Source organism: Streptomyces sp. ADMS (assembly GCF_033441795.1).
In the GTDB taxonomy this organism is placed as follows: domain Bacteria; phylum Actinomycetota; class Actinomycetes; order Streptomycetales; family Streptomycetaceae; genus Streptomyces.
On the sequence record NZ_JAVFVX010000066.1, the window covers coordinates 1 to 44,400 of the forward strand.

Annotated in this window: 39 protein-coding genes and 1 pseudogene; 19 read left to right on the forward strand and 21 right to left on the reverse strand. The window is 71.3% G+C overall.

The window, feature by feature from the left end:
* Nucleotides 1–138: 138 nt before the first annotated feature.
* On the reverse strand, nt 139–1,662 hold the full coding sequence (locus RB628_RS25835; RefSeq protein WP_318322902.1) for an IucA/IucC family protein: 1,524 nt from the start codon (nt 1,660–1,662) through the stop codon (nt 139–141).
* Nucleotides 1,663–1,814: 152 nt separating this feature from the next.
* On the opposite strand from RB628_RS25835, the gene RB628_RS25840 reads away from it, so the two are divergent.
* From RB628_RS25840 to RB628_RS25850, 3 genes are read left to right on the forward strand one after another with little or no spacing between them, the layout of a single operon-like run.
* Entirely contained in the window at nt 1,815–3,320 is a 1,506-nt protein-coding gene (locus tag RB628_RS25840; protein ID WP_318322939.1) for an IucA/IucC family protein, read from the forward strand.
* A gap of 47 nt (nt 3,321–3,367) precedes the next feature.
* Nucleotides 3,368–4,636, forward strand: coding sequence for a VWA domain-containing protein (locus RB628_RS25845; RefSeq protein ID WP_318322903.1), 1,269 nt, complete (start codon nt 3,368–3,370; stop codon nt 4,634–4,636).
* Nucleotides 4,636–5,463: a hypothetical protein gene (locus RB628_RS25850; protein WP_318322904.1), complete on the forward strand. Its 828-nt coding sequence runs from the start codon at nt 4,636–4,638 to the stop codon at nt 5,461–5,463. Before RB628_RS25845 ends, RB628_RS25850 begins: the two co-directional genes overlap by 1 nt.
* A 63-nt stretch (nt 5,464–5,526) precedes the next feature.
* Here RB628_RS25850 and RB628_RS25855 read toward each other — a convergent pair whose 3' ends face one another.
* Nucleotides 5,527–6,162, reverse strand: a complete 636-nt coding sequence (locus tag RB628_RS25855) for a helix-turn-helix domain-containing protein (protein WP_318322905.1) — start codon at nt 6,160–6,162, stop codon at nt 5,527–5,529.
* Nucleotides 6,163–6,248: 86 nt separating this feature from the next.
* Between RB628_RS25855 and RB628_RS25860 the strand changes: the two genes are divergently transcribed.
* The 5 genes from RB628_RS25860 to RB628_RS25880 all read left to right on the forward strand — a co-directional run bounded on the left by RB628_RS25860 (nt 6,249) and on the right by RB628_RS25880 (nt 10,235).
* Nucleotides 6,249–7,457 carry a pyridoxal phosphate-dependent aminotransferase gene (locus RB628_RS25860; protein ID WP_318322906.1) on the forward strand — a complete coding sequence of 403 codons (1,209 nt, stop codon included), beginning with the start codon at nt 6,249–6,251 and terminating at the stop codon, nt 7,455–7,457.
* 47 nt (nt 7,458–7,504) lie between these two features.
* Nucleotides 7,505–8,050, forward strand: coding sequence for a hypothetical protein (locus RB628_RS25865; RefSeq protein WP_318322907.1), 546 nt, complete (start codon nt 7,505–7,507; stop codon nt 8,048–8,050).
* Between the two features lie 80 nt (nt 8,051–8,130).
* Complete coding sequence (locus RB628_RS25870; protein ID WP_318322908.1) at nt 8,131–8,793, forward strand: hypothetical protein; 663 nt, start codon at nt 8,131–8,133, stop codon at nt 8,791–8,793.
* Nucleotides 8,794–8,887: 94 nt separating this feature from the next.
* Entirely contained in the window at nt 8,888–9,310 is a 423-nt protein-coding gene (locus RB628_RS25875; RefSeq protein WP_318322909.1) for an acyl-CoA thioesterase, read from the forward strand.
* A gap of 109 nt (nt 9,311–9,419) precedes the next feature.
* A complete protein-coding gene (locus tag RB628_RS25880; protein ID WP_318322910.1) occupies nt 9,420–10,235 on the forward strand; it encodes a chitosanase in 816 nt (271 codons plus the stop codon).
* Between the two features lie 67 nt (nt 10,236–10,302).
* Here RB628_RS25880 and RB628_RS25885 read toward each other — a convergent pair whose 3' ends face one another.
* The 7 genes from RB628_RS25885 to RB628_RS25915 form a co-directional block, all read right to left on the reverse strand.
* Nucleotides 10,303–11,676 carry an 8-oxoguanine deaminase gene (locus tag RB628_RS25885; RefSeq protein WP_318322911.1) on the reverse strand — a complete coding sequence of 458 codons (1,374 nt, stop codon included), beginning with the start codon at nt 11,674–11,676 and terminating at the stop codon, nt 10,303–10,305.
* A gap of 13 nt (nt 11,677–11,689) precedes the next feature.
* Nucleotides 11,690–12,610 carry a factor-independent urate hydroxylase gene (gene pucL, locus RB628_RS25890; RefSeq protein ID WP_318322912.1) on the reverse strand — a complete coding sequence of 307 codons (921 nt, stop codon included), beginning with the start codon at nt 12,608–12,610 and terminating at the stop codon, nt 11,690–11,692.
* Nucleotides 12,611–12,617: 7 nt separating this feature from the next.
* The gene (gene uraH, locus RB628_RS25895) at nt 12,618–13,025 is read right to left on the reverse strand and encodes a hydroxyisourate hydrolase (protein ID WP_318322913.1); all 408 of its coding nucleotides are present in this window, start codon (nt 13,023–13,025) and stop codon (nt 12,618–12,620) included.
* Nucleotides 13,022–13,543, reverse strand: coding sequence for a 2-oxo-4-hydroxy-4-carboxy-5-ureidoimidazoline decarboxylase (uraD, locus tag RB628_RS25900; RefSeq protein WP_318322914.1), 522 nt, complete (start codon nt 13,541–13,543; stop codon nt 13,022–13,024). Before uraD ends, uraH begins: the two co-directional genes overlap by 4 nt.
* Nucleotides 13,544–13,667: 124 nt before the next feature.
* On the reverse strand, nt 13,668–13,979 hold the full coding sequence (locus tag RB628_RS25905; RefSeq protein ID WP_412180722.1) for a helix-turn-helix domain-containing protein: 312 nt from the start codon (nt 13,977–13,979) through the stop codon (nt 13,668–13,670).
* Between the two features lie 59 nt (nt 13,980–14,038).
* Nucleotides 14,039–14,293: a hypothetical protein gene (locus tag RB628_RS25910; protein WP_318322916.1), complete on the reverse strand. Its 255-nt coding sequence runs from the start codon at nt 14,291–14,293 to the stop codon at nt 14,039–14,041.
* A gap of 136 nt (nt 14,294–14,429) precedes the next feature.
* A complete protein-coding gene (locus RB628_RS25915; RefSeq protein ID WP_318322917.1) occupies nt 14,430–15,329 on the reverse strand; it encodes a hypothetical protein in 900 nt (299 codons plus the stop codon).
* A 259-nt stretch (nt 15,330–15,588) separates the two neighbouring features.
* On the opposite strand from RB628_RS25915, the gene RB628_RS25920 reads away from it, so the two are divergent.
* Nucleotides 15,589–16,428: a TIM barrel protein gene (locus RB628_RS25920; protein WP_318322918.1), complete on the forward strand. Its 840-nt coding sequence runs from the start codon at nt 15,589–15,591 to the stop codon at nt 16,426–16,428.
* A 31-nt stretch (nt 16,429–16,459) separates the two neighbouring features.
* A complete protein-coding gene (locus RB628_RS25925; protein ID WP_318322919.1) occupies nt 16,460–17,359 on the forward strand; it encodes a 2-hydroxy-3-oxopropionate reductase in 900 nt (299 codons plus the stop codon).
* A gap of 251 nt (nt 17,360–17,610) precedes the next feature.
* Here the strand turns inward: RB628_RS25925 and gcl are convergent, their stop codons facing one another.
* Nucleotides 17,611–19,395 carry a glyoxylate carboligase gene (gene gcl / locus RB628_RS25930; RefSeq protein ID WP_318322920.1) on the reverse strand — a complete coding sequence of 595 codons (1,785 nt, stop codon included), beginning with the start codon at nt 19,393–19,395 and terminating at the stop codon, nt 17,611–17,613.
* 215 nt (nt 19,396–19,610) lie between these two features.
* On the opposite strand from gcl, the gene RB628_RS25935 reads away from it, so the two are divergent.
* On the forward strand, nt 19,611–20,366 hold the full coding sequence (locus RB628_RS25935) for a hypothetical protein (RefSeq protein ID WP_318322921.1): 756 nt from the start codon (nt 19,611–19,613) through the stop codon (nt 20,364–20,366).
* A 49-nt stretch (nt 20,367–20,415) separates the two neighbouring features.
* Nucleotides 20,416–21,048, forward strand: a complete 633-nt coding sequence (locus RB628_RS25940; RefSeq protein WP_318322922.1) for a GNAT family N-acetyltransferase — start codon at nt 20,416–20,418, stop codon at nt 21,046–21,048.
* 191 nt (nt 21,049–21,239) lie between these two features.
* Here the strand turns inward: RB628_RS25940 and RB628_RS25945 are convergent, their stop codons facing one another.
* Nucleotides 21,240–22,910, reverse strand: a complete 1,671-nt coding sequence (locus RB628_RS25945) for an AMP-binding protein (RefSeq protein ID WP_318322923.1) — start codon at nt 22,908–22,910, stop codon at nt 21,240–21,242.
* Nucleotides 22,911–23,056: 146 nt separating this feature from the next.
* Between RB628_RS25945 and RB628_RS25950 the strand changes: the two genes are divergently transcribed.
* The 3 genes from RB628_RS25950 to RB628_RS25960 all read left to right on the forward strand — a co-directional run bounded on the left by RB628_RS25950 (nt 23,057) and on the right by RB628_RS25960 (nt 27,996).
* Entirely contained in the window at nt 23,057–23,893 is an 837-nt protein-coding gene (locus tag RB628_RS25950; protein WP_318322924.1) for a helix-turn-helix transcriptional regulator, read from the forward strand.
* A 165-nt stretch (nt 23,894–24,058) separates the two neighbouring features.
* Entirely contained in the window at nt 24,059–26,884 is a 2,826-nt protein-coding gene (locus tag RB628_RS25955) for a helix-turn-helix transcriptional regulator (protein WP_318322925.1), read from the forward strand.
* Nucleotides 26,885–27,204: 320 nt separating this feature from the next.
* A complete protein-coding gene (locus tag RB628_RS25960; RefSeq protein ID WP_318322926.1) occupies nt 27,205–27,996 on the forward strand; it encodes a serine protease in 792 nt (263 codons plus the stop codon).
* A 131-nt stretch (nt 27,997–28,127) separates the two neighbouring features.
* Here RB628_RS25960 and RB628_RS25965 read toward each other — a convergent pair whose 3' ends face one another.
* Nucleotides 28,128–29,330, reverse strand: coding sequence for a winged helix DNA-binding domain-containing protein (locus tag RB628_RS25965; protein ID WP_318322927.1), 1,203 nt, complete (start codon nt 29,328–29,330; stop codon nt 28,128–28,130).
* A 384-nt stretch (nt 29,331–29,714) separates the two neighbouring features.
* On the opposite strand from RB628_RS25965, the gene RB628_RS25970 reads away from it, so the two are divergent.
* From RB628_RS25970 to RB628_RS25980, 3 genes are all read left to right on the forward strand, one after another.
* Nucleotides 29,715–32,741, forward strand: coding sequence for an SdrD B-like domain-containing protein (locus RB628_RS25970; RefSeq protein WP_318322928.1), 3,027 nt, complete (start codon nt 29,715–29,717; stop codon nt 32,739–32,741).
* Between the two features lie 107 nt (nt 32,742–32,848).
* Entirely contained in the window at nt 32,849–33,400 is a 552-nt protein-coding gene (locus RB628_RS25975; RefSeq protein WP_318322929.1) for a hypothetical protein, read from the forward strand.
* A gap of 19 nt (nt 33,401–33,419) precedes the next feature.
* The gene (locus RB628_RS25980) at nt 33,420–33,872 is read left to right on the forward strand and encodes a Dyp-type peroxidase domain-containing protein (protein ID WP_318322930.1); all 453 of its coding nucleotides are present in this window, start codon (nt 33,420–33,422) and stop codon (nt 33,870–33,872) included.
* Here the strand turns inward: RB628_RS25980 and RB628_RS25985 are convergent.
* The 6 genes from RB628_RS25985 to RB628_RS26010 form a co-directional block, all read right to left on the reverse strand.
* Complete coding sequence (locus RB628_RS25985) at nt 33,787–34,587, reverse strand: L,D-transpeptidase family protein (RefSeq protein WP_412180721.1); 801 nt, start codon at nt 34,585–34,587, stop codon at nt 33,787–33,789. The two genes, RB628_RS25980 and RB628_RS25985, sit on opposite strands and share 86 nt — an antisense overlap.
* A 119-nt stretch (nt 34,588–34,706) precedes the next feature.
* Entirely contained in the window at nt 34,707–35,300 is a 594-nt protein-coding gene (locus RB628_RS25990) for a hypothetical protein (protein ID WP_318322931.1), read from the reverse strand.
* A gap of 4 nt (nt 35,301–35,304) precedes the next feature.
* Entirely contained in the window at nt 35,305–36,177 is an 873-nt protein-coding gene (locus RB628_RS25995; protein WP_318322932.1) for a carbohydrate ABC transporter permease, read from the reverse strand.
* Nucleotides 36,174–37,118 carry a sugar ABC transporter permease gene (locus RB628_RS26000; RefSeq protein WP_318322933.1) on the reverse strand — a complete coding sequence of 315 codons (945 nt, stop codon included), beginning with the start codon at nt 37,116–37,118 and terminating at the stop codon, nt 36,174–36,176. Before RB628_RS26000 ends, RB628_RS25995 begins: the two co-directional genes overlap by 4 nt.
* Nucleotides 37,115–38,446, reverse strand: coding sequence for an ABC transporter substrate-binding protein (locus RB628_RS26005; protein WP_318322934.1), 1,332 nt, complete (start codon nt 38,444–38,446; stop codon nt 37,115–37,117). Before RB628_RS26005 ends, RB628_RS26000 begins: the two co-directional genes overlap by 4 nt.
* Before the next feature lie 107 nt (nt 38,447–38,553).
* Nucleotides 38,554–39,828: a cytochrome P450 gene (locus RB628_RS26010; RefSeq protein WP_318322935.1), complete on the reverse strand. Its 1,275-nt coding sequence runs from the start codon at nt 39,826–39,828 to the stop codon at nt 38,554–38,556.
* A 274-nt stretch (nt 39,829–40,102) separates the two neighbouring features.
* Between RB628_RS26010 and RB628_RS26015 the strand changes: the two genes are divergently transcribed.
* The gene (locus tag RB628_RS26015; protein WP_318322936.1) at nt 40,103–40,543 is read left to right on the forward strand and encodes an SRPBCC family protein; all 441 of its coding nucleotides are present in this window, start codon (nt 40,103–40,105) and stop codon (nt 40,541–40,543) included.
* A 157-nt stretch (nt 40,544–40,700) separates the two neighbouring features.
* On the opposite strand, the gene RB628_RS26020 is transcribed toward RB628_RS26015, so the two are convergent.
* The 3 genes and pseudogenes from RB628_RS26020 to RB628_RS26030 form a co-directional block, all read right to left on the reverse strand.
* Nucleotides 40,701–41,858, reverse strand: coding sequence for an XdhC/CoxI family protein (locus tag RB628_RS26020; RefSeq protein WP_318322937.1), 1,158 nt, complete (start codon nt 41,856–41,858; stop codon nt 40,701–40,703).
* A 56-nt stretch (nt 41,859–41,914) separates the two neighbouring features.
* A pseudogene (locus RB628_RS26025) lies at nt 41,915–42,185 on the reverse strand (NCS2 family permease); the annotation flags it as partial.
* Between the two features lie 274 nt (nt 42,186–42,459).
* Nucleotides 42,460–44,400: molybdopterin cofactor-binding domain-containing protein (locus tag RB628_RS26030; RefSeq protein WP_318322938.1), on the reverse strand; the 1,941-nt coding region annotated here is incomplete at its 5' end.

Sequence of the window (44,400 nt, forward strand, 5' to 3'; positions counted from 1 at the left end):
AACTGCAACGCGGCGGCCGCAAGGTCGCCATGGTCGGCGACGGCGTCAACGACGCCCCAGTGGGTCACGTATCGAACAGCGGTCACTTCGCGCGGCACACGGGCCACTGCAAACGAGCCGGTCGCCGGCCCCGGCGAACTATTCGCGCAGCGGACTGCGCAGCGGATTCGGCAGGGGCAGGTACCGGGCGTCCGCCCCGTCCGCGCCCGTCCAGCGCAGCAGCAGGTTCGTCTTGCCGGGGAGGGTGGGCGCGGTGAGCAGGGCGGCGGCCTCGGGGAGTCCGAGGCGGCGGCTCTGGCGTTCGAACTCGGTGCGTACGGCGGGCCACGGGTCGTGGTCCGGGTGATGCTCGCGCAGGGCTTCGGCGACCTCGACGAGGTGGTTGACGACCAGGCAGTACACCAGCCGTTCCCACCCGGCCGCCCGGCTCACCTCCGGCAGCAGTTTCACGCCCTCCGCGTCCCGGAACAGCGCCTGTACGGGCATTCCGGCGGCGTCGACGGCGATCAGGCAGTTCTGCAGGTGCGCCTCGATGACGACGCCGTGCCGTGCGAACAGTTCGAGGGCCGGGGGTACGACCGCCCGCAGGTACGCCGTCCACCAGGCGCCGGGGTCGCGGAGGCCGGCCGGCGGAGTGCCGTCGAGGCCCTCCACCAGGGCGGCGGCGAGCAGGGGGGTGGCACCGGGGACGACGTGGTCGTGGAGGCCGTCCCGGACGATTACCGCCAACTCCTCGAAGGCGAAGTCGGCGGTGCGGTAGCCACGGTCGCTCAGCCAGACGCCCGGGGTTCGGGCGGCGGCGGCCACCGCGGAGTCCGTGCGGCGCAGTTTCAGCAGGTCGTGGCGCCAGAGCCGGCGTACGTCGTTCGTGATCCGCACGTCGAGGCTGAACTTGACGAAGAGATCGCGCTCGGGCGCGTACAGCGTGCGGACGGCAGCCGTGGGCCAGGTGTCGAACGTGGTCGTGCCCAGCCGGATCAGCCGGCCGTCCGCGAAGGCGTCCGTGAGGGTCGGGCCGACGAGGTCGAGCTGCCAGGGGTGGGCGGGCAGCGGCCGGTAACCGGGCGGGGCCGTGCCGAAGGCGTCCAGGGCGGACACGTCGCCTTCTTCGGCCAACGCGTCCTCGCGCACGCCGAGCAGCACCAGCGGGAACGCGGCGTACGCCTCGGGCGCGTACGGCAGCCAGCGCGCGACCGGGCCGCCGCCGCGCGCCTTGGGCGCCGGGTGGTAGGGGTGCCCGGTGAGGAGGGACTGCTCGGAGCGCCGGTAGGGGTCGTCGGGCGGGGTGACACCGTCGCGGGCGGTGAGGATCGCGGCGACCGCGTCCCGGCTGTCGGCCATCTCGGCGGGCAGTTCCGGGTTGGACAGGCCGGTGTGTGCCTGGAGTTCCTCGGCCACGAGCTTGACGAGTTCGGCGTGACCGACCGGGTCCCACGTGCCGCCGCCCGTGTTGACCTCGGGCGCCGTGGGCCGCCGTGTGCCGCGCACGCGCAACAGGCGCTCCCCGCTCGGCAGCCGGTACACACGCGGCTCACCCCGGCCCGGGAGCGGTTGTGCCACCTCGCGGAGCAGGCAGTTGAGCAGGGGCGCGGTCGCGCAGGCGTCGGCACGCGCTCCGACGCCTGCGTGCGCGGACACGGCCGGGGGCGTGGTGGGGGGCATCGTGGGGTCCACGCGTTCCCTCGTTTCTTACGGTGCTTCTCTGCGGTGCGGTTTCCCGCGGTGCGCCGGTGATCAGTATGTCTGTCGTCGGCCCACCCGCTCACCTGCACATACCCGCGCCCAAACCCGCACTCGTACCCGAGGAGCCCGCCGTGCACCGTCCCTCCAGCGCAGAGGCCGAGGTCGCCGACGATGTGGCCGCCGTACGCCCCGGCCTCGCGTCGCGGTACGCGGCCGAACTGCCCGGCGCGCGGGCCGCCGTGCTGACCCGGTTGTGGCGGGCTCTCGTCCATGAGCCGCTGCCGTGGATCGAGCGGCGCGAGGGCGGCGAGAATCTCCTGCTGGCTGACGGCCGCCGACTGGAGGGCCCGTACGCCGATCCGTACGCCGTCGACGGCCGTGTCACCGCCGTACGGCTCGGAACGGTGTCGTACGACGATCCGGCGCGGCTGATGACGGACCTGGCCGTCCCGCACGGCCCCGCATTCGCGGCCGAACTCAACCGCAGCGTCGCTTCGTTGGCCCTGTCACGAGCCAACCAGGAGGGTTCCGTACGGGTTCCGGCGGCAAGCTGGGAGTGGGAGCAGCGGGTCGTCGACGGTCATCCCTTCCATCCCAACTGCCGTTCCCGGCCCGGTTTCTCGGTGGCCGAGCAACTGGCGTACGGGCCCGAGCACCGGCCGGTCGTTGAGCTCGCGCTGGTGGCGGCGGACGACTGTGCCGTGCGGGGCGAGTGGCCCAAGTGGCTGTGGGACGGGGGGCGTCCGCTGATTCCGGTGCACCCCTGGCAGGCGGCGCATGTGCTGCGACTCCCCGCCGGGGAGGGGCTGTCGGCGCATCCCCTGATGTCCCTGCGCAGCCTCGCCCTCCCGGACGGCGGCCCGCACCTCAAGACGGCGTTGAGTGCCCGCCTCACCTCCTCGGTACGGGACATCTCGCCGTACTCGATCGAGACGGCGGCGACGGTGTCGGCGTTCATGGAGTCGATGGCCGCGCGTCTCGACGGGCCGCTGCACATCACCCGTACGCTCGGCGCGGTCACCGTCGGCTCACCCGATCTGGCAGCGGTGCTGAGGGAGCCACCGGACCTGTACGCGGACTCGGGGGCGGGTGAGCACGTCGTTCCCGTCGGGGCCCTCGCCGCCACGGGGCTTCCCCTGTCGCCCTCCTGGCTGGCCGAGTTCACACGGCTCGCCCTCACCCTCGGTCTGCGTCTGCTCGATCTGGGCGTCGCCCTGGAGGCACACGGTCAGAACCTGCTCGTCGTGCTGTCGGCGGCCGGAGACCCGCTGCGGCTGGTCTACCGCGACCTCGCCGACATCCGCGTCAGCCCCGCCCGGCTGGCACGGCACGGCATCCCGGTACCGAACCTGACCGGACGGATCGTCACCGACGACGAAACGACCCTGCGCCGCAAGCTGTTCGGTTCGCTGGTGGCGGGGTCGCTGGGATCGACCGCCGGTTCGGAGGGGGCGCTGCGGGAGGCGCTGGAGACGGCCGTGCGAGGGCTGCCACGCACGTCCGATCTGCTCGCCCTGCTCGAACAGCCCCTGCCCACCAAGGCGTTGACCCTGATGCGCCTGTCGCCGAGGACACCCGGGGACCTGTGGACCCAACTGCCCAACCCCCTGGGAGAGGTGAAGCGGGGAGGCGGTTGACGGGACCCGCTTTGAAGCGAGGCCCCCAGGGTCAATAGGATCCGCCGATGATCACAAGACAACGGCTGGCGGCGGGCGCCTGCGCCCTGCTCGCCGCCCTGGCGGCCGGGATCGCGGTCCCGGCCGGAGCCGTCGCCGACGAAACCACCGCACTCGCGCCCAAGGTCAACCTCGTCCTCGACGTCAGCGGTTCGATGCGGGCGCGGGACATAGACGGCCAGTCGCGGATGGCCGCGGCGAAGCAGGCGTTCAACGAGGTGCTGGACGCGACACCCGAGGAGGTCCAGCTCGGCATCCGCACGCTGGGCGCCAACTACCCGGGCGACGACCGGAAGGAGGGCTGCAAGGACACCGCACAGCTCTACCCGGTGGGTCCGCTCGACCGCACCGAGGCCAAGACGGCGGTCGCGACGCTCACGCCCACCGGCTGGACGCCGATCGGCCCCGCGCTGCTGAAGGCCGCCGACGACCTCGACGGCGGCGAGGGCTCCAAGCGCATCGTGCTCATCAGCGACGGCGAGGACACCTGCGCGCCGCTCGACCCGTGCGAGGTGGCCCGGGAGATCGCGGCCAAGGGCATCGGGCTCACCATCGACACCCTGGGTCTGGTCCCGAACACCAAGATGCGGCAGCAGCTGAGCTGTATCGCGGAGGCGACCGGCGGGACGTACACGTCCATCGAGCACACCGACGAACTCGCCGACAAGGTCAACCAGTTGGTCGTCCGCGCCGCCGACCCGGTGGTGACGCCGGTGGCCGTCGAGGGCGCGGCCGGGTGCACGAACGCCCCGGTGGTGAAGTCCGGTCTGTACACGGACCGAGAGGAGTTCGGGCAGCAGCGCTGGTACCGCGTCGAGGTCCGGCCGGGGCAGGAACTGCGCGCCTCGGTGAGCGTGTCGGCCGACCGGGCCGTCAACCCCGACCACGGGGTGCTGCTGCGGGCGGTGACCGTGCACGGCCGCGAGATCGTCCGCGGCGAGGGCAACAACACCGGCCGTACCGACGCCATCTCGACAGGCCTGCGCTACCCCAAGGCGGAGGCTGACGACGAGGAGGACGAGTCGGTGGCCGAGACGGTGTGTCTCCAGGTCACCAACTCCTTCTCGGCGGCCGGTGGTGTGCAGTCCACGCCCGGTCTGCCGCTCGAACTGACCGTCGACGTCGTCGGCGGTCCGAGCCAGGCGAGCGATGTGGCCTCCTTCGGCCTCGGCCGTGGCTGGTGGCTGCTGGGCGCGCTCGTCCTGTTCGGCTTCCTCACGGGTGTCCTGTGGGGCTGGATCTCTCGTTGGCGGGTCGCGGTCTGGAGGAGCAACTGATGCGAGTTCCCACGAAGCAACTGAGGCGCGGCGCCCGTGTGCTGGGCTCGGCCATGCTGATGCTCGGGCCGGCCGCGGCCCCGGCCGTCGCCGACGCCTCGCCGACGGCGAGCCCCTCGGACGGCAGATCGGCCCCCACCTCGGCGGGCACCTCGTTCCGTACGGCGACGGAGATCGACCAGGGGCAGCAGGCCACCGCGAGCGGCTCGGCGGGCGACTACCTGTACTGGTCGTTCCCCGCGGACGCCGGCCAGCGCGCCACCGTCAAGGCGACGGTGAAGCTGCCGGACACGCACGCGTCCGAGACCTGGCAGCTCGACGTGTACGACGGTCTGCGGCGCCGCCAGGCCTGTCAGTACGGCGCCCAGACCCGCACCGCCGCCGCGGGCACCGCCTCCGTGGAGCTGACGTGCACCCTGCGCACGGTCCGCGCCTGGTCGGAGCAGTGGGCCAACGACCCGCTGCCGGGCACGTACTACGTCCGGCTGACGGCCGTGAACCTGCCGACCTCCGACCTCGGTCTCCCGGTCGACGCCGAACTACGGGTCGACTCCAGGGACATCGGCGGTTCGGCGGCGGTGGACGGCTCGCTTGCCGAGCCGCTGGTTCCCGGGATCGCGGTCAGGTCCGAGGACACGGAGGACAGTTCGACGGCGTCCGCCGTGCTGTCGAGCATCGAGCCCGACGACGGCTGGTCCTCCGGCTGGTGGTCCGACCGCTGGGTCTGGACGGCGCTCGGCGGCGCGCTGGCCGCCCTGGCGGGCGTCGGCGGCTACGCCCTGACGCGCGGCGCGGGACGGCCGAGGCAGGTTTCGCCGGGAGCCTGACCAACCTCTGACGGACCGTCAACATGCCTGCCGCGCACGGTCGCGCGGCGGGCATGTCCCGTATCAGGCCTCCCGCAGCGCCTTGGCGAGCGTCCCCTCGCCGGTCACCTCGATACGTCCGCCCCGGATCGCCTCCAGCACGCTCACATCCCCCCGGCCGACCGCCGCACACGTGCCGGTGTCCATCGACAAGCGGACGTCGGACTCCCCGGGGGCGGGTCCGGCCCCGTACACCGGCACGTCCTCGGCGCCGACGTACAGATGGAACTCGCCCTCCTCCAGCCGGACTTCGACGAGCCCCCCGCCACTCACTCCACCCAGCCCGCGCAGCAGCGGCAGCGCGAACCAGTGCGCCCGTACGGCGTCCGTGGCCCGCCGCTCGCTCAGCTCGGGTGCGCCCCACTCCCCCAGCGCCTGGAGCACCGGCAGCAACTGCCGCCCCCGGCCGGTGAGTTCGTACACGTACGCGGCTCCTGGCGGCGGCAGCCGACGCCGGGTCGCGAGGCCGTCGCGCTCCATGTCCTTCAGCCGGGAGGCCAGTACGTCCGTGCTGACGCCCGGGAGATCCGTGTGCAGGTCGGTGTAGCGGCGCGGACCGGCCAGCAGCTCCCGGACGATCAGGAGAGTCCAGCGGTCGCCGATGACGTCGAGGGCGCGAGCGGTGGAACAGTACTGGTCGTAGCTTCGGCGAGGTGACATGCGACGCAGTCTAGACATGTTGTTGGACTTTCCAAGCTGGAACTTGGTAAAACCAAGCAACACACAAACCGGAGGGGCGTAAGCGCATGGAGTTCCGGCAGTCGAGCAAGCTCAGCGAGGTCTGTTACGAGATCCGCGGACCGGTGATCGAGCACGCCAACGCGCTGGAGGAGGCGGGTCACAGCGTCCTGCGCCTCAACACCGGCAACCCCGCGCTGTTCGGCTTCGAGGCGCCGGCGGAGATCCTCCAGGACATGATCCGCATGCTGCCGCAGGCCCACGGTTACACGGACTCGCGGGGCATCCTCTCCGCCCGCCGGGCGGTCGCCCAGCGCTACCAGGAGCGTGGCCTGGAGGTCGACGTCGACGACGTCTTCCTCGGCAACGGCGTCTCGGAACTGGTGTCGATGGCGGTCCAGGCGCTGGTCGAGGACGGTGACGAAGTCCTCATCCCCGCCCCGGACTTCCCCCTCTGGACGGCGGTCACGACCCTCGCGGGCGGCAAGGCGGTCCACTATCTCTGCGACGAACAGGCCGACTGGTACCCGGACCTGGACGACATGGCGGCGAAGATCACCGACCGCACCAGGGCCGTGGTGATCATCAACCCGAACAACCCCACCGGCGCGGTCTACCCCAGGGAGATCATCGAGGGCATCCTCGACCTGGCCCGCCGCCACGGCCTTATGGTCTTCGCCGACGAGATCTACGACCAGATCCTGTACGACGACGAGGTGCACCACTCGGCCGCCGCGCTCGCCCCCGACCTGGTCGTCCTCACCTTCTGCGGCCTGTCGAAGACGTACCGGGTGGCCGGCTTCCGCTCGGGCTGGCTCGTGGTGACCGGCCCGAAGCAGCACGCGCGCAGTTACCTCGAAGGCCTGACGATGCTGGCCTCGATGCGCCTGTGCCCCAACGCCCCCGCGCAGTACGCCATCCAGGCGGCACTGGGCGGCCGCCAGTCCATCGACGAACTCACCGCCCCCGGCGGCAGGTTGCGCGAACAGCGAGACCGCGCCTGGGAACGCCTCAACGAGATCCCGGGCGTCTCCTGCGTGAAGCCGAAGGGCGCCCTGTACGCGTTCCCGCGCCTCGACCCGGCCGTGCACAGGATCCACGACGACGAGAGGTTCGTCCTGGACCTGCTCCTCCAGGAGAAGATCCAGGTCGTGCAGGGTACGGGCTTCAACTGGCCCTCCCCCGACCACTTCCGCATCCTCACCCTCCCGCACGCGGACGACCTGGACGTCGCCATCAGCAGGATCGGGCGGTTTCTGAGCGGTTATCGGCAGTAGTGGCTGCCGGGTGGTCGGCCGCTGTCCGTCATGGGTAGTCCCTCCCCATGACGGATCGGCCACTGCTCCTCCTCGACGTCGACGGCCCCCTCAACCCGTTCCGCGCCCGGCTTCTGCGCCCGCGGGGTTACGTGACCCGCCGGGTGCATCCCGCGCAGTGGTCGGCCCGCCAGAAACCGGGTTCCCGGCGGCTCCGCCGCGGCCTGCGGATACGGCTGCACCCGGGACACGGCGCCCGGCTGCTCGCCCTGCCGTACGACCTGGCGTGGGCCACGACCTGGATGCACGGGGCGAACAAGATGATCGGCCCGGTGATCGGGCTGCCGGCCGACCTGCCGGTCATCGAGTTCACCAACCTGTTCACCGAGGACCCCGACGGCCTGTACTGGAAGACGCGACGCGTCGTGGAGTGGGCCGAAGGGCGCCCCTTCGCCTGGGTCGACGACATGATCACCGACCTCGATGTCCGCCATGTGGCACAGCACCACACCGGGCCGGCCCTGCTGCTGCGCATCGACCCGCGCAGGGGACTCCGGGAGCGCGAGTTCGCGGAGCTGGAGCGCTGGGCTCGCGTTGTCAGACCCGGGTCGTAGTCTTCGAACGGGTCGAACCGGTCGCATACGCCGTGCCGGTCGGTTCGCTCGCATGACCGACGCCCGGGGAGGAGTACGCCATGACACGACCGCCGACCGCCGCCCAGCGACGTGTCATCGACGCCGCCGACCCCGTCACCGGACGCCTGCGGGGCACCGAGTTCCAGCTCGCCGCCCTGGTGAAGCGAGGGCTCGCCTTCCGCCATCCGCGACCACCGCACGATCACTTCCTGACGCCGGCGGGCCATCGCCTACGGGAGGAGGCGCGGCGCGCGGAGACACCGACCGCCGCCCGGGACACCTCCGCGTCCACGGCTTCCGGCGCCACCGGGGTGTTCGCCGCGCGGGTGGGCGGCGAGGAGGCGATACCGGCCGCCGGGCCCGCCCGGACACGCGAGGTGCACAGCGCCTGGCAGGGGCTGCTGGAGCTGCGCCGGATGACCAATACGCACGGGGCCGTGGACCGTCCGTGCGGCTGGGAGCGTACGCATCTGGTGCAGGCCGCCGCGTTGGCACTGGAGGCGGCCGGACACCGCCCGGCGGACGGGGGCTGGAGCGGCGGTGGCGGTGGCTATCGGGTGCGGGCGACTCCGCAGCCGGAGGCCGTTGCCGTGCGCGAGCCCGACAGTGAGGCGCTGCGGGCCTGTGCGGCCACGCTGGAGAAGGCGGGCTGGCAGGTCGGCGAGCACACCGAGCCGCGTACGGGCGCGCGCTATCTGCTGGCGTCACCCCGGCGGACGTAACTGGTCCATTGTCGAGGGCAGTTGACGGCCTTGAGCAACCGCTCAGTACGCTTGCACCTTCGTGGTGATGGCGTGCAGTCGTGAAGGGGAAGTCGTGGCCGATCCGTTTTCCGTCCCGGTGACCGTGCGCGGGTACGAGACCGATGTGCAGGGGCACCTCAACCAGAGCGTGTACCTCAACTACGCGGAGCACGCACGCTGGTCGTTGCTCCGGGCGGCCGGCATCAGCCAGGCCGGGCTGCTGGCCAGAGGCGTGGGTCCGGTGGCCCTGGAGACGAACATCAAGTACCGGCGGGAGTTGCTCGCGGGCGACGAGGTCGAGGTGACGTGCGACTTCGTCTGGGGTGAGGGCAGGACGTTCCGGATCGAGCAGACGATCCGCAAGGCCGACGGCACGGTCGCCGCCGAGATCACGGCGGCCGGCGGGCTGATGGACCTCACGGCGCGCAGGCTGGTCGCGGACCCCAAGGAGCAGTTCCGCGCCCTGGCGTCGCAGCCGCACCTGTTCGGCCTCTGAACGGGAACGGGACTCACAGCGACCTCCTACCGTCACCCCACGGCATTCCCAACCTGGCGCGCGACCCTCATCCTCTTTCCGTCGCGCCCCTCTTGGAGATCCCGTGCCGATGCCGCACAGAGCCGCCGCCCGTCGTACGTTGCTGGCGGCGCTCGGCGCCACCGCGATCCTGACCACCCAGCGGATCGCGTCCGGCGCGACCACCGACACGACCGGGAGCGGGCTCGACGCCCCGGACAAGAAGGACATCGCGATGCGGCTGGTGTGCAGCGCGGAGAACTCGTCCCTGGACTGGCGGGCGCAGTACAAGTACATCCAGGACATCGGCGACGGACGCGGCTACACCGCGGGGATCATCGGCTTCTGCTCCGGTACGAGCGACCTGCTGGCCCTCGTCGAGCTGTACACCGAGCGGGTCCCGGACAACGTCCTGGCCGCCTATCTGCCCGCTCTGCGCGCGGTGGACGGCACGGACTCGCACGAGGGCCTCGACCCGGGTTTCCCCGCCGCCTGGCGCAGGGCCGCCAGGACGTCAGCCTTCCGTGAGGCCCAGAACGACGAGCGCGACCGGGCCTACTTCGCCCCGGCCGTCGCCCGCGCCGGGAAGGACGGCGTCGGTACGCTGGGCCAGTTCGCCTACTACGACGCCATGGTCATGCACGGCCCCGGCACGGACAGCCTCTGCTTCGGCGGCATCCGCAGGAGGGCCCGCGCGAACGCGGCCACGCCGGCCGACGGCGGCGACGAGACGACGTATCTGCACGCCTTCCTCGACGCCCGGGTGTGGGCGATGCGGCAGGAGGCGGCCCACGAGGACACCAGCCGGGTGGACACCGCCCAGCGGGTCTTCCTGGACCAGGGGAACCTGAACCTGGATCTACCGCTCGACTGGAAGGTGTACGGCGACAGTTACTACATCGGCTGACCGGTGGTGACGGCAGGACTCCGGCCGAGGGCCGTCCCCTCGGCCGGAGGTTTTCGGGCCCCCTGTGTCAGGCTCGCGCCGCGATGGCAGCCAGCCGCCGGGCTTCCGCACGCGTCGAGCGGGCGATCTCGTCCTCGTCGACGTGCAGCAACCGCCCGTTCCCGACGATCTGTTCGCCGTTCACGAAGGACGCGGTGACCGGGGCCGCCGCGCCGAAGACGAGGGCGGCGACCGGGTCGGCGATCGACGCGTGGGCCAGGGTGTCCAGGTTCCAGAGGACCAGGTCGGCGAGCTTGCCGGGCTCCAGTGACCCCGTCTCCCTTGCCCGGCCCAGGACCTGGGCGCCGCCGTACGTCCCGAGGCGCAGCGCCTGTCGGGCGTTCAGGGCGGCCTCCCGGTGCGCCCCGAGGCGGTTGATGAGGAGGGCGTTGCGCAGTTCGGTGTGGAGTTCGCCGGACTCGTTGGACGCGGTGCCGTCGACGCCGAGGCCGACCGGGACACCGGCCGCCAGCATGTCGGGGACGCGCGCGATACCCGCCGCCAGCCGGGCGTTGGAGGACGGACAGTGAGCCACACCCGTCTTCGTGCGGGCGAAGGCGGCGATGTCCGAGTCGTTCATGTGGACGCAGTGCGCCATCCACACGTCCTCGCCGAGCCAGCCCGTCGACTCGAAGTAGTCGGTCGGGCCCATACCGAACAGCTCCTTGCAGAACTGCTCCTCCTCGACCGTCTCGGAGCCGTGCGTGTGCAGCCGGACGCCCTTGCGTCGCGCCAACTCGGCGCCCTCGCGCAGCAGTTCGGTGGAGACGGAGAACGGTGAGCAGGGAGCGACCGCGACCTGGGTCATGGCGTCGAAGGAGGGGTCGTGGTGCTCGTCGACCGTGGCCTCGGTGGCGGAGAGCGCACCTTCCAGGGTCTCGACGGCGAAGTCCGGGGGCAGGCCGCCGTCCTTCTCGCTGCGGTCCATCGAGCCGCGGGCGAGGGTGAAGCGGACGCCCATCTCGCGGGCCACCCCGATGATCGCGCCGGACAGGTCGCCGGAGTCCTTCGGGAAGACGTAGTGGTGGTCCATGGCGGTCGTGACACCGCCGCGGGCCATCATGGCCAGCGAGCCCTGCGCTGCCGCGCGGACCATCGGCTCGTCGATGCGCGCCCACGTCGGGTACAGCGCCACCAGCCAGTTGAAGAGGTTGTGGTCGGTGGCCAGGCCCCGGGTGATCCACTGGTAGTAGTGGTGGTGCGTGTTGACCAGGCCGGGGGTGACGAGGTGACCGCTCGCGTCGACGCGCCGGACCACGTCCGCCAGGCCCTCGGGCACCCTGCCCGCGCCGACCGACTCGATGCGGTTGCCGGCGATCACCACATGGCCGGACGCGTACTCGGTGTCGGTGGCGTCCACGGTCGCGATCGCGCAGTTCTCGATGACGATGCGCTGAACCATCGTTCGAACGTCCTTAGAGGTTGGTGAGGTCGGCGGGAATACGCGCCTCGGCGCCGTCGCGCAGGATCGTGCCCTCGATCAGGCCGTACGGCCGGTCGGCGGCGAAGTAGACCTCATTGTCGTTCTGCAACCCGAACGGCTTCAGGTCGACCAGGAAATGGTGCTTGTTGGGAAGGGCGAAACGCACCTCGTCGATCTCCTCGCGCTGTTCGATGATCCGCGCGCCCATCTGGAACAGGGTCTGCTGGAGCGAGAGCGAGTACGTCTCCGCGAAGGCCGAGAGCAGGTGCTTCCGGGTCTGCTCGTACGATTCCTCCCAGTCCGGCATCTCCCGTTCCTCGTCGGACCAGTTGAAGCGCCAGCGCGCCGACACCCGGGTCGCCAGGATGCGGTCGTACGCCTCGGGGAGCGTCGTGTACTTGTCCTTGACGTAGCCCCAGAACTCGGAGTCGGTCGTGTTCATCACGACCAGGTCCTTGAGCCCGGAGACCACCTCCCACGACGAACCGTCGTACGTGATCTGGGTCAGCCGGGTCTCCTGACCCTGCCGGGCGAAGGAGTGCTCGCCCTCGCCCGCCGCCTCGATCCGCGCCCAGGAGTACTCCTCGATCCTGATGCGCGCCCTCAGAATCGGCTCCTGGCTGGTCACGAAGTGCCGGGCCAGGTGAATGCCGAACTGCTCGGCGGAGTCGATGCCGTGTTCCTTGGCGAAGGCGTACACGGTGTTCTTGGTGGTGTCCGTCGGAAGGACGTTCGCGTTCGAGCCGGAGAGGTGGACCTCGTCCATGTCTCCGGAGAGCGACACCGAGACGTTGAGGTCCTTGATGTGGTGGGTGGCGCCGTCGCGGGTGACGCGCACGACGCGGTTCTCGGCCTTGCCGTACTGGTTCTGCCCGAGAAGGACGGGGCGGGCCTGACTGGCTGAGTCGGTCATGGTGCTGCTAGCTCCCTCGGTATACGGAGTAGCCGAACGGGTTGAGCAGCAGCGGTACGTGGTAGTGCTCGCCCGGTACGACGGCGAACGTGATCGCCACCTCCGGGAAGAACGCTCCCGGCGCACCGCTGTCCCGGTTCGCGGGGGCGTCCTGCTGCGCATCGGCCTGTTTCTTCTCCAGGTACGGCTCGACCTCGAAGTCGAGCCGCACATGGGTCGTGCCCTCCGGCGGCGCCGGCAGGTCCTTGCACCGCCCGTCCGCGTCGGTCGCGCTGCCGCCGAGCGCCCGCCATTCCGCGTCATGGCCGCTGCGCGCGGCGAGCCGGACGGCGACGCCCGCGGCGGGGCGGCCGACGCTGGTGTCAAGGATGTGCGTGGACACGGAGGCGGCAAAGGCGGTGGAGTCGGTACTCATCGCTGTGTCTGCTCTTCCTGTACGAGGTTGCCGAGCCGGATGCGGTTGATCTTCCCCAGCTCGGCGCGGACGATCTCCCGCTCCCGCTCCGGTGTGTTCCCGATCCGTTCCCGCACCGCGTCGCGCATCTGCTCGCCGGTCCTGCCGGTCGCGCAGATCAGGAAGACATGGCCGAACCGCTCCTGGTAGGAGAGGTTCAGTTCGAGCATCTCCGCCCGCAGTTCCTCGGAGGCGCCGGCCATACCGCGCTGTTCGCGGGCGGAGGTGGGGTCCCCGGCCTTCGGCCGGCCGATCGGCGGGTGCCCGGCCATCGCCTCGGCGAGGTCGTCGGCGGTCAGCCCGGCCATCGCTGTGTCGCTCGCCGCGTACAGTTCCTCGACGGATGCGTACGGGCGCTTCGCGAGCAGATGCCGCCCCCAGGCCGCCGAGGCGCAGGCCTCGTGGAGGGCGGCGCGGGCCGCGGACTCCTCCAGGGCGTTGAACCGGGCGAGGCCGCCAGGGATCGTACGGGACGTCACGGCAAGCCTCCGTGGCCTTGTGCGTGCTGGACGGGCTGCGCACAGCTAACGCCCTCCGGCGACAGGGCGTCAACACTTTGTTGAAAATTCCGCGTGAACGAGCCCGCCATCCCGGGTCCGCCGGTCAGGCCTGTTTCTCGCGGTTCAGGTAGTTGTAGACCGTGAACCGGCTGACCCCGAGGGCGCTCGCCACGGTCTCGACCCCGTGCCGCACGGAGAAGGCGCCGCGCGCCTCGAGTATCCGTACGATCTCCTGCTTGGCCTTGCGGTCCAGTTCGGCCAGCGGCTTGCCGTGCTTGCGTTCCAGGGCGGCCAGGATGTGATCGAGCGAGTCGGCGAGCTGCGGCAGGCGTACGGCCACCACGTCGGCGCCCTCCCAGGAGAGCACGACGTCGTCAGGGCCGGCCTGGCCGGGGGCGACCATCTCGCCGCCCATGGCGTCGACCAGCGGCTTCACGGCTGCGACGAAGGCCGCACCGGCGGACCCGGCGCCGGTCACCGGTCGCCCTCCCCGTCGATCACGTTGACCTGGAGCGAGATCCGGGTCGCGCCGGCCTCCAGGGTCTTGCGCAGCAACGCGTCGAGGGCGGTGAGCACGGCATCGGCGCGCCCCTCGGCGGTGTTGCCGAACGGGCCGACGTCCACCGCGTCCAGCTCGGCCGCCTCGATGACCTCGCGGGCGACCAGCGCGTGCGCGGGAGCCTCGTCGAGGTCGAAGGGTTCGGTCGTGAACTCCACTCTCAGTCGCACTGTGCCCCCATGGCATCGGCTCCGACGATCCGCGTCTCCCCCGGCTCTCCGCCGAGGGGCACGTCCACGGCACATGCGCCCGTCAGGGCGTGTCCCAGTCGCTCGGACACGACCCTAACGGACTCGGCGAACCGACCTACAGCCGCAGGGAGTTCACCTTGAGGACAGGCTCGGGGGCGGCGGCACGCGCACCGGTGACGCGCCGACGGCGGGCGAGGGACACGGCCAGTACCGTCAGCGCGGCGAGCGTCGCGGCACAGGCCGCCAGGGCGGGCAGCGGTGAAACGGCTCCGCCCGCCTGCCGTACGTAGGCGAGTGTCGCCGAGTCGGCGCGCGTGCCCAGCAGATGGACGGCGGCCGGCGCACCCGACGCGACCACGGCCACTGCGGCCACGACCCGCGCCCGGCTGAACCACAGCGCCGCACCTGCATAAAGGCACAGCGCGGAGATGCCGAGCGCGGCGGCCGGTCCGTACCTCGGCGCGTCGACCCAGTCGAGCGGGAAGTGGGCCGCGCCGCAGAGCAGGACGAGCACGGCGACAGCACGGCGGAGCCACAGGACGGCACCGCTCCCGGCACCACCTGCTGCCACCGACCCCTCGCGCCGTGGTGCGGCGGGCGCGATCGCGGGGTCCTGGTCCCGCACCTCGCCGAAACCGCCGATCAACTGCACGAGGTCCTCGACGGGCCTGCTGGTCGCGGCCGCGTGCACCGCCTGCGCCTCGGCGTGTGCCGCGTGCGGGGCCCGGTGCAGGAGCGCGACCAGACGGCCGACCTCGGCCACCGGCCGCTGCTCGGCGGCTGTCCGGATCGCCTCGCCCATCCGGTCGACGCCGTGCTCAGGCGGGCCCAGCAGTTCCACGAGGCGCGAGACGTCCTCCACGGAACGCGCCACCGCCGCCACCCGCAGGACCGACGCGGCGGTCGGCAGGCCGTCGGGCGACTGCTCCAGAAGGGTGACCAGCTCGACGACATCGTCCAGGGGCCTGGCGACGACCACGGTACGCACCAGCTCGTCCGCACGTATTCGGGTCACGGGACGATGTTGGCCTGTTCCGGGACTTTCCGGCCAGGCAGGGAATGGCTCGACGGCCATGTTCGCCTCTCAACTCCAGGGCACTGACACACGGGAAACGTGCGCCCCCGCTCATATGAGCGTTAAACCTTTCTAACCGCCCCACTCCCACCCCGCCACTCGGGACAGCCCCCTTGACAAGCTTCGGCACTCGACGGCAGCCTTCCATCAGGTAGAATTTTATTTCCATAATACGGAACGAAAGGAGGCGCCCGCGGTCATGGGACTCACAGAGCACCGCTTCGACGTCAACCTGTCGATCCTCTTCACGGAACTCCCGCTCCTGGAGCGCCCGGCAGCGGCCCGGGCAGCCGGCTTCAGCGCGGTCGAGCTGTGGTGGCCCTGGCTCGACTCCCCCGCTCCGGCACGGTCCGAGCTGGACTCCCTGCGGGCCGCGATCGAGGACGCGGGCGTCCGGCTCACCGGCCTGAACTTCTACGCCGGACAGCTGCCGGGCCCGGACCGGGGCGCCCTGTCGGTACCCGGGGAGGAGTCCGAGCGGTTCCGCGCCAACATCGAGGTGGCCGCGGGGCTGGCCGAGTCCCTCGGCTGTGGCGCGCTCAACGCGCTGTACGGCAACCGGATCGAGGGCGTGGACCCGGCGGAGCAGGACGCGCTGGCGCTGGAGAACCTGGTGCTCGCGGCCAGGGCCGCGAGCCGCATCGGCGCGATCCTCCTCGTAGAGGCGCTCAACAAGCCGGAGTCACCCCGGTATCCGCTGGTGAGCGCCCCGGCAGCCGTGGAGGTCGTCGACAGGGTGAACGAGGCGACCGGCCTCGGCAACGCCCGCTTCCTGATGGATCTCTACCACCTGTCCATGAACGGCGAGGACCTCCCGTCGGTGATCGACCGTTTCGCCGCGAGGACGGGCCACGTCCAGATCGCCGACAACCCCGGCCGCGGCGCCCCGGGCACGGGCACGCTTCCCCTGGAGGGCCTCCTCGACCAGCTGAAGAAGGCGGGTTACGAGGGCTGGACCGGCCTGGAGTACAAGCCGGGCGACCGGCCGAGCACCGAGGCCTTCGAGTGGCTGCCGCGCGAAGCGCGCCGAACCCCCTGACATTCCCGGAGCAGCAGGAGGCGCCCCCCTCATGAGCAGTCTCAGCAGTCTCCCCAAGGTCGCCTGGATAGGCCTCGGCATCATGGGCTCACCCATGTCCGAGAACCTGATCAAGGCGGGTTACGACGTCACCGGCTTCACCCTGGAACAGGACAAGCTCGACCGCCTGGCCGCCGCCGGAGGCACCGCGGCCGGCTCGATCGCCGAGGCGGTGCGCGACGCCGATGTCGTGATAACGATGGTGCCCGCGTCACCGCAGGTCGAGACGATCGCTTACGGGCCCGAGGGCATCCTGGCGAACGTGCGGCCCGGCGCCCTGATCGTCGACATGTCGTCGATCACCCCGCAGACATCGGTGGACCTGGCGAAGGCTGCGGCGGAGAAGGGTGTCCGGGTGCTGGACGCGCCCGTCTCGGGCGGCGAGGCGGGCGCGGTCGAAGCCGTGCTTTCGATCATGGCCGGTGGCGAACAGGCCGACTTCGACACGGCGAAACCGATCTTCGAGGCGCTCGGCAGGACCATCGTGCTGTGCGGTCCGCACGGCTCCGGCCAGACGGTGAAGGCCGCCAACCAGCTGATCGTCGCCGTGAACATCCAGGCGTGCGCCGAGGCGGTGGTCTTCCTGGAGAAGTCGGGCGTGGACCTGAGGGCTGCGCTGGAGGTGCTCGGCGGCGGGCTGGCCGGCTCGACCGTACTGGCGCGCAAGAAAAACAACTTCCTGAACCGCGACTTCGCGCCGGGTTTCCGCATCGACCTCCATCACAAGGACATGGGCATCGTGACGGACGCGGCCCGCAGGGTCGGCGCCGCGCTGCCGGTCGGCGCGGTGGTCGCCCAGCTCGTCGCGTCCCTGCGGACACAGGGAGACGGGGGCCTGGACCACTCGGCCCTGCTGCGGGCCGTGGAACGCCTGTCGGGCGCCGAGATCTGACGCCCGCCTTCCCCGTCCTCTGATCTTCCGGGCGGCGCCGCCGCTGACAACTGTCCTGTCGCGCCCAGGCGTTGGCGTCGCCCGGAACCCTCAGATCCAGCTCTGGACACGCCCCGGGGGCTTCAACTGCCCACCGGGATCGAGCACATTGTGAGTCAGCACCGGAAAGCAACGGGAACAACGCACGGGGGAACAACGGGGGAAGCAAGAGGGGGTGCCCACGGGCACCCCCTTCTCGTGTGTCCCCGTCGTCAGACCTTCAGTGTCCTGATCGACGTCGGCGCGTGGCCCGGCTCGGTCGCGATGTCCTCGAACTCCACCACGTTTCCTATGTCATTGGTGGTCGACATGGAGATGTTCGTGACACGCTCCAGGATCACTTCGACGACCACCGGGACCCGATGCCCGGCCGCGAGTTTCCTGGCCTGCTCGAAGGCGGTGGCCAGTTCGGCCGGGTCCGTCACCCGGATCGCCTTGCAGCCGAGGCCCTCGGCGACCTTGACGTGGTCGACGCCGTAGGCGCCCAGTTCGGGCGAGTTGAGGTTCTCGAACTCCAGGTTGACCTGGAAGTCGATGTCGAACGCCCGCTGTGCCTGACGGATCAGGCCCAGATAGGAGTTGTTCACCAGGACGTGGACGTACGGGATGCGGTGCTGGGCGCCGACCGCCAGCTCCTCGATCATGAACTGGAAGTCGTAGTCCCCGGAGAGCGCGACCACGGGCGCCTCCGGGTCGGCGACGGCGACGCCCAGCGCGGCCGGAATCGTCCAGCCGAGGGGGCCCGCCTGGCCGCAGTTGATCCAGTGGCGGGGCCGGTAGACGTGCAGCATCTGGGCGCCGGCGATCTGCGAGAGGCCGATCGTCGTCACGTACCGCGTCTCGGGGCCGAAGACCTTGTTCATCTCCTCGTACACGCGCTGCGGCTTGATCGGGATGTCGTCGAAGTGCGTACGGCGCTGGAGGCGCGCCCGCTTCTCCTGTGCGGCCGCCGCCCACACGGACCGGTCGGGCAGCCTGCCCGCGTCCCTCGACTCCCTTGCCAAGGTGACGAAGAGTTCCAGCGCCGCCTTCGCGTCGGAGGCGATGCCGTAGTCGGGGGCGAAGATGCGGCCGAGCTGGGTGGGCTCGATGTCGACGTGGACGAAGGTGCGGCCGGCCGTGTAGACGTCCAGCCTGCCGGTGTGGCGGTTGGCCCAGCGGTTGCCGATACCGAGGACGAAGTCGGACTCCAGGAAGGTGGCGTTGCCGTAGCGGTGCGAGGTCTGGAGGCCGACCATGCCGGCGTTCAGATCATGGTCGTCGGGCAGTGCGCCCCATCCCATGAGGGTGGGGACGACCGGGACGCCGGTCAACTCCGCGAACTCGACGAGGAGTTCGGACGCGTCGGCGTTGATGACGCCGCCGCCCGCGACGATCAGCGGCCGGTGCGAGGCGTTCAGCAGCGTGAGCGCCTTCTCGATCTGGGCGCGGGTCGCGGCCGGTTTGTGGACGGTCAGCGGTTCGTATGTCTCCGGGTCGAACTCGATCTCCGTCTGCTGGACGTCGACCGGCAGGTCGACCAGCACCGGCCCGGGACGACCCGACCGCATCAGGTGGAAGGCCTGCTGGAGGACGCCGGGGACCTGGGCCGCCTCCAGTACGGTGACGGCCATCTTCGTGACCGGCCGGGCGATGGAGGCGATGTCGACGGCCTGGAAGTCCTCCTTGTGGATGACGGCGGTGGGCGCCTGCCCGGTGATGCAGAGGATCGGGATCGAGTCGCCGGTCGCGGAGTAGAGCCCCGTGATCATGTCGGTGCCGGCCGGGCCCGAAGTGCCCACGCAGACACCGATGTTGCCGGGGTGGGTACGGGTGTAACCCTCGGCCATGTGCGAGGCGCCCTCCACATGGCGGGCGAGGGTGTGGCTGATCCCGCCGGAGGCCTTGAGCGCCGCGTAGAAGGGGTTGATCGCCGCGCCGGGGACACCGAACGCGTGCGTGACGCCCTCCCGCCTGAGGATCTCGACTGCCGCGCGGGCAGCGGTCATACGAGCCATAGAACAACTCCTCGGATTCGTACTCCCGTCGCGCCCCGCGGAGAGTGAGGACTTGCGTGACCATTCCGCATCACATTTCCGTATTGCGGAATTCACTTTCTACTATCTGGAAACAATGTAAGTGGGCTCGCGAAGGCCGTCAAGAGACGGACAAGCGGGGGTTCCGTGGAGCACGATGGGACCCTTGCCCCTGACGTCACGTAGTGGAGTGGGCCATGGCCGAGAGCGTGCCGGTGCGGTGCCCGGCCTGCCTGCGCGAGCATCTGTACGCGGCTCCGTCGTATCCGTGCGCGTGCGGTGCGCCGGTCAGCCCCTCGCTCGACCAGCGGGCGACCGCGACGGCCGTGACCCACCGCGTCTGGGACGAGCAGTGGGTCACCGTCCGCTGCACGGCCTGTGGCCGCCGGGACCAGTGGCCGCACCCCGAGCTGGGCTGCCCCTGCGGTACCGTCCTGCGCATCCCGGTGACGCGGTCCGCCCCGGACACTCAGCCGACAGCAGCGCAGGCCACGGACACACAGCCCCCGCCCGGCACCGCGAAACTCCCCGCCGCCCTCCGTACCCCCCGTCCCCGCTCCACCGCCCGCCCCCGGCGCGCCTTCCAGCCCGTCACCATCCGCACCGCGCGCGACGCCGTCACCGCCGCCGCCCTCTATCTGCGCTGGCTGGGCTACCAGGACATCCGCCGCGCGGACCAGCGGCCCCCGTCCGGCGTCGGGCTCGCCGCCCGCGGCGTCCTGGCACAGGTCGACCCGACGGTGAGCCCGGCGTCACCGCGGGACATCGAGTGCCTGTGGCTGACGGCCATGACGGAGTCCTCGGACTGTGTCTACTTCTCCCTCGCCGGGTACGAGGACGAGGCCCGCGTCCGCGCCGACACCCTCGGCATCCCCCTCTTCGTCCTCGACCTCACCGGCACCCCGCAGCCGGTCAACAGCCCGGCGGACGACCTCGACGCCACCGGAGTCTGAGGCCGGATATCCGGGTGCCCGGCCCACGCCCGCGTCGGATACTCGGCGCATGCGCATCCGCCGGGCCACCCCCGCCGAACTCCCCGCCCTCCGCGCCGTCGAACGCGCCGCCGGCTCCCTCTTCCGGGCCCTGAGCGGGTCCGGCGAAGCCCGCTTCGGATCGGCAGCACCCCAAAGGGGCGCGGGCAACTGCGCGACCAGCCTCGATGGCACCACAGCGGACCGACAGCGCCTCGCGGCACTTCCAGCGGAGCGCTTGGGCATGGCGGCGATCGCGGACGACGAGCCTCCCGCCCTCGACGTACTGGAGCGGTACCGGCGAGCGGGCCGCGCGTGGGTCGCCGCCTCCACCGACGACGACCGCCCCCTCGCCTATCTGATCGCCGAACCGGTGGACGGCGCTCTCCACATCGAACAGGTCTCCGTCCACCCCGACTTCGCGCACCGGCGCATCGGCGAGGCGCTCCTCGCCTACGCAGCCGACCGCGCCCGGGAGGAAGTGCTGACCCACCTGACCCTGACCACGTTCACCGAGGTCCCATGGAACGCGCCCTACTACGCCCGTCTGGGTTTCCGCGCCCTCGACGAGTCCGAACTCACCCCGGGGCTGCGGAAGATCCGCGCCGAGGAGGCCGAGCACGGCCTCGACCGCTGGCCCCGCGTCTGCATGCGCCGGCCCTGATCGGCGACCGCCGCCCTCATTCCTCCCCGGCGTACCTCTCCCGCAGCTCCACCTTGCGCACCTTCCCCCGACACCGTCATCGGGAAGGCATCCAGCACCTGGCAGGTCGGCGCCGACGGTGTCGCCGAGCAGGACCGTACCGCTCGTGCCGTGCGTGTGCGACGACTCCGCGGCCGCCAACTCGCGCTGGGTCACCGGAAATCCTCCTCGCGGTACTCGTCCGCCGAACCCGCCGCAGTCGCCTCGCGCAGCTCGATCCGGCGGATCTTGCCGGACACGGTCTTGGGCAGGTCGGCGAACTCCAGTCGGCGCAGGCGCTTGTAGGGGGCGAGGGTCTCCCGGCTGTGCTCGAACAAAACCTTCGCGGTGTCGGGGCCCGGCTCCCAGCCGGCCGCGAGCACGACGTACGCCTTCGGTACGGCGAGACGCAGCTCGTCCGGCGCGGGGACCACGGCGGCCTCCGCCACCGCCTCGTGCTCCAGCAGCGCGCTCTCCAGCTCGAAGGGGGAGATCTTGTAGTCGGAGGCCTTGAAGACGTCGTCGGCCCGGCCGACGTACGTGATGTAGCCGTCCTCGTCGCGCGAGCCGATGTCCCCGGTGCGGTAGAAGCCGCCGGCCATCGACTCGGCCGTGAGGTCGGCGTCGCCGTGGTAGCCGGTCATCACGCCGACCGGGCGGGTGGAGAGGTCGAGCGCGATCTCGCCCTCGGGCGCGCCCGGTTCACCCGAGACCGGGTCGAGGAGGACGACCTTGTAGCCGGGGCTCGGGCGGCCCATGGAGCCCGTCTTCAGCGGCTGGCCGGGGCTGTTGGAGACCTGGACGGCGGTCTCCGTCTGCCCGAAGCCGTCCCGGATCGTGACACCCCAGGAGCGGCGCACCTGTTCGATGACCTCCGGGTTGAGCGGCTCCCCGGCGGCCACGACCTCGCGCGGCGGGGTGCGCAGCCGCCTCAGGTCGGCCTGGACGAGCATGCGCCAGACGGTCGGCGGGGCGCAGAAGGAGGTGACGCCCGCGCGGTCCATCTCCGCCATCAGCCGGGTGGCGTCGAAGCGCGTGTAGTTGTGGATGAAGACGGTGGCCTCCGCGATCCAGGGCGCGAAGAGGTTGGACCAGGCGTGCTTGGCCCAGCCGGGCGAGGAGATGTTCAGATGCACGTCGCCGGGCTTGAGGCCGATCCAGTACATGGTCGCCAGATGTCCGATGGGGTACGACGCGTGGGTGTGCTCGACGAGTTTGGGGCGGGCGGTCGTGCCCGAGGTGAAGTAGAGCATCAGGGGGTCGTCGGAGTGGGTGGGACCTTCCGGCGTGAAGTCCGCCGGGGCCTCGTACGCGTCCTCGTACGGCTGCCAGCCCTCGGGGGCGCCGCCCACCGCGATCCGGGTGTAGCCGCCGGGCACCTCGTCGAACTTGCCGGTGTCCTCGGCGCGGACGAGGACGTGGGCGACCCGGCCGCGCCCGACCCGGTCACGCAGGTCTGAGGGGCCGAGCAGCGGGGTGGCGGGGATGACGACGGCGCCGACCTTCATCGCGGCGAGGGCCGTCTCCCACAGCTCGGTCTGGTTGCCGAGCATGACGAGAACGCGGTCCTCGGGGCGGACTCCGCGCCCGCGCAGCCAGTTGGCGACCCGGTCGGAGCGGGCGGACAGCTCGGCGAAGGACAGCCTGGCCTCGGAGCCGTCCTCCTCGACGATGTGCAGGGCGGTGCGGTCGTTCCCGTCCGCGATGACGTCGAACCAGTCGAGCGCCCAGTTGAAGCGCTCGGGACGCGGCCAGCTGAAACCCTCGTACGCGGTGGCGTAGTCCTCCCGGTGGGCCAGCAGGAAGTCCCGCGCCTCGCGGAAGGTCTCGGTCACCGTCGTCATCAGTCCTCCTCGGTCCCGGGCCGTTGCCGGGCGACACTCTGACATCGTGTAATCCGTGATGCAGGTCTCACTACCCCCGAACGGGGGTGAGTGCTACGTGCGACCGGCGGCCTCACCACGAACAGGCCGGACGAAGGGGCGATGACGTGGCAGCAGACACGGCCGAGGCGGCAGAGGTGCAACGGGCGCTGGCCCGGCTGCGGCGGGCCACCGGGCTGCCGGTCGCCTTCGGCGGCCTGGTGGAACCCGGGCGCCGGCACATGCGCATCAGCGAACTGAACGGCAATTCCACCCAGTCGCTGCGCTCGCTCGCGGTGATCTCCGGCAGCGGTCTGGGCGGCAAGGCGGTGGCCATGGCCCGCCCGTGCGTGGTGACGGACTACTCCGCCTCCCGGCAGATCAGCCATGAGTACGACATCCCGGTCGCCGCCGAGGGCCTGCGCTCCGTGGTGGCGGTCCCGGTCGTCGTACGGCGCCGGGTGCGCGGAGTCCTGTACGGCGCCCTGCGCACCGCCCAGCCCCTCGGTGACCGCACGATCGGCGCGGCGGTCGAGGCGGCCCGGGACGTGGAGCAGGCGCTCGTCGTACGGGACCGGGCGCGGGAGCTGCTGGCGGCGGCGCGTCCGGATCCCGCCGGTGCCGGGGCGCCGGACGCCGGGGCGTGGGAACAGGTGCGGGAGGCGCACGCGGCGTTGCGTGTGCTGGCCCCGCGTATCGCCGACCCGGTGCTGCGGGACGAACTGCTCTACGCGTGCGGTCTGCTGGCCGCCGGGCGGCCCGCGGTCCGGGTCGAGCTCGCGCCGCGTGAGCTGGACGTCCTGGCGTGTGTCGCCTCGGGGGCGTCCAACGCGGTCGCCGCGGAGCGGCTGGGGCTGCGTCCTGAGACGGTGAAGGGCTATCTGCGCTCGGCGATGCGCAAACTGGGTGCCCACTCGCGCGGGGAGGCGGTCGTGGCGGCCCGGCGGGCGGGGCTGCTGCCCTGAGGAACCGTCGTCACGCTCCGCACACGCATACCGAGCATTCATTCACAGGTGACTTGAATTTCCCCATGCTGCTACCGTCCTGTTATTTGGCTCACCACGTCGTCCGTCCGAATTTCAAAGATCTGTTGCCTAATATTGGGGCCCACACGACACAGGAGGGGAGCGGTGACCGTGCGACGGGACTTCCAGGAGTCTGGCCGAAGCCGCTCTGACCTGCTCATAGGCCGGGACGAAGCACTCACAGGGGCGCGCGAGCAGCTTTCGCGCGGCGGCAGCGTACTGCTGCACGGACCCGCCGGAATAGGAAAGTCGACCGTTCTGCGGACATTGGCCGCCGAATACGGCGAATCCGCACGGACCGTCTTGCGCTGCTCCGCCACCGAGTCCGAATCGCATCTCCCGTTCCTCGCGCTCGCCGATCTTCTGGGCCTGGTCCTCGACGAGGTGTCCGGCCAGTTGCCCGTCGCGCAGCGTGTCGCTCTGGAGTCGGCGCTCACCGGCCGCGGCGAGTCCACGCTCCAGCGCGACGGGCTCGCACTGCGGTTGGCCGTGCTGTCCGCGCTGCGCGCACTGGCCGCCAAGGGCCCCGTCCTCGTCGTCGCCGACGACCTCCAGTGGCTGGACACCGCGAGCACCGAACTGCTCGGTTTCGCGGCCCGCCGCCTGGGCGACGACCCCGTCCGGATGGTGTTCGCGGGGCGGACGGACGGACAGGAGTACGACCGCTATCTACGCGCGTCCACACCCGACACCCTGGCGGTCCGGGTGAACCCGCTGACCCACTCCCAGGTGGCCGCGCTCCTGGACCACCGGGGCTACGGCGGCCTCCCGCGTTCGGCCGTGCGGGAGATCCACCGCACCAGCGCCGGCAACCCGCTGTACGCCCTCGAACTGGGCCGGGCCCTGGCCGAGAACCCCACTCCCCCGCGCCCGGGCGAACCGCTGCCGGTGCCCACCTCCCTGCGCGCGCTGGTCCTCAGCCGACTGGAGATGCTCTCGGACGACGCCCGCCGCACCCTCCTCGTGGTGAGTGCCGGTGCCCGCCCCACCCTGTCCCTGCTGCACGCGGCCGGCCGGGAGAACGCCGGAGCGGAGACCGCCCAGGCCGCGGCCCTCGGACTGCTGGCGACCGAGCCGGAGGGCCCTGCCGTACGGTTCGCGCACCCCCTCGTCTCGGCCGCGCTGTACGCGGAGGCCAGTGCCCAGGAGCGCCGGGCCGCGCACGCCGCGCTGTCCACGGCCGCCTCCGACCCCATCGAGCGGGCCCGGCACCTCGCCCTGGCCACCGAGGGCACGGATCCGGAGGTGGCCGCCCGGCTCGCCGAGGCCGCCGCGCTGGCCCGGGACCGCGGGGCGCCTTCGGTGGCCTCCTCGCTCGGGCTGCTCGCCGTCCGGCACACTCCGGCCGACAGCGTGCCCAGCCCGGACGAGCACCGGTTGCGGGCCGCCGAGGACGCGATCACCGCCGGTGACCTGGATCTCGCGCGGGACATCGCCCGCCAGGTGCTCGCCCGGACCGCTGTGCCCGAGGACCGGGTACGGGCCTGGATCATCGTGATCGACACGGCGGGCCACGCCATGACGGAGGTCGACGCAGTCTTCCCGCAGGCGCTGGCCGACGCGGGTGACGACCCCCGGCTGCTCGCCCTGATCCACTACCAGCTGGCCTGGCGGGCGCTCCTCGTTGAGGGCGACTTCGCCGAGAGCCGCGAGGAGGCCGCGCGCGCGTCGGAGCTCGCCGCGCGGGGCGGCGACCGGCACACGGAGCTGATGTCGCTGTCCTTCCAGGCCCATACCGAGACCCTGATGGGCCACCCGGACGCGCCCGCGACCATCAAACGCGCCCTGAAGGAGCCCCAGGACCCGCGAGTCACCGTCCATCACAACGGCATCGGTTCGGTCCGCTTCCGCTGGCTGGTCATGAGCGACCAGCTGCCCGAGGCGCGGGCCACCATCACCACCCTGCTGCGCGAGGTGCGCCGGCGGGGATCGGTCGAGAGCGAGGTGCACTTCCTGCGCGGCCTGGCCGAGACCGAGCTGCGCTGCGGGCACTGCGGCCGGGCGCTCGACCTGGCCCGGGAGAGCCTGCGGCTGGCCAGGGACACCGGCATCGGTGAGGTCGCCTCCGCGATGCTCGCCGCGCTGGCCGAGGCGTCCGGCGGCGATGTGGACCGGGCGCTGGCGCTGGCCAAGGAGTCCGTCGAACACGCCGAGGAGAACGGCGACCTGATCTATCTGTCCCGGGCCCAGGCAGCCCTGGGATACGCCCGGTTGGTGGCCGGCGACGCGCCGGGCGCGGTGCAGTCGCTGCGCCGGGCACGGGAGTTGGAGCACGATCTCGGCGTCGACGACCCGGCGCGCGGACGCTGGCAGGGCGACCTCGCGGAGGCGCTCGTCCGCGTCGGCGAGACCGACGAGGCGCAGGAGGTCATCGACGTGTCGCGCGCCCACGCGCTGCGGCTGGGCCGGGAGAGTGTGCTGGCGGTGCTTGACCGGGCCGAGGCGCTGGTGCGGGCCGCGCGCGGTGAACACGAGGCGGCTCTCGCCCAGTTGACGTCCGCGCAGGACCGACTCGCCAAACTGGGCTACGGACTTGAGGAGGCGCGCGCCGCACTCGCCCTGGCCGAGCTCCGGGCCGCCCCGGCCGGACCGGCGCAGGCCCCGACGTCGTACGACGAGGCGGCACGTCTGTTCAGACGCTCGCGCGCGCTCCCCTGGCTGCGCCGGGTGGACGCGGCCACCGTGCCGACTCCCGCGCCGCAGCCGCTCGTACAGCAGCCGCAGGCCGCCGCCGCGCTCGACGGGCTCGCCGCGATGGAACGTCAGGTCGCGGCGCTCGTCATGGAGGGTGCGACCAACCGCGAGATCGCCGGACGCCTGTTCATCAGCGTCAAGACGGTCGAGGCGACACTCACCCGGGTGTACCGGAAGCTGGGGATCCGGTCTCGGGTGGACATCGTCCGACTGGCGGCGGGACGCCACACCAAGTAACGCGCGCATACCGGTCGTACCGCTTCCACGCACGCCCCGCGCACGCGCCGTAGCCGCTCCCACACGGGTGCCGTACGGCCGGGCGCCTGCGCGGAATCCATCCTTGCGCTCTCACCGTACCGCGCCGCCGACGTCGTACGACCGAGGGTTTTCCCTCCCCAACTCCCCTAGGGGGTTCCCTCATTGGGTGGGCCCTTATCCGGCTCCTACCTTGTGGATGTGCCGCTCGCCGGGCACACGGGACAGCACCACCGCCCCGTGAACCAACCCCCACACCCGCGCGTCCCCCCACCGGCAATCCCCCCCCAAGAGGAGAACCCATGTTCGGGCTCGCCCGTGCAAAGAAGGCCGCCGCAGTTCTGGTGGCCACCGCTGCCGCCGCGTCGACCGCGCTGATCGCAGCCCCCGGCGCCGTCGCCGCGCCCCAGCCCATCGTGGGCGGTACGACGACCACCGCGTCGGCGTACCCGTACGTCATGCAGATCACGGACTCCTCGCAGAACCAGTTCTGCGGTGGCACCCTCGTCTCGGCCACCAAGGTCGTGACCGCCGCCCACTGTATGGTCGGCGAGACGACCAGCAGCGTCAGAGTCGTCGGCGGCCGTACCTACCGCAACGGCACCAACGGCACCGTCAGCCGGGTCACCGGCATCTGGATCCACCCGAGTTACACCACCGCCACCAGCGGCGAGGACGTGGCCGTGCTGACCCTGGCCACCTCGATGCCGTACACCACGGCGTCGTACGTCACCTCGTCGCAGACCGGCGTGTACGCGGCCGGCACGACCGCCCGCATCATCGGCTGGGGCACCACCTCCTCCAACGGCAGCTCCTCCAACCAGCTGCGCACGGCGACGGTCCCGACCGTCTCCAACGCCAGCTGCACCAGCTCGTACGGCTCCAGCTACGTCGCGAGCGACATGGTCTGCGCCGGATACACCTCCGGTGGCGTCGACACCTGCCAGGGCGACAGCGGCGGCCCGCTGATGATCGGCGGCGTCCTGGCAGGCATCACGTCCTGGGGCGAGGGCTGCGCCGCGGCCGGCTACCCCGGGGTCTACACCCGGCTGACCACCTTCTCCAACCTGGTCGCGGCGCAGGTCGCGTCGTAGTCACCAGCGGTACAGCCACCACAGTCTCCTGAGCACCCCTCAGGTGAATGCCAGGGGGCGTTGCGGACCGGCCACGAGCGGTCCGCAGCGCCCCCTATCCACGTCGTGCCGCCTCTGCGTGAGGGCCGCCCTCATCCGCGTACGACGGTCCCGAACCGGATGTCGTACGCCGTTCCCGCGTGCAGCACCGCGAGCATCCGCTCACCCTCCTCGACGACCGCTGCCCGCTGGTCCCTGGTGAGCCCGCCGAACGGCTCGACGGTGAGCGTGCCGTCCGCGAGGCGCCACAGGCCCGCGAGGAGGCCGTCGACGAGCAGGACGCTGTGCGCCTGATTGCCCGTCCAGGTACGGCCCCTGAGATCGGCGGGGACGACGCGGGTGCGGTCGGCGTGCGAGAGGAGCAGGTTGTCGAACTCGGGCAGGAAACGCGGCGGGGCCGGGGTGTCCGGGTCGGGGCGGGGAGCGTCGGGGAGGTCGAAGAGCTCGGTGCCGCGTTCGTCCCGGAAGGTCAGAAGCCGCGGGCGGAGGCGTTCGAAGGCGTCACGCAGCCGGGTCAGACCGGCCCAGATCTGCATGTCCTTCACGGAGGCCGGGCCGAAGGCGGCGAGATAGCGCAGGACGGTCGCGTCCAGGGTCGGGGCCGGGTCCGGGTCCGGGTCCGGGTCCGGGTCCGGGCCGGCGGAGCGGCCGAGCCAGTGCTCGGCGGTGGTGAGGGCGACCTGGCCACTGCGGCCCCACAGGCCGCGCGGGGTGACCTGGACGAGCGGGAGCCGGCAGCGGGCCGCGACGGCCAGGGACTGGGGGTCGGCGTCCGGCCATTCGACGAGAAGCGCCTCGCGCAGCTGCTTCATCGTGCGTGGCTCCGCCTCGACGAGGTCACGGGCGAGGGCGGTGAGCCGGTCGAGGTCGACGCCCACAAGTCCCTTGCGGAAGTGGGTGAGTTCGCGGTCCCGGGCGGACTGGACGAGTGGTCGCAGGGTGAGGCAGTCGTCGGCGGTGTGGGTGTGGATGGTCGAGCGAATGGTGACGATGCGGACGGCCTCACGGTCGGCCATCAGCCGGGACAGTTCCTCGGGGGCGAACCCGTCGAGGCGGGCGGCGAGGGCGTGGTACGGGGGTTTCACGTTCTGCGCCTGGAGACCGAGGAGGTGCGCGAGGGCGTCCTGGGCGGAGATCGGCGACCGGGCGAGGAGCAGTTGCCGGGCGAGGGTGGCGCGGCCGAGGGCGCGGGGGCCGAGGACGGGGGCCGAGGCTGCCGGGGCCGACCCGGGACTCGTCGTCGCGGCGGCTGTCGAGGTCGTCTTCGCCGTGTTCTGCTTCGCCGTGTTCGCCATGTTCCGCACGCTAGCTCCGCTTGCGGACAGTTTCTGTCCGCAAGCCCCGCGACCCCCGACCCTGAGCCGCCAGGCCCAATGGGGCGTGTCATCGGGAAAGTGCGCCAGAGACCGCCGACGGACTTCAGGACCGATCCCGTCTCCCGCCAAGACCCCGCGCCGCTCGGCATCGCGGCACTCCGCGCCCGTCACGGACGGGACTGCGGGACGCCATGTGGCCCCAGAACCCTTCAGCCAACCGGTCTGACAATCCTCCATTTCCTCCGAACGGGCCGATTCGATCTTCTTCACCGTTCCTATACATAGCTCGATGGGGTGTTCGCTTTACGAGACGAGGACACAGTGTTCAGAACAGAACCAGGCACCGCCGCCTCGCGCCGGCGCGTGCACGACGCTCCGCCGGGACGGCGGAGACGGCTGGCCGGTCTGACCGGTCTGACCGGTCTGAGTCTCGCCCTGATCGCGACCGGTTCACCGGCCGTCGCGGTCACCGGGCTCGGCCCGCTCGGCGCGACCGCCCGGGCCGCCGCTCCCGGCGACGGCACCGTGACCGTACGGGTCGTCACCGAGGTGGACGCCGACGGCGCGTACGACGGCATGCTGGAGCCGGGCCTCGCCGGCGTCCAGGTCAGCCTGACGGACGACGCCGGCACCGTCCGGAACCGGACGACCGGGGCCGACGGCACCGCCACCTTCGCGGCCTCGTCCGAGCGCACCGTCGGCAGGTACCGCGTCCAGGTCACCAACCCGGACCCCGACACCCTCTCCCCCGCCGTCGCGGGCCCGGGCACGGGCGCCGGCGTCATCCGCAGCAACGTCGGCTTCGTCGATGTGTCCGGCGGTACGAACGTCACGTACACGACCGGCTTCTGGGAGCCCGGCGTCTACTGCCAGGAGAACCCGAACCTGGTCAGCTGCAACCTCACCAAGGGCGACGCCCCCGACACCCACAAGGGCCTGGTGTCCTTCGGCGGGGGCTTCACCGGCGAAACACCCGACGCCAGTGTCACCCAGCTGACCGACAACACGAAGCAGCAGGCCGTGTTCGGCATCGGCGTGGACCGCACCGGCAACAAGTACATGGGCACGCTGGTCAAGCGGCACACCGCGTACGGCCCGGCGGGCAACACCAACACGATCTACCGCCAGTTCGGCACCGACACCACCGTCGACACCTTCGTCACACTGCCCGGCACACTCACCGCGCACGAGACCACCGGCAACTGGCTGCACGACGACGCCGTCTACGGCAAGGTCGGCCGCGAGGGCATCGGCGACGTCGACGTCTCCGGTGACGGCAGGACGCTGTACGCGGTCAACCTCAACGACTCCAAGCTGTACAGCGTGGCCATCCTGGGCTCCGGCGAGACCGCGAGACCCGGCACGCAGACCGCGTACGACATCCCGAGGCCGAGGGCCTGCGCCGGCCAGTGGCACCCGTACGGAATCGGCGTGCGCGGCAAGCGCGTGCTGGTGGGCGGGGTCTGCGGCGCCGAGACGAGCGTCACCACCGACCTCCCGTGGGGCGACCCGACGCAACTCAGCGCGCACGTCTACGAGTTCGGCAACGGTGCGTTCGGCGAGATCTTCACGCACTCGCTGGACTACCAGCGTGGGTGCGCCTACCGGTTCATCGGTGCCCCGCCCGCCGCCTACCGCTGCACCAAGCCGTCCACCGTCGGCCAGGTGATGAGCGCCCAGTGGGAGGCCTGGAACGAGCGGGTCCCGGGCACGGAGACGCATTCCTTCGTCTCCGCCCCGCAGCCCATCCTGTCCAACATCGAGATCGCCGACAACGGCGACCTGGTGCTGGGCTACCGCGACCGCTTCGGCGACATGACCGGCACCGCCACGTTCGCCCACAACAGCACGGCCCGTCCGCTGGTGACCGGCATCGCAGCGGGTGACGTACTGCGCGCCTGCAGGTCGGGGAAGACCTACACGCTGGAGAACAACGCCTCCTGCGGTTCGCTGACCGGCGACAAGCCGGGCAACGGCCAGGGCCCGCGCAACGGGGAGTTCTACGACGACTCCACCCGTGTGGGCCCCGACGCCACCACGATCGACGCGGTCCACGACCAGATCACCGAGGGCGGCACGGTGCTCCAGCCGTACCGCGACAGGGTGTGGAGCACGTCCTACGACCCGTACGGCGCCTTCCAGCAGGGCGTTCGCCGCTGGACCGCGGACAACGGCGCGAGCGTGGGCAACCTGCTCATCCAGGCGACCTGGAACAACGACCTCGCCCTCCGCCAGAACCTCTTCGGCAAGGCCAACGGTCTCGCCGACCTGGAACTCGTGTGCGACCAGGCGCCCGTGCAGATCGGCAACCGGGTCTGGTACGACTCGAACGGCAACGGCATCCAGGACCCGTCCGAGCCGCCCGTCGCGGACGTCGTCGTCACACTGACCCCGCCGACCGGACCGCCGCTGACCGCCACGACCGACGCGAACGGCGAGTACTACCTGGGCACGCAGGAAGGCCTGGCGCCGAACACGACGTACGCGACGACCTTCGACCACAGCGGCATCGACCCGTCGACGCTGCCCGGCTCCCCGGCCATGGCCGAGCTGAAGTGGACCCGGCAGGGAGCCGGCTCCAGCCGTGCGCTCGACTCGAACGTCGACTCGGCGGGCCGGACCGCGGTGGCCGTCGGCGACCCCGGCGACGTCAACCACACGATCGGCGCGGGTCTGGTCGGTCAGGTCGGCGAACTGGGCGACCGCGTCTGGCACGACACCAACGGCAACGGCATCCAGGACGCGGGCGAGCCCGGTACGAAGGACGCCCCGGTCGAGCTGGTCGACCCCGCCACGGGTGACGTGCTCAGGACCGCCACGACGGACGCGAACGGGAAGTACCTGTTCACGGATCTGCCCGACGGCCGCTACAAGGTCTGCTTCCGCAGCCCGCGCGGCTACCTCTGGACCAGGCAGAACGCGGGCGCGACGGGTGACGACTCGGTCGTCGACACGACCAGCGGCTGCTCCCCCGTGGTCACCCTCGGCCCGGGCAACCGCCAGGACCTCACTCTCGACGCGGGCCTGGTCAGGGGGTTGGCGCTGACGGTCGTCAAGACCGACAAGAAGACCGGCAAGCCGCTGCGGGGCGCGGTCTTCCAGCTGTGGCTCGACAGCAACGGCAAGTCCGGCCTCCAGCGGGGCGGCCCGGGCAGGGACCGGATGGCCGGCGACTGTGTCACCGGCGGGATGGGCAGGTGCTCCTTCGACGACAACCGCGTCGGCGCGTACCACCTCGTGGAGAAGGACGTCCCCGAGGGCTACGTCCTGCCGGACAACCCGGTCTTCGGCCCCTACCGTCTGACCCTGGCGAACGGCACGGGTACCGACGGGCTGATCGTGGGGATCACCAACAAGCGGGGGGAGCCGTGCAAGGGCGACAAGTGCTGACGCCCTGCCCAGTGGGGTGACGGCCGCGCACCCGGGAGGGTGACGCGGGGCGGGCCGCGTACCGGTGTCGACCGGTACGCGGCCCGCCCGCATGTGGAGACGTCACCATGCGACGCATCAGGAGTGGCACGACCGAGAAGACACGAAGGGTACGGCGGACCTGGTGGGCGGCGGGTGTCCTCACAATGGAGGTCTGTGGCGGCGGTCTCCTGCTCACCGGCGGCGGCGATCCCGGCCCGCGGCCCCTCTCCGCCGACGAGCCCCAGCGCATGGCCCTGGCCCGCTTCCACACCTACCGGGTCAGTCCCTCGGAGATCACCGTCCGCGCGGCCTCGGGCGACGGCTCGGCCGTGGTGCGCGCCGTCGCCGACCATCGCAGACACCGGGCGGTCGGGTGGTACGAGGTGACGGGCGCCGGACGTCCGGACGGCGGCCTGCTCGCCTGGGACCGCAGCGGGCTGTCGGTGGCCCGGGAGGGCGGTGGCGGAGGTACGGCGGCCAACGGGGCGGCCGCCGGGTCCGCCCCGTACTCCACGGCTCCCGCCGAGCGGGCGCTGCGCGCGGCCGGGCAGCTGAAGCCGGCCTCGTGGACACGCCGCGCCTTCCGCGCCGCCCCGCGCGGCCCGCCCGCAGGGCGGACTGGTCGGTCACGCCGGTGAACAGCGGGCCGTTGGCGAGGTGGTTGCGGACGGTCAGGTTCTCCACGACGGAGCCCGCGCCGGGCACGGTGATGCCGTTGGCCCGCTCGAACTCCCCGTCGACGACCACCCGGGAGCCGTCGAGACCGCGCAGCACGATCCGCGCCTGTACGACGACGTGGACATCTTCGCGAAGACCCCGCAGGGCCGGTACGTCATCCCGCTGCGGTCGCACGTACGGGCGGCCGGTCCACGGCTGGACGCGGGCGCGCGGATGCTGCGCCGGGGCTACGGCTACGACGCCGGGCCGGACGACCGGGGCCTGCTGTTCGTCGCCTTCATGCGGGATCCCGTGCTGTTCGCGCGCGTCCAGCACCGGATGACGGCGACGGACGAGCTGAGCCGCTTCACCGAGCACCGGGCTTCGGCGGTGGCGTACGTCCTTCCGGGTGCCCTTCCGGGCGAGGACCTGGGGGAACGGCTGCCGGCCTGACCGCGTCCACCGGCCTCAGCCTGCGCTCCGTGCCCGGCTTCACGCCCCACACGTACACGGCGTCGTCCTGGACGAGGGTGTTCCACAGTCGCCGGGCGTCGTCGAGGCGCAGGTTGACGCAGCCGTGGGAGCCGCCGGAGAACAGGTCACCGGGGGTGCCGTGGAAGGCCTGGCCGTCGCTGAAGAACTGGGAGTAGGGCATGGGCGCGTTGTCGTACAGGTCGGAGTAGTGGTCGAGCACGCGCCAGTAGACGGTGTACCAGCCGGTCCGGGTCTCGTAGCCGTCGCGCCCCGAGCGGACGGGCACCGGCGCGTACACCACCCGGCTCCCGGACTGCACCCACATCAGCTGCCGGGTCAGATCGACACAGGCGATGCGGTACGTGCGGACAGGGCACTTTCCGGCCGCGTTCGGGTCGGCTCGGGCCTCGACGACCAGCATCGTGCGGTAGGTCGTGAGGCCCGCGTAACCGTCGGCGGGCCGCACCCCGTTGCGGCTCTGGAAGGTGCGGACCGCCTCGCAGTCGGCGGGCGTCTGCCGGCCGTCCACGGTCAGCTTCAGATGCTCCTCCAGCTCGCGCTGGTAGGGGCCGGTGCCGGCCGCGCAGGCCTCGGGCGCGGGTACGGCGTCGGCCGTGGCGATTCCCGTCGGTGCCAGCGCCCCGAGGAGGAGCCCCAGGGCCACCGCCGATGCCGTACCTCGGGATCTCGCCACAGCGCCTCCTCAGCGGGCCGGCATGCGTCCTCCTTTCAGAGATACGTCACTTCGGTGGGGCGGGGCCGGTCGGACTAGCCCGTGCGGGTGCGCGGGCGGCCCCTCGCCTCTCAGCTCTGTCAGTCCTGTCGCCCCCTCAGGTCGATCGCCGTGACCGCCATCGCCAGCGGTCCCGGGGCCAGGAACGCGAGCGGGAGCAGCGTCCAGGCGCACAGGGCCGCCGTGGCCAGGGCGAGCAGGACGAGGGCGCTGCCGCCCGGGTCTCGGAGTGTGTCCCGCGCGGCGGTGCGCACGGCGGCCGGCCAGTCGGTGAGCGACTCGGGGCGTCCGCAGGCGCGCAGGCCGGTCACGGCCGCGTACGCGGCGATCACGGCGGCCACGGCCGCGAAGGCCGGTCCGCCCGGCAGGCCGGTGCGGGCGAGCGCCAGGTCGGCGAGCACGAGCAGAACGCCCATCACGGCGGCGAGCCCGGCGAGCAGGTCTCCGACGCGCAGGCGCTGCCGCAGCAGCCGAAAATAACGCCCGGCGGTGACCGGGCGGTCCTCCCGGGTGCCGCGCAGGACCTCACAGGCCGTGGAGAGCGCGGCGGGGGCGGTCAGCAGCGGCAGGCTCGCCACGGCCGTGGCGAATCCGACGCTCAGGACATCCGCGAAGAGGGTCATGCGCGGGCCGAAGATCTCGCCCGGCTCACGGGTCGTACGCATGCCGCTCATCGCTTCACCCCTTGATCCCGGAGTTGGCCATGCCCTCCACCAGGAACCGCTGGAAGGCGAGGAAGAACAGGACGATCGGCAGCAGCGCGATCACCGACATGGCGAACATCGGGCCGAAGGCGGACGTGCTGGACGCGTCCACGAACGACCTGAGCGCCAGGGTGAGCGTGAACTTGTCCGGCGAGAAGAGATAGATCAGCTGGGTGAAGAAGTCGTTCCAGGTCCAGATGAAGGTGAAGATCGCGGTGGTGATCAGCGCCGGGCGGGTGAGCGGAAGGATCACCAGGAAGAAGGAGCGGAACGGACCGCAGCCGTCGATGCGCGCCGCCTCCTCCAGCTCCCTGGGCAGTCCGCGCATGAACTGCACGATCAGGAAGACGAAGAACGCCTCCGTGGCGAGGAACTTGGGCAGGATCAGCGGCCAGTACGTGTTCACCATGCCGAGCTGGTTGAAGATGATGTACTGCGGGATCAGCACCGCGTGGTGCGGCAGCATGATCGTCGCGATCATGAACGCGAAGAGCGGGCCACGGAAGCGGAAACGCAGGCGCGCGAAGGCGTAGGCCGCCAGGGAGCAGCTGAGTACGTTACCGAGGACCGCGCCGCCCGCGATCAGCAGGGAGTTGGTGAGCAGGCGGGTCACGGAGACGTCGTTCACGCCGTCGAGGGCGGTCTTGTAGTTGGACCATTCCAGGTGGCTCGGCAGCAGGTCGAGGCTGGCGATGACCTCGTTCGCGGGCTTGAGGGAGGTCGCGAGCAGCCAGGCCAGCGGGTAGAGCATCACGAGGAGCGCGGCCAGGCAGCCGAGGTGCAGGATGATCCGTTGCCAGGCAACGGGCTTGCCCACGACGGGAGTTGGTGGTGCGGTGGTCGTCATCGGACGCCCCCTTCGGTGTCGGAGGCGTAGAAGACCCAGGAGCGCGAGGTCCGGAACAGTACGGCGGTGACGGCGCCGATGACGATCAGCAGCACCCAGGCCATCGCGGACGCGTAGCCCATGTGGGAAGCGACGAAGCCCCGGTCGTAGAGGTAGAGCGTGTAGAAGAGCGTCGAGTCGGCGGGGCCGCCCTTGCCGCCGCTCACCGCGAAGGCGGGGGTGAAGACCTGGAAGGCCTGGATCGTCTGGAGGACCAGGTTGAAGAAGATCACCGGGGACAGCATCGGCACGGTGATGGAGAGGAACTGGCGCCATCTGCTCGCGCCGTCCACCTCGGCGGCCTCGTACAGCTCCCCCGGGATCTGCTGGAGTCCGGCGAGGAAGATGACCATCGGCGCGCCGAACTGCCACACCGTCAGCAGGGCAACGGCGACCAGCGCCCAGCCGGGCTTGAAGATCCAGCCGCCGGTGCCGAAGAGGTTGTCGACGGTGCCGCCCTCGTTGAACAGCGCCCGCCACACGAGGGCGACGGACATCGAGGCGCCGAGTAGCGAGGGGGCGTAGAAGGCGGAGCGGTAGAAGGCCCGGCCGCGCTTCATGTTCTTCAGCGCGAGGGCGACGACGAGGGCGAGTCCGAGCTGGAGCGGGACCGCGATGGCAACGTAGGTGAGAGTCGCGCCGACCGACCGCCAGTAGCGCGGGTCCTCGGTGAACATCTGCGTGTAGTTGCGCAGGCCCACCCAGTTCGGCGAGTTGAACAGGTCGTAGTCGGTGAAGGAGAGGTAGAGCGAGACCGCCATGGGGAGCAGGGTGAGCAGACAGGCGCCCAGCACCCAGGGGGACAGGAACACCCAGGCGGCGCCCTCGCGTTGGCGTTTGGGCCGTTTCACGGGGGCCGCCTTCACGGTACGGGCGGGGGCCGGTATCTCGGTGGTGGTCATGACCGCAGCTCCGCCTTCGCCTCGGTGACGTAGTCCTGGGCCGCCTCGCGCGGCGACATGCGCTCGTACGACACCTGGTCGTAGTCGCGCTGGAAGGTGGTCTGCAGGGCGCTGTCGCCCGAGGGGGGCGCCTGGGGCGGGGTGTCGAGCCGCCCTTCGAGGGTGGCCTGGTAGGCGTAGATCGTCTTGTCGAAGTCCTTGAGATCCGGCGCGAGTTCCTCGCGGATCGACTCGTTGACGGGGATTCCCCGGGTCGCGCCGAGGATCGCCGCGGCCTCGCGGTCGTTGAGCATGAAGTCGACGAGCCGGGCAGCCTGTTCCGGGCTGCCGGTGTCGGCGGCGATGCCCATGAACATGGAGGGCTTGAAGTACTGACCGGGGGTGCCGTCCGCGCCCGACGGCATGGGGGCTAGGGCGATGCCGTCCGGGATCAGGGCGAGGTAACCGCTGGCCGGGGCGTCCCAGTTCATGTCGGAGAAGGCCTTGCCGCGGCCGAGCGGGGTGTTCTCGACCGTGCCGTCGAGCTGGGTGGTCTGTTCGGCGGGCGAGACGACACCCTCGCGGCGCAGCCCGTCGGTGAACGTCCACCAGCGGGTCAAGTCGTCCACGGTGAAGCCGAGTTCTTGGTCCCTGGTGTAGAGAGACCTGCCCTGGCCGCGCAGCCAGACCTCGAAGGAGTCCTCGCTCTGCCCGGGGTCGGTGCCGCCGGGTTTGCCGGTCTTCTCCTTCAGCACTCTCATGGCGTCGGCCCATTGGTCCCAGGTCCAGCCGCCGTCCGAGGCGTCGGCGGGCGGCTCAAGGCCCGCCGCCTTCCACTGCGTCGGGTCGTAGACGACGGTCTCGGTGCCGCGTCCCTGCGGAACGGCGTACTGCTTGCCGTCCAGCCTGCCGGTGGCGAGCAGCCCGGACTCGAACTCCTCTGTCTTCAGAATGCTTTGCTGTGTACCGAGGTCGAGGAGCACACCACCCGAGGCGTACTGGTCGATCATCCGGTAGTCGAGCTGCATGACGTCGGGGGCGTCGCCGCCGGCCGCCTGGGTCGCCAGCTTCTGCTTGTAGGCGTCGTATCCGGCGAACGAGGTCTGTACGTCGACGTCCGGATACTTCTTCTCGAAGAGGTCGACCGCCGCCTGGGTCCTGGCCGCCCGGTCCGGGTTTCCCCACCAGGTGTAGCGCAGGACGACCTTGCCGCCCGCGCTCGTCGAGCCGTCCGGGCCGGAGCAGGCGGTGAGTACGGCACACAGGGCGACGGCGAGACCTGCGGCGACGGCCGCCTTGCGGGACCGCCGGGACTTCCTCGTCTTGTGTCGCGTCGTGTTTCCGGGCATGAGTGGGTCACCCCTTTCGCTAGAAAGCGCTTCCACCCCCCTCGGACGACGACCCTAGGGAAGGTCCGGATGTCAGAACAAGACCCGTGCACCGGTCACCCGGTTTGTCACCAGGTCAGATGCAGGCTCTGCGGAGAGCGGTGGATCATCGACGGGCGCATCGCGACCGGGTGGTCCCCTGCCAGCCGCAGGCCCGGCAGGCGGCTGGTCAACTCCGCCAGGGTGAGCCGGAGTTGTTCGCGTGCGAGCTGGGAGCCGGGGCAGGCGTGGGCGCCGAAGCCGAAGGCGAGGTGACGGACCGGGGTGCGGGTGATGTCGAACTCGTCCGGGCCGGGATGGCGGGCACCGTCCCGGTTGGCGGCGCCGAAGGCGACGAACAGGGTTGCCCCGGCAGGGAGTTCGGTGCCCGCGAGGGTGACCGGGCGGGTGGTGACGCGGCGGAAGCCCTGGACCGCCGCGTCGTACCGGGCGGCCTCCTCCACGGCGGCCGGGATCCGGTCCGGTTCCGCGCACAGCAGCTCCCACTGGTCCGGGTGCCGGAGCAGATGGAGGACCGTCGTGCCGATGAGCGCGGTGGTGGTGAGGTGCCCGGCGATCAGCAGGTTCTGGAGGTGGGAGGCGACCTCGTGACGTTGGTCGAGGGTGAGTTCGGCGCCACCGTCACCGCCGCCGGGGGCGGTCACGGACGTGACGATCTCCGTACAGAGGTCCTCGCGGGGTTCGGCGTGCCGGGCGCGGGCGTACCGGTCGAGGATGTGCTGTGTCGCGACCACGTCCTGGGCGACGGCGAGCTGTTCGTCCTCCGGCAGGGGGCGGAAGAGGAGTTCCTCGGCACGGTAGCCGCCGTGCACTACGGCCGGAATGTCGACGGGATCGAGTCCGACGATCCTGCCGATGACCTCTCCGGGCAGGCAGCGGGCGTATGCGGACATCAACTCCACTTGCCCGCCCTTGTGTTCACCGGCGTCACCGTTCACGAACGCGTCGACCAGGGCGGCGGCCCGCTCGGCGGCGTACGGCACGACGGCGGTGACCCGGGCGGGCGAGAGGCCCCTGACGATGGGGGCGCGCAGTTCCTGGTGCTGGGCTCCGTCCGCGCCGACGACGACGGGCCGCCCGCCGAAGCCGCCGCCGAGTACGGCGAGCGCGGCCGGCGACGGCATGACGTCGGGGCGCAGCGAACCGGCCGAGCAGAAGTCCTCGGCGCGCCGCAGCACTTCGCGGACGTCGGCGTCCCGGGCGACCAGCCAGGCGTCGAGTCCGGCGACGAAGGTCAGCCCCTGGGCGTCGCGGGCACGGGCGTAGTGCGGATAGGGATCGCTCTTCAACTCGTCGAGTCTGTCGTGCAGTTGGTCGAGCGTGTTGTGCGGTCGACTTTCCACGCGGTGCCCTCCGGCCGGGGTGCGGGTCACGAATCGCGAGGTCGCGCCCATGCTGCCGTACCCGGCTCGGAGGCGGAAGCGGTCCTCGGGGCACGGTCTCGCCCCGGGGCCCACCGCTCCCGTCGCGGCGCGACCCGCAACGCTCCCACCGGTGTCCGGCGTACGTCTCCTCGCGAATGGCCGCCTGGGGCTATGGATATGGGTCCGCTGTGAACACGGGCCCCGGGACCCCGGAATGCGCTGTGCCGCCCGCCGGGTTCCCTACGATCGTGCCGTGGTCAACTTCCTCCTCGAACGTACGGTGCCGCTCCCCCTCGACGAGGCCTGGCGCCGGCTCACGGAGTGGCCCCGCCATGCCTCCGTGGTCCCCCTGACCCGCGTCACGGTTCTCACGGACCCGCCGACCCACGAGGGCACGGTCTTCGTCGCCCGTTCGGGAATCGGCCCCCTCTCCTTCGACGACCGTATGGAGGTCACCGTCTGGCGGCCCCCGACGGACGACACTGCGGGATTGTGCCGCCTGGAGAAACGCGGCCGGGTCGTCCTGGGCTGGGCGGAGATCGAGGTGCGCCCGGGGCCGGGGGGCCGCTCGCGGGTGATCTGGCGTGAGGAGTTGCGCGTACGCCTGCTGCCGTCGCTGTTCGACCGGCCGTTGCAGGGGGCGGCGCGGTATGTGTTCGGGCGGGCGGCGAACCGTCTGCTGCGGATCAACTGACGGATGTCGGGACCAGCTCCCGGTGCCGGCAGCACCGCGCGTCGGGGGGAAGAGGAGACGGTGGCAGCGGGTCACTTTCCGGACCCGGCACCCTGGTGACCCGCGGGTCCGCCCGTGGAGTCCAACCCGGCGGTCCGCGGCCGAAGTCCGACTGACGTCAGGCCACCGACGCGATCCGCCCCGCCGGTACGGACGCCGAGGTGACGTCGTGGTGGATCGGCGTGTGCGCCCCGGTCAGGGAAACCCCGCTCCCGCCCCGCCGGTTGGCGACGATTTCCGACGCTATGGACAGCGCCGTCTCCTCTGGCGTACGGGCACCGAGGTCCAGCCCGATCGGTGACCTCAGCCGCGCCAGCTCCAGTTCGGTGACGCCGACTTCACGCAGCCGCTCGTTCCGGTCCAGGTGGGTCCGGCGGGAGCCCATCGCGCCGACGTACGCCACCGGCAGCCGCAGTGCGAGCCGGAGCAGGGGTACGTCGAACTTGGCGTCGTGGGTGAGGACGCACAGGACCGTACGGGCGTCCACAGCGGTCCGTTCCAGGTACCGGTGCGGCCACTCGACGACGATCTCGTCCGCCTCGGGGAAACGGGCGGGTGTGGCGAAGACCGGGCGGGCGTCGCACACCGTCACGTGGTAGCCGAGGAACTTGCCGATCCGGACCAGCGCCGACGCGAAGTCGATCGCGCCGAACACGATCATGCGGGGCGGTGGCACCGACGACTCGACCAGGACCGTGACCGGCGCTCCGCAACGAGAGCCCTGCTCTCCGGTCTCCAGGGTGCCGGTGCGGCCCGCGTCGAGAAAGGCGCGCGCCTCGGCGGCCACCGTGCGGTCCAGTTCGGGGTGGGCGCCGAAGCCGCCCCCGTAAGAGCCGTCCGGGCCGACGAGCAGGGCGCGGCCGAGCAGTTCTGCCGGGCCGGAGACGATCCGCGCCACGGCCGCCGCCTCCCCGCTCGCGGCGGCGGCCAGAGCCGACGCCAGGACGTCACGGAGGGGCGCCGACGCCCGTACCGGCGTCACCAGGATGTCGATGACGCCGCCGCAGGTCAGACCCACGGCGAACGCGTCGTCGTCGCTGTAGCCGAAGCGTTCGAAAACCGACTCGCCGTTCGCCAGGGCCTGTTGGCACAGCTCGTACACCGCGCCCTCCACACAGCCGCCGGAGACCGAGCCGATCGCCGTGCCGTCGGCGTCCACCGCCAGGGCGGCACCGGGCAGGCGGGGCGCGCTGCCGCCCACGGCCACCACGGTGGCCACGGCGAAGTCACGTCCCTGCTCGACCCACCGGTGCAGTTCTTCGGCGATGTCCAGCATCTCTCGGTCTCCTTGGGCAGTGGTCGGGTGCGACGGGCGGCTGGACACTGGTGGACGCCCATGAGGAGCGTGGTGACGGCTGCCGCGAGGGCGGTGGCGTGATGAGCGCCTGCTGCGTGTTTCCCGCCGCGTCCCTGCCGGAGAGGATCAGCGGGTTGAGAAGCAGGATGTACGCCATCGCCATGAAGGTGGTGATGCCACCGCGGATCTCCCGGGCGAGGGTGGAGCCGCGCGGGGTGATGTGGAAGTAGGCGTCAGTAAGGACCGGCCGGACTGGGGGCCCGGGTCCTCCGCGGGGGTCCTGGGCTGTGCCGACTGCTGGGTCATGGTGCCGTCTCCCAAGATTCATTGGGGATTGGGAAGGTGCACGACCCGGGGGACGGCCCGAGGCGAACGTGGTACTCGCGGTGTGCGTGGTCGGTGCGGGTGGCTGGTTCGGTTCGCACGGTTTCCCGCGCCCCTGAAGACAACGGCCCCCGGGCCGAAGAGCGCGGGCCGCAGCCCCTGCTCTTCGGGGTCGCGGAACCGCGCGACCAGCCCCCCACGGGACCCGCACCCGCCGACGAACCGAACCGCCCGAACTCAGGGGCGACCCGAACGACTACGCCGTACCCGTGAGGTGTTCCGGACGTACCGGTGTCCTCGTGAGCTCCAGGCCCGTCGCGTTCCGGATCGCCGCCAGGACCGCCGGAGTCGACGACAGGGTCGGGGCCTCGCCGACGCCTCGGAGGCCGTACGGAGCGTGGTCGTCGGCGAGTTCGAGGACGTCGACCGGGATGGTCGGGGTGTCGAGGATGGTGGGGATCAGGTAGTCCGTGAAGGACGGGTTCCTCACCTTGGCCGTCTTCGGGTCGACGACGATCTCCTCCATGACCGCGATGCCGAGACCCTGGGTGGTTCCGCCCTGGATCTGGCCGACCACCGACAGCGGGTTGAGCGCCTTGCCCACGTCCTGTGCGCAGGCCAGCTCGATCACCTTCACCAGGCCCAGTTCGGTGTCGACCTCCACGACCGCCCGGTGCGCGGCGAACGAGTACTGGACGTGTCCGAAGCCCTGGCCGGTGCGGAGGTCGAAGGGTTCGGTCGGCCGGTGCCGCCACTCCGCCTCGACCTCGACGGCCTCGTCGCCCAGGACGTCGACCAGGTCGGCGAGGACCTCGCCGGCGTCGGTGACGACCTTGCCGCCCTCAAGCAGCAGTTCCGCCGTGGCCCAAGCGGGGTGGTACGAGCCGAACCTGCGGCGCCCGGCCTCCAGCACCTTGTCGCGGACCAGCTCGCACGAGTTCTTGACGGCTCCACCGGTGACGTACGTCTGCCGGGAGGCGGAGGTCGAACCGGCCGAGCCCACCTGGGTGTCGGCCGGGTGGATCGTCACCTGGGTGACGCCCAGCTCGGTGCGGGCGATCTGGGCGTGGACCGTGACCCCGCCCTGCCCGACCTCCGCCATCGCCGTGTGGACCGTGGCCACCGGCTCGCCACCGACGACCTCCATACGCACCCGGGCCGTCGAGTAGTCGTCGAAGCCCTCGGAGAAGCCGACGTTCTTGATGCCGACCGCGTAGCCGATGCCCCGGACCACGCCCTCGCCGTGAGTGGTGTTGGAGAGGCCGCCCGGCAGCTGGCGTACGTCCGCCGCCTCGCCCGCCGTCAGCCACTGCTGCTCCGGTGGGAGGGGCATCGCCTTGACACGGCGCAGGAGTTCGGCGACCGGGGCCGGGGAGTCGACGGCCTGGCCGGTGGGCAGCAGCGAGCCCTGTTCCATGGCGTTGAGGCGGCGGAACTCGACCCGGTCCATGCCCACCGCGTCGGCGAGCTTGTCCATCTGGGCCTCGTAGGCGAAGCAGGCCTGGACCGCGCCGAAGCCGCGCATCGCGCCGCAGGGCGGGTTGTTGGTGTAGAGGGCGATGCAGTCGATGTCGACGTCGTCGACGACGTACGGGCCGGCGCCGAGCGAGGCCGCGTTGCCGACGACCGCCGGGGAGGCGGAGGCGTACGCGCCGCCGTCGAGAACGATCCGTGCCCTGAGGTGGGTCAGCTTGCCGTCCTTGGTGGCCCCGTGCTCGTAGGAGAGCTTCGCGGGGTGCCGGTGGACGTGGCCGAAGAAGGACTCGAAACGGTTGTAGACGATCTTCACTGGTTTGCCGGTGCGTAGCGCAAGCAGGCATGAGTGGATCTGCATCGACAGGTCCTCACGGCCCCCGAACGCGCCGCCGACACCGGACAGCGTCATCCGGACCTTGTCCTCGGGCAGGCCGAGCACGGGCGCGATCTGGCGCAGGTCGGAGTGCAGCCACTGGGTGGCGACGTACAGGTCGACGCCGCCGTCCTCCGTGGGGACCGCGAGGCCCGACTCCGGGCCCAGGAACGCCTGGTCCTGCATGCCGAACGTGTACTCGCCGGTGACGATGAAGTCGGCGCGTGCGCGGGCGGCTTCGACGTCGCCGCGGACGATCGGCTGGCGGTGGACGATGTTCGGGTGGTCGACATGGCCGACGTGGTGGTCGGTGCGGTTGTCGTGGAGGAGGATCGCGTCCGGCGCGGT

Bases quoted from the DNA above. Each gene is read 5' to 3' on its own strand.
- RB628_RS25835 (WP_318322902.1), bottom strand. From the start codon at position 1,662: ATGCCCCCCACCACGCCCCCGGCCGTGTCCGCGCACGCAGGCGTCGGA.
- RB628_RS25845 (WP_318322903.1), top strand. From the start codon at position 3,368: ATGATCACAAGACAACGGCTGGCGGCGGGCGCCTGCGCCCTGCTCGCC.
- RB628_RS25850 (WP_318322904.1), top strand. From the start codon at position 4,636: ATGCGAGTTCCCACGAAGCAACTGAGGCGCGGCGCCCGTGTGCTGGGC.
- RB628_RS25855 (WP_318322905.1), bottom strand. From the start codon at position 6,162: ATGTCACCTCGCCGAAGCTACGACCAGTACTGTTCCACCGCTCGCGCC.
- RB628_RS25860 (WP_318322906.1), top strand. From the start codon at position 6,249: ATGGAGTTCCGGCAGTCGAGCAAGCTCAGCGAGGTCTGTTACGAGATC.
- RB628_RS25865 (WP_318322907.1), top strand. From the start codon at position 7,505: ATGACGGATCGGCCACTGCTCCTCCTCGACGTCGACGGCCCCCTCAAC.
- RB628_RS25870 (WP_318322908.1), top strand. From the start codon at position 8,131: ATGACACGACCGCCGACCGCCGCCCAGCGACGTGTCATCGACGCCGCC.
- RB628_RS25880 (WP_318322910.1), top strand. From the start codon at position 9,420: ATGCCGCACAGAGCCGCCGCCCGTCGTACGTTGCTGGCGGCGCTCGGC.
- RB628_RS25885 (WP_318322911.1), bottom strand. From the start codon at position 11,676: ATGGTTCAGCGCATCGTCATCGAGAACTGCGCGATCGCGACCGTGGAC.
- pucL (WP_318322912.1), bottom strand. From the start codon at position 12,610: ATGACCGACTCAGCCAGTCAGGCCCGCCCCGTCCTTCTCGGGCAGAAC.
- uraH (WP_318322913.1), bottom strand. From the start codon at position 13,025: ATGAGTACCGACTCCACCGCCTTTGCCGCCTCCGTGTCCACGCACATC.
- RB628_RS25905 (WP_412180722.1), bottom strand. From the start codon at position 13,979: ATGGGCGGCGAGATGGTCGCCCCCGGCCAGGCCGGCCCTGACGACGTC.
- RB628_RS25920 (WP_318322918.1), top strand. From the start codon at position 15,589: ATGGGACTCACAGAGCACCGCTTCGACGTCAACCTGTCGATCCTCTTC.
- RB628_RS25925 (WP_318322919.1), top strand. From the start codon at position 16,460: ATGAGCAGTCTCAGCAGTCTCCCCAAGGTCGCCTGGATAGGCCTCGGC.
- gcl (WP_318322920.1), bottom strand. From the start codon at position 19,395: ATGGCTCGTATGACCGCTGCCCGCGCGGCAGTCGAGATCCTCAGGCGG.
- RB628_RS25935 (WP_318322921.1), top strand. From the start codon at position 19,611: ATGGCCGAGAGCGTGCCGGTGCGGTGCCCGGCCTGCCTGCGCGAGCAT.
- RB628_RS25940 (WP_318322922.1), top strand. From the start codon at position 20,416: ATGCGCATCCGCCGGGCCACCCCCGCCGAACTCCCCGCCCTCCGCGCC.
- RB628_RS25945 (WP_318322923.1), bottom strand. From the start codon at position 22,910: ATGACGACGGTGACCGAGACCTTCCGCGAGGCGCGGGACTTCCTGCTG.
- RB628_RS25960 (WP_318322926.1), top strand. From the start codon at position 27,205: ATGTTCGGGCTCGCCCGTGCAAAGAAGGCCGCCGCAGTTCTGGTGGCC.
- RB628_RS25965 (WP_318322927.1), bottom strand. From the start codon at position 29,330: ATGGCGAACACGGCGAAGCAGAACACGGCGAAGACGACCTCGACAGCC.
- RB628_RS25975 (WP_318322929.1), top strand. From the start codon at position 32,849: ATGCGACGCATCAGGAGTGGCACGACCGAGAAGACACGAAGGGTACGG.
- RB628_RS25990 (WP_318322931.1), bottom strand. From the start codon at position 35,300: ATGAGCGGCATGCGTACGACCCGTGAGCCGGGCGAGATCTTCGGCCCG.
- RB628_RS25995 (WP_318322932.1), bottom strand. From the start codon at position 36,177: ATGACGACCACCGCACCACCAACTCCCGTCGTGGGCAAGCCCGTTGCC.
- RB628_RS26000 (WP_318322933.1), bottom strand. From the start codon at position 37,118: ATGACCACCACCGAGATACCGGCCCCCGCCCGTACCGTGAAGGCGGCC.
- RB628_RS26005 (WP_318322934.1), bottom strand. From the start codon at position 38,446: ATGCCCGGAAACACGACGCGACACAAGACGAGGAAGTCCCGGCGGTCC.
- RB628_RS26020 (WP_318322937.1), bottom strand. From the start codon at position 41,858: ATGCTGGACATCGCCGAAGAACTGCACCGGTGGGTCGAGCAGGGACGT.